At 62.0% G+C, this 57671-nt stretch carries 48 protein-coding genes and 4 tRNA genes (2 of these 52 cut by a window edge); 38 read left to right on the top strand and 14 right to left on the bottom strand.

The features are described 5' to 3' along the window. The 5 genes from KEM60_RS00530 to KEM60_RS00510 all read right to left on the bottom strand — a co-directional run. On the bottom strand, window positions 1-486 hold the 5' end (the start) of the coding sequence (locus tag KEM60_RS00530) for an alpha/beta hydrolase (RefSeq protein WP_219105549.1). It extends 1290 nt beyond the left edge of the window; 486 of the gene's 1776 nt are visible here — the first part of the coding sequence; its start codon is at window positions 484-486; its stop codon lies off the left edge, out of view. 83 nt (window positions 487-569) lie between these two features. Continuing rightward, entirely contained in the window at window positions 570-2351 is a 1782-nt protein-coding gene (locus KEM60_RS00525) for an alpha/beta hydrolase (protein WP_219105548.1), read from the bottom strand. Window positions 2352-2449: 98 nt separating this feature from the next. Further along, on the bottom strand, window positions 2450-4318 hold the full coding sequence (locus tag KEM60_RS00520; protein ID WP_219105547.1) for an alpha/beta hydrolase: 1869 nt from the start codon (window positions 4316-4318) through the stop codon (window positions 2450-2452). 24 nt (window positions 4319-4342) lie between these two features. Continuing rightward, on the bottom strand, window positions 4343-6082 hold the full coding sequence (locus tag KEM60_RS00515) for an alpha/beta hydrolase (RefSeq protein ID WP_219105546.1): 1740 nt from the start codon (window positions 6080-6082) through the stop codon (window positions 4343-4345). Window positions 6083-6754: 672 nt separating this feature from the next. Further along, complete coding sequence (locus KEM60_RS00510) at window positions 6755-8575, bottom strand: alpha/beta hydrolase (protein ID WP_219105545.1); 1821 nt, start codon at window positions 8573-8575, stop codon at window positions 6755-6757. Window positions 8576-8923: 348 nt separating this feature from the next. On the opposite strand from KEM60_RS00510, the gene KEM60_RS00505 reads away from it, so the two are divergent. From KEM60_RS00505 to KEM60_RS00445, 13 genes are all read left to right on the top strand, one after another. After that, the gene (locus KEM60_RS00505) at window positions 8924-9178 is read left to right on the top strand and encodes a flagellar FlbD family protein (RefSeq protein ID WP_219105544.1); all 255 of its coding nucleotides are present in this window, start codon (window positions 8924-8926) and stop codon (window positions 9176-9178) included. 1 nt (window position 9179) lies between these two features. After that, window positions 9180-9956 (top strand): motility protein A, encoded by a 777-nt coding sequence (locus tag KEM60_RS00500; RefSeq protein ID WP_219105543.1) that lies wholly within the window; start codon window positions 9180-9182, stop codon window positions 9954-9956. Window position 9957: 1 nt separating this feature from the next. Then, a complete protein-coding gene (locus KEM60_RS00495; RefSeq protein WP_219105542.1) occupies window positions 9958-10824 on the top strand; it encodes an OmpA family protein in 867 nt (288 codons plus the stop codon). A gap of 10 nt (window positions 10825-10834) precedes the next feature. Further along, a complete protein-coding gene (gene fliL / locus KEM60_RS00490) occupies window positions 10835-11314 on the top strand; it encodes a flagellar basal body-associated protein FliL (RefSeq protein ID WP_219105541.1) in 480 nt (159 codons plus the stop codon). 73 nt (window positions 11315-11387) lie between these two features. Next, complete coding sequence (gene fliM / locus KEM60_RS00485) at window positions 11388-12254, top strand: flagellar motor switch protein FliM (protein ID WP_255574084.1); 867 nt, start codon at window positions 11388-11390, stop codon at window positions 12252-12254. Between the two features lie 38 nt (window positions 12255-12292). Continuing rightward, window positions 12293-13336 carry a flagellar motor switch protein FliN gene (fliN, locus tag KEM60_RS00480; RefSeq protein WP_219105540.1) on the top strand — a complete coding sequence of 348 codons (1044 nt, stop codon included), beginning with the start codon at window positions 12293-12295 and terminating at the stop codon, window positions 13334-13336. Further along, window positions 13333-13869 (top strand): flagellar biosynthetic protein FliO, encoded by a 537-nt coding sequence (locus KEM60_RS00475; protein WP_219105539.1) that lies wholly within the window; start codon window positions 13333-13335, stop codon window positions 13867-13869. Before fliN ends, KEM60_RS00475 begins: the two co-directional genes overlap by 4 nt. After that, window positions 13862-14875, top strand: a complete 1014-nt coding sequence (fliP, locus tag KEM60_RS00470) for a flagellar type III secretion system pore protein FliP (RefSeq protein ID WP_255574082.1) — start codon at window positions 13862-13864, stop codon at window positions 14873-14875. The genes KEM60_RS00475 and fliP overlap by 8 nt, the downstream gene beginning before the upstream one ends. A 7-nt stretch (window positions 14876-14882) precedes the next feature. Continuing rightward, window positions 14883-15155: a flagellar biosynthesis protein FliQ gene (fliQ, locus tag KEM60_RS00465; RefSeq protein WP_219105538.1), complete on the top strand. Its 273-nt coding sequence runs from the start codon at window positions 14883-14885 to the stop codon at window positions 15153-15155. Next, complete coding sequence (locus tag KEM60_RS00460; RefSeq protein WP_219105537.1) at window positions 15152-16009, top strand: flagellar biosynthetic protein FliR; 858 nt, start codon at window positions 15152-15154, stop codon at window positions 16007-16009. Before fliQ ends, KEM60_RS00460 begins: the two co-directional genes overlap by 4 nt. Before the next feature lie 6 nt (window positions 16010-16015). After that, window positions 16016-17248 (top strand): flagellar biosynthesis protein FlhB, encoded by a 1233-nt coding sequence (locus KEM60_RS00455; RefSeq protein WP_219105536.1) that lies wholly within the window; start codon window positions 16016-16018, stop codon window positions 17246-17248. A 95-nt stretch (window positions 17249-17343) separates the two neighbouring features. After that, window positions 17344-19392 (top strand): flagellar biosynthesis protein FlhA, encoded by a 2049-nt coding sequence (flhA, locus tag KEM60_RS00450; RefSeq protein ID WP_255574080.1) that lies wholly within the window; start codon window positions 17344-17346, stop codon window positions 19390-19392. Then, complete coding sequence (locus KEM60_RS00445; RefSeq protein ID WP_219105535.1) at window positions 19367-19909, top strand: hypothetical protein; 543 nt, start codon at window positions 19367-19369, stop codon at window positions 19907-19909. Before flhA ends, KEM60_RS00445 begins: the two co-directional genes overlap by 26 nt. A gap of 11 nt (window positions 19910-19920) precedes the next feature. Here KEM60_RS00445 and KEM60_RS00440 read toward each other — a convergent pair whose 3' ends face one another. After that, window positions 19921-20571 (bottom strand): GntR family transcriptional regulator, encoded by a 651-nt coding sequence (locus tag KEM60_RS00440; RefSeq protein ID WP_219105534.1) that lies wholly within the window; start codon window positions 20569-20571, stop codon window positions 19921-19923. A gap of 320 nt (window positions 20572-20891) precedes the next feature. Here KEM60_RS00440 and KEM60_RS00435 point away from each other — a divergent pair, with 320 nt between their 5' ends. From KEM60_RS00435 to KEM60_RS00420, 4 genes are all read left to right on the top strand, one after another. Continuing rightward, on the top strand, window positions 20892-21431 hold the full coding sequence (locus tag KEM60_RS00435) for a GNAT family N-acetyltransferase (RefSeq protein WP_219105533.1): 540 nt from the start codon (window positions 20892-20894) through the stop codon (window positions 21429-21431). Between the two features lie 497 nt (window positions 21432-21928). Beyond that, complete coding sequence (locus tag KEM60_RS00430; RefSeq protein ID WP_255574079.1) at window positions 21929-23335, top strand: cytosine permease; 1407 nt, start codon at window positions 21929-21931, stop codon at window positions 23333-23335. 205 nt (window positions 23336-23540) lie between these two features. Continuing rightward, window positions 23541-25667 (top strand): co-chaperone YbbN, encoded by a 2127-nt coding sequence (locus tag KEM60_RS00425; RefSeq protein WP_219105532.1) that lies wholly within the window; start codon window positions 23541-23543, stop codon window positions 25665-25667. 169 nt (window positions 25668-25836) lie between these two features. Next, window positions 25837-26067, top strand: coding sequence for a hypothetical protein (locus tag KEM60_RS00420; RefSeq protein ID WP_219105531.1), 231 nt, complete (start codon window positions 25837-25839; stop codon window positions 26065-26067). A 630-nt stretch (window positions 26068-26697) separates the two neighbouring features. On the opposite strand, the gene KEM60_RS00415 is transcribed toward KEM60_RS00420, so the two are convergent. The 3 genes from KEM60_RS00415 to KEM60_RS00405 form a co-directional block, all read right to left on the bottom strand. Then, window positions 26698-26774 (bottom strand) — tRNA-Phe (locus KEM60_RS00415). A 12-nt stretch (window positions 26775-26786) separates the two neighbouring features. Further along, a tRNA-Asp gene (locus KEM60_RS00410) sits at window positions 26787-26860 on the bottom strand. Between the two features lie 27 nt (window positions 26861-26887). After that, a tRNA-Glu gene (locus KEM60_RS00405) sits at window positions 26888-26960 on the bottom strand. Between the two features lie 298 nt (window positions 26961-27258). On the opposite strand from KEM60_RS00405, the gene glyA reads away from it, so the two are divergent. From glyA to KEM60_RS00385, 4 genes are all read left to right on the top strand, one after another. Then, window positions 27259-28533 (top strand): serine hydroxymethyltransferase, encoded by a 1275-nt coding sequence (gene glyA / locus KEM60_RS00400; RefSeq protein ID WP_219105530.1) that lies wholly within the window; start codon window positions 27259-27261, stop codon window positions 28531-28533. 166 nt (window positions 28534-28699) lie between these two features. Next, window positions 28700-30073 carry an L-serine ammonia-lyase gene (locus tag KEM60_RS00395; RefSeq protein WP_219105863.1) on the top strand — a complete coding sequence of 458 codons (1374 nt, stop codon included), beginning with the start codon at window positions 28700-28702 and terminating at the stop codon, window positions 30071-30073. Window positions 30074-30155: 82 nt separating this feature from the next. After that, the gene (locus KEM60_RS00390) at window positions 30156-32585 is read left to right on the top strand and encodes an amino acid permease (protein ID WP_219105529.1); all 2430 of its coding nucleotides are present in this window, start codon (window positions 30156-30158) and stop codon (window positions 32583-32585) included. Between the two features lie 26 nt (window positions 32586-32611). Beyond that, the gene (locus KEM60_RS00385) at window positions 32612-33289 is read left to right on the top strand and encodes a histidine phosphatase family protein (RefSeq protein WP_255574078.1); all 678 of its coding nucleotides are present in this window, start codon (window positions 32612-32614) and stop codon (window positions 33287-33289) included. 26 nt (window positions 33290-33315) lie between these two features. Here the strand turns inward: KEM60_RS00385 and fabG are convergent, their stop codons facing one another. Next, window positions 33316-34074 (bottom strand): 3-oxoacyl-ACP reductase FabG, encoded by a 759-nt coding sequence (gene fabG / locus KEM60_RS00380; RefSeq protein WP_219105528.1) that lies wholly within the window; start codon window positions 34072-34074, stop codon window positions 33316-33318. Between the two features lie 58 nt (window positions 34075-34132). Between fabG and KEM60_RS00375 the strand changes: the two genes are divergently transcribed. Next, window positions 34133-34600 carry a MaoC family dehydratase gene (locus KEM60_RS00375; RefSeq protein WP_219105527.1) on the top strand — a complete coding sequence of 156 codons (468 nt, stop codon included), beginning with the start codon at window positions 34133-34135 and terminating at the stop codon, window positions 34598-34600. Window positions 34601-34613: 13 nt separating this feature from the next. On the opposite strand, the gene galK is transcribed toward KEM60_RS00375, so the two are convergent. Next, the gene (gene galK, locus KEM60_RS00370; RefSeq protein ID WP_255574077.1) at window positions 34614-35897 is read right to left on the bottom strand and encodes a galactokinase; all 1284 of its coding nucleotides are present in this window, start codon (window positions 35895-35897) and stop codon (window positions 34614-34616) included. Between the two features lie 337 nt (window positions 35898-36234). Here galK and KEM60_RS00365 point away from each other — a divergent pair, with 337 nt between their 5' ends. The 3 genes from KEM60_RS00365 to KEM60_RS00355 all read left to right on the top strand — a co-directional run bounded on the left by KEM60_RS00365 (window position 36235) and on the right by KEM60_RS00355 (window position 40277). Next, window positions 36235-37848 (top strand): sodium:solute symporter, encoded by a 1614-nt coding sequence (locus KEM60_RS00365; protein ID WP_219105526.1) that lies wholly within the window; start codon window positions 36235-36237, stop codon window positions 37846-37848. Beyond that, window positions 37845-39038, top strand: a complete 1194-nt coding sequence (locus KEM60_RS00360) for an aminotransferase class I/II-fold pyridoxal phosphate-dependent enzyme (RefSeq protein ID WP_219105525.1) — start codon at window positions 37845-37847, stop codon at window positions 39036-39038. Before KEM60_RS00365 ends, KEM60_RS00360 begins: the two co-directional genes overlap by 4 nt. A 75-nt stretch (window positions 39039-39113) precedes the next feature. Next, the gene (locus KEM60_RS00355) at window positions 39114-40277 is read left to right on the top strand and encodes an aminotransferase class I/II-fold pyridoxal phosphate-dependent enzyme (protein WP_255574076.1); all 1164 of its coding nucleotides are present in this window, start codon (window positions 39114-39116) and stop codon (window positions 40275-40277) included. On the opposite strand, the gene KEM60_RS00350 is transcribed toward KEM60_RS00355, so the two are convergent. Next, window positions 40267-41484, bottom strand: a complete 1218-nt coding sequence (locus KEM60_RS00350; protein WP_219105524.1) for an AMP-binding protein — start codon at window positions 41482-41484, stop codon at window positions 40267-40269. The genes KEM60_RS00355 and KEM60_RS00350 overlap by 11 nt on opposite strands. 72 nt (window positions 41485-41556) lie before the next feature. Further along, a complete protein-coding gene (locus tag KEM60_RS00345) occupies window positions 41557-42396 on the bottom strand; it encodes a VOC family protein (RefSeq protein WP_219105523.1) in 840 nt (279 codons plus the stop codon). 86 nt (window positions 42397-42482) lie between these two features. Here KEM60_RS00345 and KEM60_RS00340 point away from each other — a divergent pair, with 86 nt between their 5' ends. The 8 genes from KEM60_RS00340 (at window position 42483) to KEM60_RS00305 (ending at window position 48965) form a co-directional block, all read left to right on the top strand. Next, a complete protein-coding gene (locus KEM60_RS00340) occupies window positions 42483-43715 on the top strand; it encodes a glycoside hydrolase family 27 protein (RefSeq protein ID WP_219105522.1) in 1233 nt (410 codons plus the stop codon). 62 nt (window positions 43716-43777) lie between these two features. Next, complete coding sequence (locus KEM60_RS00335; protein WP_219105521.1) at window positions 43778-44104, top strand: WXG100 family type VII secretion target; 327 nt, start codon at window positions 43778-43780, stop codon at window positions 44102-44104. 438 nt (window positions 44105-44542) lie between these two features. Further along, entirely contained in the window at window positions 44543-45010 is a 468-nt protein-coding gene (locus KEM60_RS00330; protein ID WP_219105520.1) for a hypothetical protein, read from the top strand. 15 nt (window positions 45011-45025) lie between these two features. Then, complete coding sequence (locus KEM60_RS00325; RefSeq protein WP_219105519.1) at window positions 45026-45325, top strand: hypothetical protein; 300 nt, start codon at window positions 45026-45028, stop codon at window positions 45323-45325. 1038 nt (window positions 45326-46363) lie between these two features. Beyond that, window positions 46364-46690: a WXG100 family type VII secretion target gene (locus KEM60_RS00320; protein ID WP_219105518.1), complete on the top strand. Its 327-nt coding sequence runs from the start codon at window positions 46364-46366 to the stop codon at window positions 46688-46690. Further along, a complete protein-coding gene (locus KEM60_RS00315; RefSeq protein WP_219105517.1) occupies window positions 46675-46962 on the top strand; it encodes a WXG100 family type VII secretion target in 288 nt (95 codons plus the stop codon). Before KEM60_RS00320 ends, KEM60_RS00315 begins: the two co-directional genes overlap by 16 nt. Next, entirely contained in the window at window positions 46962-48494 is a 1533-nt protein-coding gene (locus tag KEM60_RS00310; RefSeq protein ID WP_219105516.1) for a DNA/RNA non-specific endonuclease, read from the top strand. Before KEM60_RS00315 ends, KEM60_RS00310 begins: the two co-directional genes overlap by 1 nt. A gap of 12 nt (window positions 48495-48506) precedes the next feature. Then, a complete protein-coding gene (locus KEM60_RS00305; protein ID WP_219105515.1) occupies window positions 48507-48965 on the top strand; it encodes a hypothetical protein in 459 nt (152 codons plus the stop codon). Between the two features lie 648 nt (window positions 48966-49613). Here the strand turns inward: KEM60_RS00305 and KEM60_RS00300 are convergent. Beyond that, window positions 49614-49689 (bottom strand) — tRNA-Lys (locus KEM60_RS00300). A gap of 221 nt (window positions 49690-49910) precedes the next feature. On the opposite strand from KEM60_RS00300, the gene ilvA reads away from it, so the two are divergent. The 5 genes from ilvA to treY all read left to right on the top strand — a co-directional run. Continuing rightward, entirely contained in the window at window positions 49911-51170 is a 1260-nt protein-coding gene (gene ilvA, locus KEM60_RS00295) for a threonine ammonia-lyase IlvA (RefSeq protein WP_219105514.1), read from the top strand. A gap of 57 nt (window positions 51171-51227) precedes the next feature. After that, entirely contained in the window at window positions 51228-52082 is an 855-nt protein-coding gene (gene purU, locus KEM60_RS00290; RefSeq protein WP_219105513.1) for a formyltetrahydrofolate deformylase, read from the top strand. 4 nt (window positions 52083-52086) lie between these two features. Continuing rightward, the gene (locus KEM60_RS00285) at window positions 52087-54666 is read left to right on the top strand and encodes an RNA helicase (protein ID WP_219105512.1); all 2580 of its coding nucleotides are present in this window, start codon (window positions 52087-52089) and stop codon (window positions 54664-54666) included. Between the two features lie 103 nt (window positions 54667-54769). Further along, entirely contained in the window at window positions 54770-55309 is a 540-nt protein-coding gene (locus KEM60_RS00280; protein ID WP_219105511.1) for a hypothetical protein, read from the top strand. A 90-nt stretch (window positions 55310-55399) separates the two neighbouring features. Further along, window positions 55400-57671 carry the 5' portion of a malto-oligosyltrehalose synthase gene (gene treY / locus KEM60_RS00275; protein ID WP_219105510.1) on the top strand. The gene runs 236 nt beyond the window's last position, so the window shows 2272 of its 2508 coding nt (coding positions 1-2272); its start codon is at window positions 55400-55402; its stop codon lies off the right edge, out of view.

Here is a 57671-nt window from a genome sequence, read left to right as displayed (position 1 = left end):
CCGGTCCTTGCCTGGCGGGGCGGGCTGGTCGCTCCAACACCTGGTCCTGGTGGTGACGTGAACCCCGCGGGGGTCCACACCGATCACGTCGTACTGCTCGGTGACCCGATTGCCCATGATGCTGGCCAGGTTTGTCAGTTGTCGTGATGCGAGTTGTCCAGGGCCGCCTGGGTTGGTGAAGACCACACCCTTTTTCTTGCCAGTGGCTGCTTTCTTTGCGACGTGGACTTCGATCTTGTCGCCGTCGGGTTTGCTGTAGTCAAGGGGGAGCAACACGGTGGCGCACTTCAGGTCCCGGAGTTGCTTCTCAGCGCAGGTTTTCCACTCCAGGGTGGGGGTCTTCACCGCGGAGATGTCCAGGGTTTTTGTGGGAGTGCCCGATCCGTTCTGTGGGCCCGAGGGAGCGGGGCCAGCTGCCCCTGCCGGACTGGGAAGGGTAGGAATGATGATCGCCGAGGCGGCGAGCACGGCAGTGACTGCGCGCACCAAGAGCCCCTTTCATAGCTAGATGGTGCACATGCGGGTGGTCCGGACCTCAACGATCCGGACCACCAGCATGTGGTAGAGGTTTACTTGTCGGCAGAGAACAGCGGCTTGTCTACCTTGCAGACGGTGCCTTCGGCGGGCAGCTTTCCGTCAACGAGGTATGCCTCAATGGCGTTGGCAGCGCAGCGGCTCTTATTTCCAGCCACATGGCCAAAGGTGTCTACGGTTAGCAAACGGGCGCCCGGGGAGAGCTTCGCCAGCGCCTTGGCGTTGCTCAGCGGGGTGGACGGGTCGTGGGTGTTGCCGATGACCAGTAGCGGGTTCGCCGGTTTGACGTTATATGGGCCGTGGTAAATGTTCTTGTCCTGTCCGGGCCAACCTGCACACACCGAGGAACCCCATGCCCAGTAGGACATGAAGGGGTTTTTCTTGATCTGCTCGGGGGTGTTGTACTTCTCCCAAGCCTTCGGGTCCTTCGGATTCTTGGTGTCGACGCACATGACTGCCAGAAGTTCAGGGTTGTCAGACCAAGCAGGCTTTCCTGGTGCGGGTTTCACTGGTACCGCCGGCTTGTCAGCCGAGACCATCCCCTTAGGCATCTTGGACATCACGCGCTGTTTTGCTTGCTCAGCGACCTCATGTATCGGTTTAGCAGTGGAGGAGTCGATAGCTGGCGTAGATGGCTTGGCTGTCTTGGGGTCTACCCTCGGGGTGGTGGCGGTCCCAGCCGGGGCAGTGGGTGTTCCGCTTGCTGACGGCTTCTTCTGCAAACCTTCCCACGTTTTCCGGATTGACCCAGGGAGTTCCCTGATCGTGGGCTTGTCATACATAGTGACGGCGACATCGCTGATGAAGCTGTCAAAGGTGATGGTCTCCTTGCCTTGGACGATGGGTCCCTTTTTCAGGGCCTCCAAGATGTCGTCCCATTCTTTCTGAATGGTTGCCCCGTTGGCGCATGCCTTGGGACCGGCCTTCTTGCACTCCGTGAAGATGGCCTGCAGGGTCTCCAGTGATGCTTCTCCGGCGCTGTCACGTGCGGTGATGGGCTTGGTGGCAGCGTCATTGCCATAACCGGTGGACCAGGCGACAGGGTCGACGACCCCGTCAGTGATCATCCGGCCGACGTTCTGAGGGAAGAGTGCCGCGTAAGTAGCGCCCAAGAAGGTGCCGTAAGAGACACCGTAGTAGTTGAGGCTCTTCTCACCGAGGGCTTTGCGGATCATTTCCATGTCGCGGGCGACCTGGGCGGTGGAGATGTGATCCATGATGGGGCGGGAGGTTTTTGCGCATGCGTCCCGGTAGAATACGTTGTAAGCCTGCTTTTGGGCAGTGAGTTGCGGAGTGTAAGGAAACCGGATGTCGTCGCCCTTAGGCGCTGCCTTGTCGCTCCAGCATCGAGCTTGGCTAGCGGCATGAATTCCGCGCGGATCGACGCCGATCACGTCGTACTGCTCGCCAGCCTTTTTGCCCAAAATGGTGGCGAAGTCATTCAACTTGGTTGAGGCCAGTTCCCCAGGCCCACCGGGGTTAGTGAAGACGACTCCTTTTTTCTTACCGGTGGCGTTTTTCTTGGCGACGTGAATCTCAATTTTGTCGCCGTCGGGTTTGCTGTAGTCCAGGGGGAGTAGTGCGCTAGCGCACTGGAGTCCTTTGAGTTCTTTATCGGTGCAGGCTTTCCAAGCCAGGGTGGGAACTTTAACTTTGGAGATGTCCACGGTCTTAGGTGCTGCCCCAGCGGTTTTTCCTCCGGGGCCAGTTGCGTTGCTCGCTGCGGACGCCGGAACTGGAGCAGCAGCATGTGCAGGGGTGCTGACGATAGGGGTAATGATCGCCGAGGCGGCGAGCAAGGCGACTGTGGTTCGCATGAAAGGTCCTTCGTTGAGAGATTTTTCTTCAATCCTTGAAAGACGGCCATATCTGGTCGCGATTCACGGAGCGACAAGGATGGTGCCATTGATGTGGGCTACGTGGACTGGAACAGTGGGCCGTCGGCTTTGCAAATGGTTCCTTCAGCAGGAAGGGTGCCATTGATGAAGTACGAACGCAGGGCTTTCGCGGCGCAGATGTTTTTGTTGCCAGCCACGTGACCAAAGGTGTCTACGGTTAGCAAACGGGCGCCCGGGGAGAGCTTCGCCAACGTTTGAGCGTTCTTCAGGGGGGTGGAGGGGTCGTGGGTGTTGCCGATGACCAGTAGCGGGTTTGCCGGTGTGACGTTGAATGGGCCCTGATAGATGTTTTTGTCCTGTCCAGGCCAGCCCGCGCAGACCGAGGAACCCCACGCCCAGTAGGTCAAGAAGGGATTCTTCTTGACGTGCTCAGGCGTACTGTATTTCTCCCAGGCCTTGGGATCCTTCGGATTCTTGGTGTCGACACACAGCACAGCGAAGAGCTCAGGTGAGTCCGACCATGCTGGTTTATTGGGGGCCGGTTTGCCTGGCGCGACCGGCTTGCCTGCCGTCGCGCCCGCGGCGGGCAGCCCGAGCGGAGCTTTCGCGATGGCTCGCTGCTTGGCCTCCTGGGCAGCTTCTTTCAGGGGTTTCACCGGAGTCTGATTGCTCGGTGCGGCAGGCGTGGCTGACGTGGGTTCTGGCTTCGGAGCGGCCGGAGTGGTGGCCTTCGGGTTGGTTTGACCCGTGGTGGCCTTCGGGTGAGCCGGGGCCGTCGCGGGGGTCGTGGATTTGCCGTTCTTCTTCGTCATCGCTTCCCAGGTGTGATGGACGGAGGCGAAGAGGTCCCTGATGCCCTGGTTGTCATACAGTGCGACCCCGGCATCACTGACATAACTGTCGAAGGTATGGGTTTCCTTACCGTCTTTGAAAGGACCCTTCTTCAGGGTTTCCAAGACCTCGTCCCATTCCTTCTCGATCGTGGCGCCATGAGGGCAGGCTTTCGGCCCGGCCTTCTTGCACTCAGCAAAGGCAGCTTTCAACGTGTCGAGGGAGGAATCTGCCGCACCGCCGCGCAGTGTGGACGGGATGTTGTCGCCGTCCTTGCCATGACCAGTGGACCAGGCGATCGGGTCGACGACGCCATCGGTGACCATCCGTCCGACGGTGTGGGGGAAAAGCGCAGTGTAGGTGGCGCCCAGGTACGTCCCGTAAGAGACGCCGTAGTAGTTGAGCTTCTGCTCGCCCATCGCTTTGCGGATCATCTCCATGTCCCGAGCGACCTGCGCGGTGGAGATGTGGTCCATGATCGGGCGGGCAGTCTTGGCGCATGCGTCCCGGTAGAACACGTCGTATGCCAGTTTTTGTGAGACTCGCTCCGAAGTGATCGGGAACCGGATATCGTCACCCTTCGGTGCGGCTTTATCGCTCCAACACTTTGTTTCTGTTGATCCGGCAATTCCTCGCGGATCAATGGCAAGAATATCGTGACTCTCGTTGACCTCTTTGCCCAGGATCCCCACAAATTCTTTCAACTTCTTAGTGGCGACTTCACCAGGCCCGCCGGGGTTAGTGAAAATGGCACCTTTCTTTTTTCCGGTGGCGTTTTTCTTGGCGACGGTGACTTCAATTTTGTCACCGTGGGGCTTGCTGTAGTCCAAGGGGAGCAGCGCCGTCGTGCACTGAAAGCCCTTGAGATCTTTATCGGTGCAGTTCTTCCACGCCAAGGTGGGGACGGTGACCTTGGAGAGGTCTAGGGCCCCTCTTGCTGGGGCGGTCTTGCTGGTTTCCTTGCCAGACGGGGCCGGAGAAGCGGCATGAGCGGTGGTGACACATATCGGGGCCATAATCGCCGAGGCGGCGAGCACAGCGACGGAGATCCGCACGAGGGGTTCCTTCACGTTGGAGGGGAGGAAAACGGAGGCAGCCCGGGACTGTGAAGTCACCGAGGCTGCCTCATCGTCATGGAATTACTTGGTCGGGAACAGCGGGCTGTCGGCCTTGCAGACCGTCCCTTCCGCGGGGAGCTTGCCTGCCAACAGGTAGGTCTCGATGGCCTTCGCGGCGCAGCTGCTCTTATTGCCACCGACATGTCCGAAGGCGTCCACGGTGAGTAGCCGAGCCCCTGGCGAGACCGACGCCAACGCTTTGGCGCCACTCAATGGCGTCGACGGGTCATGGGTGTTGCCGATGACCAGCAGCGGGTTTGCCGGTGTGACGTTGAACGGGCCCTGGTAAATGTTCTTGTCCTGTCCGGGCCAGCCTGCGCACACTGAGGAACCCCACGCCCAGTTCGCGGCAAACGGATTCCGCTTCAACTCTGCCGGAGTGCTGTACTTGTCCCAGGCCTTATGGTCTTTCGGGTTCTTGGTGTCCACGCACAGGACTGCGTTCAATCCTGGGGCATCAGACCACGCAGCTTTCGCTGGGGCGGGTTTCCCAGGTGCTACCGGCTTATCAGCGGCCGGTAGGCCGAAGGGCGCCTTGGCCATGACACGTTTCTTGGTCTCTTCAGCGACTTCCTTCACCGGTTTGGCTTGAGCTGACCCTGTCGCAGTGGACGTCGGGGCGGCGGGCTTCGATGTAGTTGTAGCTTTCGGGCTGGTGGTGGTCCCGCTAGCGACAGGTTTTTTCTGCATCGCCTCCCACGTGGAATGAATCGAGCTCATCACATCCCTGAGACCGCGCTCGTCATACATCGTCGCTGCCACGTCGCCGATAAAACTGTCAAAGGTAAGAGTTTCCTTACCTACGGTCAGGGGGCCCTTCTTGAGGGTTTCTAGGATCTCGTCCCATTCTTTGTCAACGGTGGCTGCGTTGGCGCAGGCCTTCGGGCCAGCTTTCTTGCACTCAGCGAATGCTGCTTTCAATGTTTCTGCTGAGCCCTCGATCGACCCGATCCGTGCGGTCGCGGGGGTGGTCTCGCCTTCATTGCCGCGCCCGGTGGACCAAGCGATGGGATCGACGACGCCGTCGGTGATCATCCGGCCGACGGTGCTGGGGAAGAGGGCGGCGTAGGTCGCGCCGAGGTAGGTGCCGTAGGAGACGCCGTAATAGTTGAGGCTCTTCTCACCGAGGGCTTTGCGGATCATTTCCATGTCCCGAGCGACCTGCGCGGTGGACATGTGGTCGATGATGGGGCGGGCGGTCTTGTCGCAAGCGGCCCGATAGAACCGGTCGTGAGTGAGCCGCTGATGGCTTTGCTCCTTGGTGATCGGGAATCGCACCGATTCACCCTGGGGAGCTGCCTGGTCGCTCCAGCACTTTGCTGCGGTTGCTGAATGAATCCCGCGGGGATCCATGCCGATGACGTCGTACTCCTCGCCAACCTTTTTACCCAGGATTGATGCGAAGTCATTAAGTTGAGCAGATGCGAGGATGCCAGGCCCGCCAGGGTTAGTGAATATGGCACCCTTTTTCTTTCCGGAGGCAGCTTTTTTAGCGACGTGAATCTCAATTTTGTCGCCGTCGGGTTTGCTGTAGTCCAGGGGGAGTAGTGCGGTAGCGCACTGGAGCCCTTTGAGGTCCTTGCCGGCGCAGGATTTCCAGGCCAGTGTAGGTACCTTGGCCTTAGAGATGTCTACAGTCTTAGTTGCGGGAGCGGCACTATTGGCTGCACGTGCCGGCGCAGGGGAGGCGGCATATGCAGTAGCGCTAACAGTGGGAATAATGATCGCCGAAACAGCGAGTACGGCAATGGTCGCTCGCACGAAAAGCCCCTCCAATGGGAAACGCAATGAGGTCTCGCCGGATGGCGATATCCTCCGAGTATCCGAGGAGCATCGGATCCGACTTGAAGGAGTTTAGCGGAAAATTAAACGATCGTTTACGATATCTCATTACGGTACCGTGACGATTGACCGTATTTATCATGAGAGGAAGATCAATACCGGCTGAATGGGTTGAAGCGGCACGCGTGACGTTGAGTGTGTAGGGCCTGCAAGGTGGTAGGCCTGCTGATGGAGTGCGCGCATCAGGGTGACCGCTACTGACGCTGCTACTTTTATGTCAAGAATTTACCTACCCTAAAATATTCATCAATCGCAATCAGTGCAGCCTCGGCTCACCCCGTGGCGCTCCGACGTGGGAGGTGGCGGTGGACGCCGGGCTGCACTGAGGCACCCGGGGGATGTGGGCTGCCCTTTGACGTGGCATCACTGATGCGATCCTCTATCCCGAGCGTGGCGTCCTTATTTGTGAGGGGAAAGAGGCGTTTATCGGCCTTGCGCATCAAGTCCTAGGGGCGATGGTGATGAGCATTCGCATAGCCAGGGCTGAGGCTAGGGTGCGCCTCGCATCATTTCTGGTCGAGTACAGAGGGGGTAAAAAGGGTGGTCCCGGCCTGAGCAGGCCGGGACCACCCTCAGGTGTGGCTCAGGGGGTTACTTCTTGGTGGGGAAGATCGGCTTGTCGGCCTTGCATACCGTGCCTTCTGCGGGGAGCTTTCCCTGCAGCAGGTAGTCCTGCAGCGCTTTCTGAGCACAGGTGCTCTTGTTGACACCGGCGTGGCCGAATGCGTCCACGGTCAGCAGGCGGGCGCCGGGGGATAGCTCGGCCAGAGCCTTGGCGCCAGCCAAGGGGGTTGCCGTGTCATGGGTGTTGCCGATGACCAGCAGCGGGTTTGCCGGTTTGATGTTGAACGGGCCCCGGTAGGCGTGCTTGTCGTGGCCGACCCAGTTGGCGCACATAGAGGAGGACCATGCCCAAGCTGCGACGAAGGGGTTTTTCTTCGCCTCATCGGTGTTGGAGTAGCGCCACCAGTTCATCGGGTCTTTGGAGTTGAGCGTGTCGACGCACATGACCCCCTCGATGCCGAAGGTGTCGGTCCATTTGCTTCCCTCGGCGGGAGGGGTGCTCGGTTCGATCGGCTTTTCCTGACCAGGTGCGCCCCAGTTGACCTTGTCTGGTTTGGCATTGGCGGCATCTGGCACTCCGCCCGGGGCCCGCTTGCGGGCTTCCTCTGCAGTCTTGGAGAGCGATTTGTCGCTCTTTTCTTTCTTGTTGTTGAGCCGCTCCCACATGTCGTGGATCGACTCGATCATCGAGGGGTACGACTCCGGGTCGTACAAGGAGGACAGGACCTCGCCGACGGTCTGGTCATAGGTGATCGTGTCGACGTCCTTCTTCACCGGTCCCTTCTTGAGTAGGGCGAGAGTGTTCTCCCAGTCTTTCTCGACGACGTCGCCGTGGGGGCAGGCTTTAGGCCCGGCCTTCTTGCACTCCGCGAAGACCAGTTTCAGCGTGTCCAGGGTGACTTTGGGGGAGTCGGACATGCGTGCCGATACGGGTGCTTCCGAGCCGTTCTTTCCACGTCCGGTGGACCAAGCGATGGGGTCGACGACGCCGTCGGTGATCATTCGGCCGACGGTGCTGGGGAAGAGGGCGGCGTAGGTCGCGCCGAGGTAGGTGCCGTAAGAGACGCCGTAATAGTTGAGGCTCTTCTCACCGAGGGCTTTGCGGATCATCTCCATGTCTCGGGCGGTGTTGGCGGTGGACATGTGATCGATGATGGGGCGGCCGGTCTTGTCGCAGGCGGCTCGTTCAAAGTCATCGTTGATGATGATCTTCTTGGCTTCGGCCTCGTTCAGGGGGAACTTCGGCGCGTTGTAATCGGGCTTATCTTTCATCGACCAGCAACGGGCTTGCGCGGTGGGGTAGACGCCGCGCGGGTCAACGCCGATGACGTCGTACTGGTCCGTGACGGGCTTGCCCATGGTCTCCGCGAACGAGATGACCTTCCGGGACGATTGCTGGCCGGGGCCGCCGGGGTTGATGAAGACGGCGCCCTTCTTGTTCTTGCCGGTGGCGACCTTCTTGGCGACGAAGACTTCGATCTTGGGTCCGGTGGGCTTGGAGTAGTCCAGTGGCAGGAGAGTGGTGGCGCACTGCAGCTGAGGCTTGCCTTCGCAGGGCGCCCACTTCAGTTTCGGACCAGCAAGCTTGGAGATGTCCGGTTGACCTGCAGGAGTGCTGGGAGCTGACGAGGTAGGGGCGCCGGAGGTTGGAGTGCCTGAAGCAGTGGGCTTTGCGGAACTGGTGGGCTTTCCGGTGGGGCCTTCCGGAGCCTTAGGCAGCGCCGGTGCGGTGGGCGCGTTCGGCGGGATGCTGCTGGTGGGGTCGGCACTGGGTGCGGCGAACGCCGTGACAGACAACGTGGGGATGAGCATGGCCGTGGTGGCCAGGACCGCGAGAGTAGCGCGCACGTGAGGGCCTCTCTGAGAGCGTCGACGGTCGATGCCGTCTTGGTGCGGACGCGATGTTCCCGTCTCAGCACCAAACGACAGTGGAGGCGAGTTCGCTTGGTGTCGAAGTGTACTGGCGTCCAAGAGGCCAGCTATCAGGCCCTTTCTCATACTTCGACGACTCGGGGCAACTCCGCTGGTCAACCAATATGGATTCAGCGAAATCTCAGGAAGATCCCTGGAAAAACCCGGTGAGGGGTCGCATGCGGCCCAGGTGGCCCGCAGCTCAGCTCACTTGGGCGGCTGTCGATAGGACGTGCGCAAGCCGGACGGCGGCTGCGTGCCCCTGACTCCACGGATGGATGATCCATGATCACTGTGACTCGTCGTAACGGGACGACGTTCGCGCTCAACCCTGACCTCATCGAACGGGTTGAAGCGACCCCGGACACCGTGGTGACTCTCGTCAGTGGGACGAAATACATCATCACTGAATCAGTCGATCAAGTCATCACTGAAGTCTGCGCCTTCCGCGCGGCAGTGTTGAAAGCATCCACTTCGCCTGTCGTCTCTGCCCCACCGGCCCCGATGCGATTGCACTCGGTTTCGACGACGGAGGCCTGACATGGATCTCGGAACCCTGGTTGGCGTGGGTCTGGTCACAGTGGCGGTGTTTCTTTCCGCCATTCTGGACGGTGTGGCCATCGGGCACCTGATGTTGCCGGCCCCGCTGGTGTTGATCTTCGTCGGCGGTTTCGGCGCCTCGGCCGGTGGTCTGCTGATGTCGGAGTATGCGACCGCGTTGAAGGACCTGAAAAAAGCCTTCACCGCGAAGGCCCCCGATGGCAGTGAACTCGTCGACGTCATTGTAAAAATGGCTGACCGGGCCCGCCGTGAAGGCTTGCTCGCGTTGGAGGACATGGCCAAAGAGATTGAGGATCCACTGCTCAAAGAAGGCATCCAGATGACAGTGGATGGCACCGATACCGCTGAGATCGAAGAACTTCTCCACATGCGGATCGATGCGAAGAAAGACCAGGACAAAATCGGTGTGGCCTTCTACGAGGCCATGGGCGGTTATGCCCCCACCATCGGTGTCGTCGGTGCTGTCCTCGGTCTGATCCACGCGCTGGGCAACCTGGACGATGTGGCAGCGCTCGGCGAGATGATCGCGTCTGCGTTCGTGGCCACGTTGTGGGGTGTGTTCATCGCCAACGGTGTCTGGTTGCCGCTGTCAGCGAAATTGAAGCGGCTCAGCCAGCTCGAAATTAAGAACATGGAGATGATCATCGAGGGTGTCCTCGCGGTCGCCGCCGGTACGTCGCCGCGCGTCGTCGAGCAGAAACTGCGCAGCTCCCTGCCAGCATCGGCGGGCAAGGGCAAGGACGCGAAGGCCGCTTGACATGGCAAAGAAGAAGAAAGCTCCCGAGCCTGAGCCTCATGCTAATCACGAACGGTGGATGATCAGCTACGCCGACATGCTCACCTTGTTGTTGGCGTTGTTCATCGTGATGTTCGCGGTCAGCAAGGTCGATCAGGCCAAGTTCGTGCAGTTCGCCCAAGGAGCCAACCAAGCCTTCGGCGGTGCCGGTTCCGTCGTACTCAATGGGTACGGCGGCTCCGAGACGGGGTCGGACGGCATCATGCAAAACAACAAGCCGCCAGCGACCGAGGGCCAAAACCTTGACCCGCAGAAAGCGGCGCAGATGATCGCCACCGAGCAGGCCCGCAAAGCAGCGCAGGAAGCGGAGAAGTCCCGTCTGGACGAGCTGAAAAAACAGCTCGAATCGGAGCTGAGCCAGAAGGGACTTAAAGATGCGGTGCAGATGGTCACCGATGAGCGGGGCTTAGTGGTCAACATCATCACTGACAAGGTGCTCTTTGACACGGGGACGGCATCGATCCGCTCAGCGGGAGCCAAAGTCATTGACCTGATCGCGCCGAGTCTGAAGAGCCTGCCCAACAAGATCACTGTCGAGGGTCACACCGACAACGTGCCGATCCGCACTGCCCAGTTCCCGTCGAACTGGGAACTATCCACCGCACGGGCGGCAGCGGTGCTGCAGGTTCTGGTCAAGGACGGGTTGGAAGAGAACCGGTTGACGCTCGCCGGGTACGGCGATCAGCGCCCCATCGACTCCAATGCCACCGACTCCGGCCGGTCTCGTAACCGACGGGTCGCCGTGGTGGTCATGGCCAATGTCACTCAACCGCTGGCGTCACCCAGCGCTGTCGCCTCACCTACCCCGATCGTCACCGCCACCCACTAGGAGATCTCCCATGGCCAAGGACAAAGACGACGCCGCTGAGGGCGAAGCCCCCAAGGGCGGTAACAAGAAAATGCTCATCGTGATTGCTGCGACAGCGCTGGTCGTGATGATCGCAGCCGGGGTGGTCTTCAAGATGATGATGGCCCCGCAGGAAGCGCCGAAAGACCCTGCCAAAGAAATGGGCGCAGTGGTTCCCCTGACTGACGACATGACGTTGAACCTGTCTGACGGCAAATACCTGAAGATGAAGTTGGCGCTGCAACTGTCTGAGGAAGCCACCACGAAAGCTGGCGGCGAGAAAGCACTCAAGGCCTTCGACGGGTCAAAAGCCAGGGACGCCGCGATCTCAGTCCTGGGGCACTACACCATGCAGCAGCTCCTCAAGCCTGAGAACAAGGAGAAGGCCCAGGAAGACCTGACCAAGGAGGTCAAAGAGCGTTACGAGGGTCAAGTGCTCAAGGTCTACTTCACCGACTTCGTGATGCAGTGAGGTCAGGGATGAGTGCCCCTCAACTCGTCGTGTTCGTCTCAGGTGCAGGTCATTTCAGCCGATCTGAGGCATCGTGAACAGTACTCCCGTCCTCTATGACTTCCGGAGCCCCAGCCGGTTCAGTCGCGAGCAGGTACGGGCCCTCCAAATGGTCAACGAGACCTTCGCCCGCCAGATGGCGACCGTCCTGTCAACCACACTGCGCATCGTCGGTCACTCGGCACTGACTGAGGTCAAACAACTCACGTACGACGAATACACCGGCAGCCTGCCCAACCCGTCGTTCCTGGCTGTCCTGGAGTTCTCCCCGATGGGCGGGGACGGCGTCTTCCAGATGCCGATGGACATCGTGATGAGCATCATCGACCGACTCCTCGGCGGCCCGGGCACCGAAGAACAACCCTCCCGGGGGTTGTCCGACATCGAAGCTGGTCTGGTCCGCAACGTCGTCCAACGCATCGTGCGTGAACTCACCTACGCCTTCGACACCCTCGCCCACGTCAAAGCCAACGTCCAGTCCCTGGAGTCCGACGTCCAACTCCTCCAACTGGCCCCACCCCAAGACCCGATGGTGGTCTCCGAATTCGAAATCCGCATCGGCGACCAGGTTTCCACCGCCACCCTGTGCATCCCGGTCTCCACCGTCGCCCCCGTTCTGGAAGTCCTCAAAGCCAAACCCCAGGAACTCACCGGGGCACAAGCCGCCGCCGCCAAAGCCCTGCACTCCCGGATGAACGAAGTACCCGTCGTGGTCACCGTCGCCTTCGAACCCATCCAACTGACCAGCGCCGAAGTGTTTGACCTCCAGGTCGGTGACGTCCTGCCGCTGCGCCACCCCACGAATCAACCGCTGACCCTGTCCGCCGACGGCATCCCCGTCGGCTCAGCCGTCCCCGGCAGCCACGGCAGCCGCCTGGCCTGCCAGATCATCGCCCTCTAAGTGTCGAAACCCACTGCCGCCCCGCGAAGGAACCCCCGATGACCTCCCTCAACGAAGAACTCGACGCCGCTCTCCTCGCGGCCGCCGAGGCGTTGCCGAGTCACTTCGCGGACTCCGCCGAGCTGACCCTCGAAGCGTTGTCCGCCCTGCAGGCGACCACGCTGTCCCTGCCCGGTGGCGCCTACGGCATCGAGTGCGTCCTCAAAGACGCGGGCAACGTCGGCACCGTCGTCCTCATCGTCACCGGCCTCATCGACCATGCCACCGGAGAAATCCTCGACCGCACCGAAGCCCGCGATAAATGGACCAAGGCGCTCGCCGAGACCTTGGACGCCTTGAAGGGGTCGTTGGGGGAGTTTAAATCCGGCCAGATCCACATGACCGACGCCTTTGACGCGTTGGAAAAAGCCGACGAGAGCAACGTGGTCGGGCTGTTCAAAGGCCAGACCCTCGCGGCGATGTTGTTGACGTTGCCGGCCAAGGCGACCGGTCAGGGCGCGGCAGCCCAGCTCGCTGCTGCAATTGAAGCTGCCGAGGCAGAGGCTGCGGGCGACGCTGAGGGCGGCACTGTCGATGGGGCTGACAGCGAGGGAGCGGCGTCCGGCGCAGATGTGGCTGCTGCGGCCGATGCAGAAGCGTCAGCCGGAGGAATGCCTTCAGCAAGCGGCGTTGAGCAGCAAACAGGCCAGCCAGGTCAGCCGGCAGGACAGGTAAGTCAAGGGGTGTATGTGCCACCACCACCGCGGGATCCACACGGTCCCACAGATGCGCCAGCGATGGCTTTGGCGCCGTTGAGTGGCGCGTTCACCTATTCGGTTGATCCTCGCCGGATCGAGTTGCTGCGTGACGTGATGATGGGCGTCTCAGTCGAACTGGGACGGACCCGGATGCCGGTGCAGCAGATCCTGGGGTTGCTTCCCGGATCGATCATCGAACTGGATCGCGCCGCAGGGGCGCCCGTCGACGTGATGGTTAACGGCAAGCTCATCGCTCACGGTGAAGTGGTCGTTGTTGATGAAGAGTTCGCTGTCCGGATCACCGAGATCGTCACTCCAGACGGGGAAGGGCGGGTCAGCGCGTGAGCGACGGGTCGACCGTCGTCCTGATGATCCGGACGGTGGTCTCATTGGCGGTGGTCCTGGCGATCATCGTCTGGGCAGCTCGTGCTCTGGAACGACGGCAGCGTGGTCATGGCCCCCGGTCCCGTCCGGCTCCTGTCCCGGTGACCGTCCTGTCGCGGCAGACGTTGTCCCGGCACGCCGGGTTGACGGTGGTGCAAGTCGCTGACCGGGTCTTGGTCTTAGGCGTGACTGACACGCAGGTCACTACTCTGAGCGAACTCACCCAGCGCGAGCTCACTCAGGATGATCTGGCGTCACCGATCACCGAGGACCTCTCGATGTATGCCTGGCCGGAGCCGAGCCGCGACGAATCTGTCCCCAGCAACCATGCGTTAACCCAGCCCACGTCTGATGACGATTCCTTCACCCGCCTGATCGAACAGAACGGATTCACCCCCTATCAGCAGGACGTTGAACGCCACGGTGACTCGGCACGCGCCCTGGCGACCAGGCTGTTGAGTATGCCGCCACGCATTGGGAGGCATCGTGAATAAACCGTGGATCCGTCGTCCTCGCCGGATCCGGGGCCGGCTGCTCCTCGCAGGCCTGCTCAGCGTCGGGTTCGCGGTCAGCGTCGGCCCAGCTATGGGGATGCTGCATCAGGACCCAACACCCAGGACCGCCACCCATACAGTGCCAGTGGGTGACAACGACCTCCCAGTCAGCAGCAGTTCAGCAGGATCATCGCTAGCCCAGGTCCGTCCAGTGGCGTACGCCGTACCAGCCTCCGCAGGCTATGCCCAGGCTGTGGCTCTCCCCGCTGCGGAGGTACGTCGTCACCCCGCCGACCCAGGCATCCCCACTCCCACAGTGCGGGCCCCCAGGTCTCCCGGCTCGGGCGGGGTCAACGTGGACATCGACGGTGGCACCGCCGGACGCACCCAAGTGGTCCAGGTCATCATCCTGATGACGGTGCTCTCTGTCGCACCAGCGTTGTTGCTGATGTGCACGTCGTTCACCAAGATCGCCGTCGTCCTGTCCCTGACCCGCAACGCCTTGGGCACCCCTACGATCCCGCCGAACCAAGTCCTCGCCGGGTTAGCTCTCTTTCTCAGCCTCTTCGTGATGTCCCCGGTGCTGACCCAAATGAACGACCAAGGCGTCCAGCCCTACCTCAACAACAAAATCGAATTGAACACCGCTGTAGATCGAGGCGGCGAACCGTTACGGCTGTTCATGGCCAACCACACCGGTGACACCGAGCTTCAGACGATGATCAAGATGAGCAAGTCGCCACAACCCAAAAATAAGAAAGACACCGACTTCAAGACACTCATCCCGGCGTTCATCCTGACCGAGCTGAAAAGTGCTTTCATCATCGGATTCGTAGTGTTCATCCCGTTCCTCATCATCGACCTTGTGGTCAGCTCGGTCCTGATGAGCATGGGCATGATGATGCTGCCCCCAGTGATGATCTCGTTGCCGTTCAAACTGTTGCTCTTCGTGATGGTCGACGGCTGGTCCCTCATCACCACCGCCCTCGTCACTAGTTACCGGTAGGGGAGCCATGACCGACAACGACGTGATGCATTTGGCCGTGCAAGCCATGGTGCTGGGCACTAAAGTGGCTGGACCGATCCTCCTGGTCAGCTTAGTGATTGGATTCGCGATTTCGCTGATCCAATCGGTCACCCAAGTGCAAGAAATGACGCTGACCTTCGTGCCCAAAGTCATCGCGATCGCCATCGTGTTGCTCGTGGCTGGCAACTGGATGATGGGTGAGATGGTCGGATTCACCCGGCAACTGTTCGCTGACCTCCCGGCCCTGCTGAAGACATGACGTTCCCCACCGGTGTGGACGGGCCCCTGTCCGGTGTCCTCACACCAGGGTCGGACCTGCCATCGCTGGCTGCCAGCGGCGGAGTCAACATCAACGCGCCGTACGACCTGCTGGTGACATTCCTGCTGATCATGGGACGGATCTTGGCGTTCTTGGTCATCGCCCCGCCGTTTGCTGGCCGTTCCGTGCCGATGCGTGTCAAAGGAAGCCTCGCGGCGGCGATGGCAGTCCCCGTCACCCCGATGCTGGCCGGGGCAGCCCCCACCACAGATATGGCAGTGCTCGTCACCGCGGTCCTCTATCACCTCGCGACCGGAGCCCTCATGGGATTCATGGTCCTGTTGCTGTTTTCCGCGATCCAAGCCGCCGGCGACCTGATCGACCTATTCAGCATGTTCACCATGAGCCAACTGCTCGATCCACTGTCCAACACCCAAAGCGGAGTCTTCGGCCGGATCGAATACTTGGTGGCTACGACGATGCTCTTCGCGTCCGGCGGACACCTGCTGCTGCTGCGCGGCCTCGTCGGCTCCTTCCAGATCGCGCCAATCCACCCGCCAGCCCTCGGCGACGGTGTCCGACGACTCGTCGACGGACTCAGCGGCTTCCTGGTATCCGCCCTCGAGATTTCCGGGCCCGTGGTCCTCGCCCTCGTGTTGGCCGACATCGCATTGGGACTGGTTAGCCGCGCCGTACCCAGCCTTAATATTTTCCAACTCGCCTTCCCCGTCAAAACTGTGCTCACCGTGTCACTCGCCGGAGTTGCCGTGTCACTGCTGCCCGGGGCAGTGGCCACCATCGTTGATCACGCCATGAGCCACATGGGTCCCCTCAGCAAGCTCCTCGGGGGGTGACGACTGATGGCTGAAGACAAACACAGCAAAACCGAAAAGCCCACCGCCAAACGCCGCCGCGAAGCCAAAGAAGAAGGCAACGTCCCCCGCACCGCAGACCTATCCGCCTGGTTGACAGTCCTCGCCTTCGTCGGACTCGGCCCCTATACCGTCGGGGCCTTGCATGAGACGTTCGAATCCCTCTTCCGGCACGCCACCCACATCACCCGCACCCCAGACGTCAACCTACTCACCCCCATCCTCCACGAAGCAGTCCTCGGCTTCGGCCGGACCGTCGCGCCCCTCGTCCTGACCTGCATGGTGCTCGGCGTCCTCGGACACGTCGTCCAAGGCGGCGTCATGGTCTCCCCCAAACGCTTCAAACCCAAATGGAAAAAACTCAACCCCATCCCCGGGTTGAAAAACATGCTGGGCGCCCACGGCCTCTGGACCCTCGCCAAAACCCTCATCAAATTCGTCGTCTTCGGCGCTGTGGCCTATCAGGTCACCGCCGGAGTAGTCAGCTCCATCACCGGAACCGGACGGTGGCAGCTGTCCGCGATCGTATCGATGGGCGCCGACGCCGCAATGAACATCCTCCGCCTCGTCGCCATCACTGGCCTCATCATCGCCGGCGCCGACTGGTTCATGGAAAAACGCCGAGTCGACAAATCACTGATGATGACCAAAGACGAAATCAAACGCGAATCCAAAATGCAGGAAGGCGACCCCCACGCAAAAGCTGCCCGCAAACAACGCGCTCGCGAACTCGCCAGCAGTCGGATGATGGCGGCAGTCAAGTCCTCGACTGTGGTGATGGTCAACCCCACGCATGTTGCAGTCGCTTTGACCTATGAAAGTGGCGGTGGTGCCCCCCAGATCGTGGCCAAAGGAGCCGGTCACGTCGCGGATCGCATCCGTGAAGAAGCGGAGACGTACGACGTACCGATGGTGCGTGACCCACTCGTCGCTCGAATGCTGTACAAGACGTGTGAGGTGGGGCAGTTCATCCCCCCCGAGTTGTATGACACGATCGCGCAGGTCATTGCCTTCGTCTTCTTCCTCGACGAGCAGGGCAAAGCCGCAGGCACCCACGACAGTCCGGTCGATCATCCTGACGGGCAGGACATTCCGGACGACCTCAGCGACGCCGCGTTGGGCTTGGGATCCCACCCGGACGCTGACACTGAGGACTCTACGCAGGTCGGGACCGATCCGGCGACAGTGGAAGGTGACCAGGAGAGAGGCCTGCTCGGCTGAGGCGCCGCCCCCACCCTCAGGTCGACACCCCCCATGCCGACTGGAGGCAGGTCAGGACATGGACGTCGCAGGCGACGAGCCGTTCGAGAGGTCACGTGAAGTCGAATCGGGTAGCCCAGATAGGCGTACCGGCCGTCATCATCGGCATCGTCGTGATGATGGTCGTGCCGATGCCGGCCATCTTGCTGGACCTGTTGTTGGCGTTCAACATCACCTTGTCGATCCTGATCATGCTGGTCAGCCTCGCGGTGACCAAACCTTTGGACTTCGCAGTTTTTCCCTCGTTGCTGCTGATCGCCACCCTGTTCCGGCTGGCCATGAACCTCGCGGCGACTCGACTGGTCCTCCTCGACGGGTACGCCGGTGAGGTCATCAACGCCTTCGGGCATTTCGTCGTCGGTGGCTCCTTGATCGTGGGGCTGGTCGTCTTCGTCATCTTGATGGTCATCCAGTTCGTCGTCATCACTAACGGAGCTGGCCGTGTCGCTGAGGTCGCGGCCCGATTCACCCTCGATGCGATGCCCGGCAAGCAGATGGCCGTGGACGCCGACCTGAACTCAGGATTGATTGACGAAAACGAAGCCCGACGCCGCCGTAAAGAAGTCGCCTCCGAGGCCGACTTTTACGGCGCCATGGACGGTGCCAGCAAGTTCGTCAAAGGTGATGCCATCGCCGCGATCGTGATCACGTTGGTCAACCTCATCGGCGGATTGATCGTCGGGGTCGTGCAGCGCGGAATGCCCATCGGTGACGCCGTGACGACGTACTCGCTGCTGTCCATCGGTGACGGTCTGGTCTCGCAGATCCCGGCACTGCTGCTGTCTATCTCCACCGGCCTGATCGTGACCCGCGCCACCACCGAAAACGATATGGGCACCGACTTGCTGGGGCAGTTTGCCCGGCAACGCCAAGCCATCCAGCTCGCTGGTGGCGCTGTCATCGTCGTCGGACTGGTGCCTGGCTTGCCCAAGGTCCCGTTCCTCCTCCTCGGCGGTCTCGCGCTGCTGATCGCCTCCCGACTGCCTGATCCGCGCACCCAACCTGAGGTCACTGAAGCTGAACCTGAGCTGCCCCGCGAGCCGCAGAAGGACAGCCCCGTCGCCATCGCCCAGGACATGCGGGTCGAACCCCTTGAGCTGGAACTCGCCTACGACCTCATCGACCTCGTCGACGCCTCCTCAGGCGGTGACCTGCTCGATCGAGTACGCGCCCTGCGCCGCAAACTCGCCCAAGAGATTGGCATCGTGGTGCCGCTCGTGCGGACCCGCGACAACCTGGACCTGCCACCCCGCCACTACGCGATCAAAGTCCATGGGGTGGAAGTCGCCCGTGGTCAGGCTCCCGCCGGAATGGTGTTGGCTATTGGTGAAGACCTGGACGGCCTGCCCGGCATGGTCACCAAAGAACCGGTTTTCGGTCTGGATGCCAAATGGATCCCAGCCGAACTGCGTGAACATATCGCCTTGGCTAATGCGACCGTCGTCGACCGGTCTTCCGTCATCACCACCCACATGGCGGAAGTGGTGCGCACCTATGCGGCGCAACTATTGGGTCGAGAAGACGTCAAAATGCTCGTCGACATCGTCAAGCAGAACCACCCGGTGGTCATCGACGAACTCACCCCGCAACCGTTGTCTCTCGGCGAGATCCAACGCACCTTGCAAGCGCTGCTGGATGAACGGGTCTGCATCCGTGACCTGGTGCGCATCTTCGAAGCGATGTCGTTGCGGGCCAAGACCAGCTTGGATGCCGACGGACTGGTCGAAGCAGCCCGCGGAGCGTTAGGCGCGGCGATCGCGATGTCCCATGCCGTCGATTCTCGACTCAACGTGATCACCTTTGATCCGATGCTGGAACAGCGGCTATTGGAATGCTTGCGGGCGGGTGACTCCGGGACCTTCTTGATGCTCGACCCGATGCTGTCCGAACGGATCGCGATGGAATCCGCTCGCCTAGCGGCGGAAAACGAAGCCGCCGGGGAGCCCGCAGTGTTGGTGTGCGCCCAACCACTACGTCTTCCGGTACGTCGGGTCGTCGAAGCGACCTCACCCCGACTACCTGTCTTGTCCTACGCCGAACTGGGTGGTCAGCTCACCCTCGTCACAGCAGGAGTGGTGAATGTCCAAGAAGTCACGGCAGCCTGAGGCCGCCGCTCAGGGCGGCAAAGGCGGCAAAAAGGGCCGCCGAGGAAAGAAAGGCCAAGCTGAGGAGGGCACTCGCGCGCAGCTCGTCGTAGAAACCGCCCCCGAAGGAGTGCCATTCGCGGTGGTGGTGCTGCTGGCGATGGTGATGTGTTTACCCAGCCTGTCGACGTACCAGGCTGGTGGGCTCGCTTTCGATGCGTTGATGATGCGGGTGTTCGCCGCCCTAGCCGTTGCCTGGCTGCTGTCGCATCTGGTGTACGCCGTCGTGGAGGCGGTGCGGCCGCCGAAAGTCGAGGCAGTCGTGGAGATTCCACCAGAGCAGGCGTTTCACGCGATGGCTCGCCAGGACGCTTTGTCGGGGCGGATCGTCTCTGACCCACATGATGAGTCAGGGCACCCCATTCCGGGCGACCCCTTCGCGGTGGAGCCGGTGGAACCAGCTGCGATCCCGGCAGTATCGCAGGCCGGGGTGCAGCCCGTGGTTGGCGAGGTTCGCGCCGACCAGTCGGCAGCCTGACCGAGCGAGGCTCACCGACTGCGGACGGCCTCCTTGCGCAGTGGTCGTTCATGCGATCGTACGGCGCTCAGCGCGGCGTCTAAATCGCCGTCCTCTAAGAGTTTGACCAGTTTGTGGTGCTCCTCAATGATCCGTTCGAAAGACAACGCTGGGTGTCCAGCATGGGACATCGTTAATCTGTGCTGGCGATCCCTGAGCGCTGAGTAGAGCCTGGTCAGGTGGGCATTTTGAGCTGCGGTGACGATTTCAAGGTGGAAATCTCCATCTGTGCTGACGAATCCGGGAAGATCTCGGGCCCGAAGCTGTCGGGATTGTTCGGTCAGCAGCTCCCACAGCCGGTCAACGAGGTTACGGGGGGCGCGGTCGCTTTCGGTGAGGAGCTTAGTGATGGCAAAAGTTTCGATTAATTCCCGGGCTTCGGAGAGTGAGACAGCTTCGTCCGGTGAAATAGGGACGACCACGGCGCCCCGTTTGGGGTACAGCTCCAGGAGGCCTTCCGCCTGAAGGCGCAGGAAAGCTTCGCGTACTGGTGTCCTGCTAACTCCTAATGCGGTGGAGACCTGTCCTTCGGTGATGACATCGCCTCCGGCGAGGGTGCCGTCCAAGATCTTGGCTCGGGTGTCCGCATAGGCGCGATCGGTGGCCGACTGTTGCCGGTCCATCTTTCCCTCCTACGTCGTGTGGTGCTGAGTTGATCGTCCCCCTCACACACGCCTTGCAGTCGGTGGAGCGTCATGGGACAGCCGGACCGTTGCATCTAAGACGTCCCTATGAAGGTACCTGTCAGGACCACGGGTTGCAATCTTAAGTTCGCAGGTGGGAGGGGGTTTTTAAGGGTCGATCGACCGACTATGACCGGTGATTGGGACAGCCGGTGACGGTGTGATCACGGGATGCCTGCGAGGCGAAGAGGGCCCAGCGGGCAGCCCCGTCGCAGGGGGTGCGCATCTGGGGTCGAGGGGGACATGCCATCATGCGCGCCATGACCGGTAATAGCTTGGCCCTGAGGAAAATTCGCGATGAAGACGCGGCCGCGGTGCTGGTGGCCTTCAGCGCAGATCCGGCGATGATCCGTCAGGGTCGAGTCACTGATATCGATGAAGCGCAGCGCTACATCCGGACGTACACCCAGATCGGCGCCGAACATCACGGAGTCGCCGTGGTGGACGCCCTGGACACTCTCGTCGGCATGGTGGGGCTGGACGTCTACCCGGCCGATCGGCGCGCCTGGCTGTACTACTGGATGAATGTCTCCCATCGAGGCCGAGGGTGGGCCTCTCTCGCGGTGCGCAGCGTCGCCGATTGGGCACTGACCGACGGGGGCTTGGAGCGGCTGGAACTCGGGCATCGCGCTGACAATCTGGCGTCTGGAGCAATTGCCCGACGGGCTGGTTTCATCCTGGAAGGGATCGAACGAGGGAAGTTCTTCTCCGAGGGGCAGCGAGTTGACGTCCTCACCTATGGGCGTCTGGTGAGCGACCCCTGGCCGATGCGCAGCCCACTACCCATCCTCCAGATGTGAACCCTATTGGGTCTCAGCGAGACTCCCCGTGTCAGCTGACGCGGGGCTTTACCGGTGTCCGGCTGTGTACTTACTGAATCGAAGGACAACCGGGGGAACTGTTTACCTGTGCCTGGTCCCCTCCTTGGGGGGCGCGTAGTTGACTCTGCTGTGTCGCGCGGGGTGAACCCGGCCCGTCTTCCTGAATGCCATGAAATGTGGCCATCGGGAGAGCGGTCGGAGCAGCATTCCGGGCGAATAGCGACATAGCACTCCCTACGGCTGTGGTGATCTGCACGGCCAGGTCTATGAACCAGGCGAAGAAAGGAAAACAACGAGGGGTGGCGGGCTTCTTGTGATCGACGCGGTAACAACCGTGTCGATTTTCATATGAAGACCGTGACGTGTTCTTGTCTGCACATCGTTGACGAGAGCGCAATTGGAGTCTGTCGCCAACTGATGTGGTTTCAGGATCATCTATCTTCGTTCCTCGTCTAGTTCTTCGCCGGAGGGATGTCATGGCAGCTACTCCCACTTCCCAGGACCCGATGATTGGGGCCCCATCTTCAGAAGAAACACTCATCACACTCCACGACGATTTTTCGTTGGTGCGGGTCCCTGAATCTGCCCGGTATGGGTGGGTCAGTGTGGCGATGCAGCGGTTTGGGATGTTGTCTGCGTTGGCGCAGTTCATGTTGGCTGCGTCGATTGGTGTGGGGTTGTCGTTTTGGGATGCGATGATCGCGATCACGTTGGGGTCGGTGATCTTGGAGGTCGTGTCGATCTTCTTGGGGATCGCTGGGGTGAAGGAGGGGTTGTCAACGTCGGTGTTGGCACGGTGGTCTGGTTTTGGGACTGTCGGGTCGGCGTTGGTGGGTTTGGTGATGGCGACGTCCTTGGTCGGCTGGTTCGCGGTGCAGAACGCGGTCTTCGCTGAGGGTCTGCACTCCCTGGTCCCCGCCATCCCCATGTGGATCTGGGCCATCGTTGGTGGTCTGGTCGTGACTGCGGTGGTCACTCTGGGTTTTGCGGCGATGTCCTGGGTTGCGTGGATCGCCGTACCAGCGTTCCTGTTGGTCTGCGTCTGGTCCGTCTCCAAAGTGCTCTCCGACCAGGGAATGGCGCTGTTCTCCTCGGGTCCGTCAGGTCAGCCGATTTCGTTGGCTGCGGCAACGACGTTCGTTGCTGGTGGGTTTATCGTTGGGGCGATTTTTACCCCGGATATGTCGCGGTATAACCGGTCGGTGGCTGACGTGGTCAAGCAGACCGTGGTGGGTGTGACTTTGGGTGAGTATTTCGTCGGTGTGATCGGCGTACTCTTGGCCCACGCACTGAAGGTGACGATTCCCGGAGATGCCGGAGCTGTCGTCGGGATTATTCAGTCGACATCTGGGGTGCTTGGCGTCTTGGTGTTAGTGGTCTCAATTGTCAAGGTGAATGACTGGAATCTGTACCCGTCGAGTTTGGGTGTGGTCAACGCGGTGGATGTGTTGGCGGGGATTCGGTTGCCGCGTGCTGGTGTGGCGTTGGGGTTGGGTGCGCTGGGTGCGGTGTTGTCGGCGGTGGGTTTTGCGAAGTTGTTCCAGCCGTTTTTGTTGGAGTTGGGTGTGGTGTGTCCGCCGATTGCGGCGATCATGATCGCGGATTATTTCGTGTGTCGGTCGTGGCGGGTGGAGTTGGCGGAGTCGCGTGAGCGTGGGGAGTTGCCGGCGGTGGTGCCGATGGTGGTGCCTGCTGGTTTGTTGGCGTGGGTGTTGGGTTATCTTGCGGGGCGGATCTCGATGGAGTATCCGGAGTTTTTGTGGGGATGGAATATTCCTTCGTTGACTTCCCTGGTGGTGGCGTTCGGGGTGTATGTCCTGGCGGGACGGTGTGGCCTGGCCCGCGGCGCCAACATCCGGCCTTTGATAAGGCATTGGTCTTGACAACTTTCCTGCAGTAAAGCTTTTCCGAAGTGCGAGTCGACTTCCGTTGCGGCGCACATGGTGCGGTGACGGCGTCCATTCGAAGAGATGGAGGTGAGCGATCAACGAGGTGGTCCCTGGACGTCCTGGTCCCCTGGCCGCTTCTCTCGATCCTAGCTTTTCGTGAGATGTCACCGACAGAAATGTATTCAGAAAGGGAACAGCCGTGAGAATCAGACCTCGTCGTTCTATCGCATTCCTTGCTGCTGGTGTGGTGATGTGCAGTGGACTGGTCACTGATGTGGCTTTTGCGTCCACACCTGAACAAGTTGCGACTGCAGCCGCAGCTGATCTGGCCGACTCGCCGATCGTCAACGTGACGAAGGCGAACTTGGACAAGCTGAAGAAAGAGAGCCACAAACGTCCGGTCCTCTTCGTGGTGACCGCCCCAGCGTGGTGCTACTACTGCCAGCAGATGGACCCTGTGATTCGCCGCCTGGCCAAGGAAGCGAAGGGCAAGTGGGTTCTAGCGATCATCGACGTCGACACGTCAGATGCCAAGGATGCCTTCAAGGTTGAGGGCTACCCGACAACGATCGCTTACACCAACGGCAAGGAAGCCAAGAAGGGCCGCCACGAGGGTTACGGCGGCGAGGCGCCGCTGAAGGCATTTATCGCCGACATTCTCAAGGGTTTCAAGCCGTCCAAGCCCAGCCCCACACCGACCACCCCCCCGAGTAACCCCACCACCCCGAGCAACCCGGGCGGCCCGGGGACGTCAGCTCCATCGTTCGGTCCGATCGTCGACGTGACGATGGCCAACATTGAGCAGCTCAAGCAGGAGAGCACCAAACGGCCGGTGTTCTTCTGGGTGACCGAAGAGGGCTGCAGCTACTGCGAGAAGATGAAGCCAGTGGTGACCCGCCTTGCCAAGCAAGCCAAAGGCAAGTGGATCTTGGCAGTCGTCGACAACGACAAGACCGATGTGGGCAATTACTTCAACATCAAAGGTTTCCCCACGACGATTGCGTATACCCACGGTAAAGAAGCTCCCCAGGGCCGCTACGTCGGATATGCCGATGAGCCACAGCTGAAGGAGTATCTGGACGGCGTCATTGACGGTTTTGGGGCTTCAGATCCCGCGCCAGAAGAGCCAGAGACGCCAGCTGGAGAATCTGTCATTGACGTCACCATGGCAAACTTCGGCCAGCTGAAAAAGGAAAGCAGCAAACGGCCGGTTTTCTTCCTGGTCACTGCCCCGGCATGGTGCCACGCTTGCCAGCAGATGGACCCGGTGATCCGGGAACTCGCCGCGCAGGCCAACGGTAAGTGGGTATTGGGAATCATTGATGCTGATACCTCTGACGCCAAGGATGTCTTGGGCGTCAATGCGTACCCCACCCTCGTGCCGTTCACTTACGGCAAGGAAGCCCCACAGGGTCGGTCAGTCGGCTATGACAATAAAGCCAAGCTGAAGACCTATATCGACAGTGTGGTCAACGGGTTCTCGCCGTCAGCGCCGGACCCTGACCCGGCACCCGACCCTGACCCATCGGACCCGAGTGACCCCGCCGATCCTGCTGATCCGTCTGAGCCGTCGCATGCTGGTTTCATCGAGGTCACGGATAAAAACTACGACGAGTTGATCGCTCGGTCGAAGAAGACACCGTTCATCCTTGATTTCTCTAAGGACGGTTGCATTCCTTGCCAGCAGATGGCGCCCGTTCTCGAAGCGAAGCTGAAGGCCAGCAATGGTGCCTTCTTTGTGGGGCGTTTGGATGGGACGAAGTATCCGAAGCTGTGGGAGAAGTACGGCAAGCCATGGTTCCCCACCTTGGTATCCATCATTAACGGCAAGGAGACAGCGCGTCGCGCCGGGTACGACGGCGACAAGAATGCGCTGAACACCTGGATTGATCAGGTCATCAAGGGTGGAACTCCTGCGACCGACCCAGCGACGATGACGGTGACCGATGGCACGTCGTGGAACGACATGTTGGCGATTTCCAAGCGTCACCCGGTGGCATTGCGGGTTCACGACGACAGCTGGTCCAGCGGTTCGCGTCGCCATGGCACGCTGGCTGCCGATCTCGCTAAAGCCAGTGGTGGCAAGTGGACTTTGGCCAACCTGGATTACGACAACAACCAGGCGCGTGAGTTGTTGTATGACAACAACATCTGGGTGAGTGGTGAACTCCCGACGATGATGGTGATCTACAACGGCAAGGTGCAGACCGTTATCGACCCGCTGGAAGGCGCTGTCGGCAAACCTGCAATGACCGCCTGGATCGACAAGATGCTCAGCACGAAGTACCCCGTCGACTCTTCTGAGGGTCGGGCGTCGGTGTCCTGACGCCGTCACGGTAGGACCAGGTGCGGGGCACATCGTGTCCCGCACCTGGTGTCATCTCGACTTTGGGACGTCGCCACCGTCGGTGTCCCAGAGGAGCCGCGGACTATCCGTCAGGCGGCTCGACATCCTCGCATCACGTACAACAGCACCATTTCAAGGAGCAGACATCATGACAAACACCATCGACATCGACATTGCTGAGTTGGAGCGTGGGTTTGGGCGGTGGGTGGAGGATCGGTTGGTGGGGGTGTGTGGGGTGCATGGTCCGTTGGCGTTGGTGGATTGCCGGCCACTGCTCCTGCGGGAACACCCCCAACGATATGAACAGATTCGCCTTGCGCAGTTTGCGATTGCGGCCCGCCTCAAACGCGAAAACCGCTCGCTGCACCGGAAACGCTAAACCCCTCGCGATAGCGACCCCTTCACCGACCAACCGACGCCGCAACTCCTGCAACGCGTCCTTCGGATCCGACGGCAAACCCGACACCGCCACCGGCGTATTCGGCTCATCACCAAACATGTTGCCTCCCCCACCACAAGCAGTCATCCCACACACCATCAACCCGGCCAGGACCATCGCCACCCGCCGCCTCACCGCGCCGCCTTCTCGTAGCGCCAGGGGTTCGTCATAGCGCGAGTGATCACCGGACCACGGTGTCTTCGGACTGCGCTGCTGGCTCTCGGCGTCGAACCGCATCGCACGATCGCTCGCCCTGAACCTTTGCATCAATCACTTCCCCAATCGATCAATCCCCAGCCCTGCGCAGATCGCACCAAGCCGCTCTAGGCTACCCACCCCAACCAGAGCACTGCGGCCAGCCTTGGCCCGATCCTTCAGCTGTCCTCTTGCGCTCCACGATGACCCGGTGGCTCACTCTGTCCGTTCGACCAGCTCTGAGTGCTCGCGTTCAGGGCACTCGTGCGGGCATAGGAGGGGTTTCATGGGCATTGAGTGTCAATCCGCCAACACAACGCCGTGCGCCGACAATAAAAAAAACCCAGGCCAGAGGAACTCTGCCTGGGTTTTGGGTGGTGGCCAGGGACAGGATCGAACTGTCGACCTTCCGATTTTCAGTCGGACGCTCGTACCAACTGAGCTACCTGGCCTTGCATAATGAGCGACCCCGACCGGGCTCGAACCGGCGACCTCCGCCGTGACAGGGCGGCGCGCTAACCAACTGCGCTACGGGGCCTCGTAAAGAGGTACTGCTTGTACTGCGTATCCCCAACGGGATTCGAACCCGTGCTACCGCCGTGAAAGGGCGGGGTCCTAGGCCGCTAGACGATGGGGACCTATATGGTGCGGTGTCACCCGCAGGACCGTCGCCTCTAGCGAGCCGCTATCGGATCCGTCGAGGACTTGAGAAAGCATATGGGACTGTTGGCGGAACTGCAAAACGGCGGCGGGAGCCGCTTCTGACCTGTGGGTTTGTCGGTTGGCTGTCGCTGGGGTCTCGATCGCCCCAAGAGCCACATACCTCTGTTGAGTCCATATTTTTGTCCGCACGTCCTTCCTGAGCCCAGGAGTTGTCTCTCATTCAATGGCCGGAGGACCTCTCGCGTCGTCGGTGCCGCATGGGAGGATGGCGACATGGATCTGCTCAACGCTCCGCTTGCCGCCGTCGACCCCGACATTGCCGCTGCTCTCGACGCCGAGCGCGAGCGGCAGGAGACGACCTTGGAGATGATCGCTTCGGAAAACTTCGCGCCGGTCGCAGTGATGCAGGCGCAGGGTTCGGTGGCGACCAACAAGTACGCCGAGGGATATCCCGGTCGGCGCTACTACGGCGGTTGTGAGCATGTCGACGTGGTGGAGCAGTTGGCCATCGACCGGGTGAAGGCGCTCTTCGGGGCGGAATTCGCCAACGTCCAACCGCACTCTGGGGCGCAGGCCAATACCGCCGTCTACTTCGCCTTGCTGAAGCACGGTGACACCATCCTCGGCCTTGACCTGGCCAACGGTGGGCATCTCACCCACGGAATGCGGATCAACTACAGCGGCAAGATGTTTGACGTTGCGGCGTATCACGTCGACGAGCACGGTCGGGTCGACATGGCTGAGGTGGAGCGGCTCGCTCACGAGCGTCGGCCAAAGATGATCATCGCGGGCTGGTCGGCGTACCCTCGCCAGTTGGACTTTGCCGAGTTCCGGCGGATCGCCGACGAGGTTGGCGCCTATCTGATGGTGGACATGGCCCACTTCGCGGGGCTTGTCGCGGCTGGCCTGCACCCCAACCCGGTGCCGCACGCCCACGTGGTGACGTCCACCACCCACAAGACGTTGTGCGGGCCTCGTGGCGGCATCATCCTGACCAACGACGCCGACCTGGCCAAGAAGATCAACTCTGCAGTGTTCCCAGGGATGCAGGGTGGCCCGCTGGAGCATGTCATCGCTGCTAAAGCGGTGGCCTTTAAGGTCGCGGCCAGCCCGGAGTTTATCGAGCGTCAACAGCGCACTCTCGATGGCGCGCGGATCCTCGCCGAGCGGCTCTCCCAGCCAGACATGGCCGCCCTCGGCGTGAAAGTTCTCTCCGGTGGCACCGACGTCCACCTCGTTCTGGTCGACCTGCGCGATTCCGAGCTGGACGGCAAGCAGGGCGAAGACCAGCTGCATCGCATTGGCATCACCGTCAATCGCAACGCCATCCCCCACGACCCGCGGCCCCCGATGGTCACCTCTGGCCTGCGGATCGGCACGCCAGCCCTCGCGACGCGTGGGCTCCAGGAAGACGACTTCCGCGAGGTCGCCGACATCATTGCCAGTGCCCTGCACGCTGGGCTCACTGACGCCGAGGCCGACGCCTTGCGTGCCCGGGTCGAAGCCGTCGCCGCCGCTCACCCGCTGTACCCCTCGCTGACAGCGTGAGCTGAGAAACTGCGTGCAGAGCTGCGCCGAAAATCCGGAACAGCTACGACGTACCCCCTGTGAACCCGCCCCTGACGTCATCCGGGGCGGGGCATCCACCCGGTCCTGACTGACCGGTCGACCCTCGGCCCCCGTGCGGGCCGCCTGGCAGAAAGATTCCCGCACCATGGCGCTGAGCGTCTTTGACCTGTTCTCCGTCGGCATCGGACCCTCCAGCTCACACACCGTGGGGCCGATGCGAGCGGCCGGGACGTTCTTCACCGCCTTGGACAAGGATGACCGAATGTCCAGGGTCGCTCGGGTCCAAGTTGATCTGTATGGCAGCCTCGCAGCCACCGCACGCGGTCACGGCACCGACACCGCCGTCATTCTCGGCCTGCTCGGCCAGATCCCCGAAGACGTCGATCCGAGAGCTGTCGCCGAGCACGTCGCGGCAGTACGTGCCGAACGGCGACTCTCGCTTTATGGGCGCCGCACCATCGACTTTGATCCCGAAGCCGATCTGGTGCTTCACCCGTTGACGACGTTGCCAGCCCACCCCAACGGGGTGACTTTCACCGCGTACGACGACGCAGGCAACACCCTCACCGACCGGACGTACTACTCCATCGGTGGCGGCTTCGTGGTCGACGGCCGCGCCTACGGGCACGAAAAACTCGTCGAAGACGACACCCCCGTGCCGCACCCCTTCACCACTGGCGCGCAGATGCTCGCCCGGGAAGCCGAAACAGGACTGTCTATCTCCCGAATGGTGTGGGAAAACGAACGATGCTGGCGCAGCGACACCGACATCCGTGACGGGCTGATGCGGATCTGGCAGGTGATGCAGGACTGCGTCGCCAACGGCATCCGCACCGAAGGCATCCTCCCCGGTGGGTTGCGGGTCCGGCGCCGCGCCCCTGAACTGGCGTTGCGACTCCGCCTGGAAGAAGGCTCCGACGACCCCATGCGCGGCATGGACTGGGTGACGCTGTGGGCGTTAGCGGTCAACGAAGAAAACGCCGCCGGCGGTCGGGTCGTCACGGCCCCCACTAACGGCGCTGCTGGCATCATCCCGGCGGTCTTGCACTATTACACGCATTTCGTCCGTGGCGCCGACGACGAAGGAGTGATGCGCTTCCTGCTGGTTGCTGGCGCAGTAGGCATGATCTACAAGATCAACGCGTCAATTTCTGGGGCTGAGGTTGGTTGCCAAGGTGAGGTCGGGTCGGCCTGTTCGATGGCGGCAGCAGGATTTGCGGCCGTGCTCGGTGGCACCGCTGCGCAAATCGAAAACGCCGCTGAGATCGGAATGGAACACAACCTTGGACTGACCTGTGACCCTGTCGGAGGGCTCGTGCAGATTCCCTGCATCGAACGCAATGCGATCGCCTCGGTGAAGGCCATCGCTGCCGCTCGCGCCGCGCTGCGAGGTGACGGCACCCACGTGGTCAGCCTCGACAAAGTCGTCGCTACGATGCGCGACACCGGTCGGGATATGCAGGAAAAATATAAGGAAACCGCTCGTGGAGGGCTTGCCGTCAACGTCATCGAATGCTGATCGTACGGCGGTGTCCGGGGCGTCCAGAGAGAGGTGCGCCCCGCCTCCACAACGCTAACTTGCAGGCGTAGCATCGGCGTACGTGCCTGAACAATCTACGGCTGAAAATGAGGTACGACGCCACGACGTACCTGCTGTCGCTGCTCGTCCACTGAGCGTGACGACGTCCTTGCCGGAACGTCTCTCTTACCGCGCCAAAAGGCGACTGTTGGGTCGACCGTTGACCAACGACGAAGCCGCGCACGAAAAGCTCTCCAACACCCTGGCCCTGGGGGTGCTCTCCAGCGACTGCATCAGTTCCTCGGCGTATGGCACTGAAGAGATCTTGCTGGTCCTGCTGCCCTTGTTTGGTTTGGCGTCATACGACATCCTGATGCCGATGACCGCGGTCATCCTGCTCATCCTCACCTTGGTCACGCTGTGTTACCGCCAAGTGGTGATGCTTTACACCCAGGCTGGTGGGAGCTACGTGGTGGCTCGGGAAAACTTCGGACCGCTGGTCGCGCAGGTTGCCGCAGTCGCCTTGATGCTCGACTACATCGTCACTGTCGCTGTCCAGTCTGCGGCGGGCACGGATGCAGTGGTCTCAGCGATTCCTGCTTTAGACGGATACAAACTGGAGATCACTGTCGGGGTGGTCCTCATCCTTTTCTATGGCAATCTTCGCGGACTGCGAGAAGCGGGGCGGGCGTTTGCATTTCCGACATATTTCTTCGTGGCATCCATGGGCGTGGTCATTGTCACGGGGATCGTCAAGGAACTCACGGGGAATCTCCCCACCTATGACCCGACCACAGCGCATGGCGCCTACCCCGTGGGCTCTGGCAGTGGCTTGCTGACCATCGGTGCGGTCTACATCCTGTTGAAGGCATTTGCTAATGGTGGGTCTTCCCTCACCGGTCTTGAAGCGATCAGCAACGGTGTCAGTGCATTTCGCACCCCGGTCGGCCCCAATGCCCGGCGCACGCTGGTGGTGATGAGCCTGCTCCTCGGATCGCTGGTGCTGGGGGTGTCTTGGCTCGCGCATGTCACCCACGCCGTTCCCTACACCGATGGCAATCCCACCGTCATCTCTCAGGTCACGCGAGCAGCGTTGGGGGATAGCACTTGGGGCCATCTTGGTTTTTACATCGTGCAGGCTGCGACCTGTCTCATCCTCTACACGGGGGCAAACACCCCGTTCAACGGATTCCCTTTCCTGGCAAATTTCGTCGCACAGGACGGTTTCCTGCCGCGCTGGTTGACCAAGCGGGGACACCGACTGGCCTTTTCCAATGGCATTGTCGTCCTCGCCGTTGTCGCGTTGATCTTGCTGATCGGGACCGGCGCTCACGTCGACAAACTCGTCGCTTTTTACGCGATCGGGGTGTTCACTGGGTTCACCCTCGCTGGATTTGGCATGGCCAAACATTTCCTCGGTCAGCACGCTGACCGTTCTGACCGGAATCGGCACACTAAAGGTGTCCTGGACTTCGCCGTGGGATGCGTAGCAGCGCTGGTGGTGGTGATCTTCGCGGTCACGAAGTTCACTGAAGGCGCCTGGCTGGTGGTCGTCATGTTTGCCGTCCTGGTGCCGGTGCTGCTGCGTCTTCGACGGGTGTACGTCGCCGAGGCACGCCTGCTGGAAGCAGTCCCAGAGCAGGCTGTCGCACCCCGGGCCAGCCGGAGCACCATCGTGGTCCTGGTCGATACGGTCGATCTTGCTGCGCTGCGAGCGCTGTCCTACGCCAAGTCGTTGCGTGCCGACGAGATCCGGGCGGTGCACGTGGTTCTGGATATGGCGCAGGCGCGGCGGCTGCACGCAGCGTGGGCGGCCGATGCCACTGGGACGGTGCCTTTGCATCTGGTGGAATGCCCGGATCGTCGACTGGAGCGCTCTGTGGTGGAGTTGGTAGCCCGGATCGCTGACGAACGCAGTGGCGCGCAGGTGACAGTCATCCTGCCTCGGCGAAGTTATGGGCTGATGGGTCGGGTGTTGCACGATCACACCGCTGACAAGATCTCGGCAGCGTTGTCGTCAGTGCCAGGCGCCGTTGCCACGATCGTGCCGTTCGACGTACGTGGTCCGTTGCGGCACGCTCGCTCAGTTGCTGCTGCTGGGGTCTCCGCCACCATGTCTGCCACCGCGGCGCTGGACGAAGCGTTGGCGGTGACCACTCCGGTGGGGAGTTCGGTTCCTTCGCCGCCACGTCCGGTCGGTGCGGATCTCGCCGCCCAGGACCTGCCGGAGCACCCGCATCCGGGGGCTACCTGGATTGGGCAGATCACTCGCCGGGATCGAGTCCGGGTGTGCGGTCGGGTCCGGTCAGTGCAGGTCTCTCCGATCGCGGGACATGCTTCGCTGATGGTGGAGTTGGTCGACCAGACGGGTGGGATCGAACTGGTGTTTTATGGCCGCCGGGAGATCATCGGAATCGAACCGGGGGTGGCGCTGATGGCTGAAGGCGCGGTGGGTCGGACCCACGGTCACCTGTCGTTAGCTAATCCGCTCTACACCTTGCTGCCTCGGTGACCGTGGCCGCACTCGCCGGTGCGAGGATGAGCCTCATGCGCTTGCTCCTCATCCGACATGGCCAAACCTCCTCCAACGTGATCCACGCGTTGGACACTGCTTTTCCCGGCGCTGACCTGACCGACATGGGTCGGCAACAGGCAGCCGCAATCCCAGCAGCACTCGCCGACGAACCCATTGATGCGATTTATGCGTCGGCGTTGGTGCGGACTCAGCAGACGGCGGCTCCGTTGGCTGCGCAGCGGGGTCTGGAGGTGCAGGTACGTGCTGGTTTGGCGGAGATCGCGGCCGGGATCTACGAGATGCGTCATGACGAGGAGGCGATTCGAGCGTATGTCGACGCGGTCTTTTCGTGGCAGCAGGATCCTTCTCGGGCGGTGCCGGGCGGCGAGAACATGACACAGGTCATCTCCCGTTGTGATGAGGTGGTGCAGGAGATCGCTGCTGCCGGTCACCGTACGGCGGTGATCTTTTCGCATGGGGCGATGATCCGCACGTACGCCGCAGCCCGTGCGGACAACATTTCGTTCGATGTCGTCGCGCCGCACTGGTTGAGCAACACCGGGATGGTGGTGTTGGAGGGTGATCCTCGCGGTGGGTGGGAGATGACGGGGTGGTGTGCTGAGCCGTTGGGCGGGGCACATCTGGATGATCCCGGTGCGGGAGATCCGACGGTGATGCCGCAGCTTGATTCTCAGCCTTAAGCGGACGGTGGGGCTCAGCCGTGGTGTCAGCTTTTTGGGCCACCTGCGGCGTAGATGACTTGCCCGGAAACGAATCCTGATTCCTCGCCGGTGAGATATGCCGCGAGGGCAGCGATGTCGTCGGGGGTGCCGACCCGTCCGACCGGGATGGCTGAGGCAGCTTGGGCGGTGAATTCGTCGAAGGTGAGCCCGAGACGTTGTGCAGTCTGTCGGGTCATGTCGGTGGCGATGAAGCCGGGGGCGATGGCGTTGGCGGTGATTCCGAAGCGGCCGAGTTCTAAGGCAGCGGTTTTGGTGAAGCCTTGCAGGCCAGCTTTGGCGGTGGCGTAGTTGAGTTGGCCGCGGTTGCCGAGCGCGGAGGTTGAGGACAGGGTGACGATCCGGCCGAAGCGGGCGTCCACCATATGACGTTGCACGGCGCGCGTCATGAGGAAAGCGCCACGTAGATGCACGGCGATGACGTCATCCCAGTCGGTGAGGTCCATGGTGTGGATCAGCGCGTCTCGGACGATTCCGGCGTTGTTGACCAGGATGGTGGGGGCGCTGAGGAGTTGGATGGTCTGGTCGACGGCGGCCGCGACGGCGGAGGGGTCGGTGACATCGGCGGCGATGGCGACGGCTTGTCCGCCGGCGGCTCGGATGGTGTCAACAGTGGCAGCGCAGTCCTCGCCGCGTCGGTCGAGGACTGCCACGGCGCGTCCCTGCGCGGCGAGTCGGATGGCGATGGCGGCGCCGATGCCTTGGGCGGCTCCGGTGACGATCGCGGTCCTGGGGGGAGTGTTCACGGGGGTCTCCTTGGAGCTGGCTGTGGCATGGTCACCCTAGCGAGAGAGGGAGCTATTGATGGTGCCTCAGGTGTGGTGTCCGGAAACGGGGGAGGAGTTAGCAGCCCTGGCCGGGGTAGAAATGGGCCCGGGTGAGTGGTTTGACCTCACTCAAGAGCGGGTGGGGGCGTTTGCGGAGGCCAGTGAGGATCGGCAGTGGATCCATGTGGACGTCCGGCGGGCCGTGGATAGCCCGTGGGGTGGCACGATCGCGCATGGGCTTTTCCTGTTGTCGCTGGGTCCGATGTTTTCAGCAGATCTGTTGCGTCTGAGTGGCTTAGGTCACGTCCTGAATTATGGATATGACCGGGTGCGTTTCCCAGCGTCGGCGCCGGTGGGTTCGCGGGTGCGGATGACGATGACGGTGGATGCGGTGACTCCGGTCGCCGGTGGCTTTCAAGTGGCGATGGATCAGCAGACCTGGTGTTCGGCGACAGAGCGGCCGGTGGTGGTGGCGAGAGTGTTGGCTCGGGTCGTCACGGGGTGACGACCCGAGCAGGTCACCTCATGCGTCCGGCTCCGGCGGCGGCTTGAGCGAGCAGGAAAGCTGGTGGGATGAGCTGGTGGGCAGCAAAAGCGTCGGCTACTGCTCGGGAGACCTGGTCGACCCTGTCCTGGTTGACCAGGGCAATTGCGGATCCACCGAAACCACCGCCGGTCATCCTGGCGCCCAGGGCCCCTGCGGCGCGGGCGGTGTCGACGGCTAGGTCGAGTTCGCGACAGGTCACCTCGTAGTCATCGCGCAGCGAATCGTGGGAGGCGTTGAGGGTGTGTCCCAGTCCGACCCAATCATCGGTGGCTAGTTGGGCGGCAGCGTGGCGGACGCGGGCGATCTCGGTGAGGACATGTCGGACCCGTCGGCGGCGAGTGGGGTCGTCGATATGGGCGAGGACATCTATCAGGGGCTGATCTTGATCGGGGGAGGTGCGATCAGGAGGGAGGCGATCAGCGATCTCGCGTAGGGAGGCGACGCCGAGGTCGACGGCCGCGGCTTCGCAGTCGGCGCGGCGACGTCCGTAATGGCCGTCAGTGAGGGCGTGGGGGGCGCGGGTGTCGATGACGAGTAAGGCAAGCCCCGCAGCGGCCAACGCGAGGGGGACCTGCTGTCCGCTGGCATCCTGGCAGTCCAGGAGTAGGCCGTGATCTGAGGTGCAGCGCAGCGATGCTGATTGGTCCATGCCGCCGGTGGGTGCCCCCGCAACATGGTTTTCGGCGCGGACGCAGGCATCGGCGAGCTGGGCCCGCCCCGAGTCGTCGTTGCTGAGCCCCAGGCCCCATGTCTCGTCGAGAGCAATAGCGGTGACGCAGGCCACGGCCGCGGAAGAGGACAGGCCCGCACCGAGGGGGACGCATGACACGAGAGCGGCGTCGAAGCCGGTACGTCGGTCGTGGCTGGAGTCAGCTAGGGCCCAGGCGGGACCAGCGACGTAGGCCACCCATCCGGTGACTCCGCCGGGGCGAATCTGGTCCAGGGTTCCTTCCCAGGGGGGCTGGTTGAGGTCAGTGACGAGGCGTACGACGTGGTCGTCGCGAGCGCGTAGAGCGAGGAAGGCGCGGTGTGGTAGCGCGAGGGGGAGGCAGAGTCCGGCGTTGTAGTCGACGTGTTCTCCGATGAGGTTGACTCGCCCGGGGGCGGCCCAGACGCCGTCAGCGGCGACGTCGTAGGTGTCCCGCAGCAAGTGGCGTGCGCGGTGTGCCCCTTCCTCATCTGACCATGCGGTCAGCCACGTCAGATCCTCTCCTGAAGCGAGTGGGATGCACCGAGATGATGTGTTATGGATCACGTTGCGCTGCTCCTCGTGCCGCGGTCTGCTCCGTCGCTGAGTCTGCGGTGGTGTGCAGTCACGTTACGCCGCTGTCTATCTGGTCACATCTGTGGTGCCTGTGACGGCGAGCTGTGGCAAGGTCATGTCGTCGGGGAGTGGGAATCATTAATGAATGAGTTCTCACGAGCATCGATAAGTATGCAACGATGGGCCCGCCATCGCCGCAGCCGATGGCCGTGGCTCACCCACAGCCACGCCCAGAAGGACCGCCACGTGCCGTCGCCTCTCGCCGAGCAGCGATAGCTCTCCCTCACGGGCCACAGCACACCGGCAGTCACGGTTGGTAGGAGCGGGCATGACGCTGTCGCCCCTGGACTATGCGGTGATCGCAGGCTACGTCCTGGTCATGATTGCCATTGGATTCGGCTCGACCCGGTTTGCCCGCGAGCGCGACGACTATCTCCTCGCGGGACGACGACTTGGTTTCCCACTGTTCTTCGGCTGCATGGCGGCTATGGCAGTCGGCGGGGCGGTCACTGTTGGTGGCGCGCAGAAGGGATTGACTGTCGGAGTCGCAGGTTTGTGGGTCGGTGGCAGTCTCGGCCTCGGCTTGATCCTGCTGGGCGTCCTCATCAGTTCCAAACTGTCCCGACTGCGCGCCCTGTCAATCAACGAAGTCATTGAACGTAACTACGGTGCCGGTGCTCGCGTCCTCGGGGCGATCCTCACCATCGTCTACACGGTCTCATTGACTGTGGTGCAGGTCGTGTCGATGGGCAGCATCCTCTCGCAGATTTTTGGTTGGGATAGCCGCATCGCCATGCTCGTCGGCGGCAGCGTCGTGGTGTTCTACACCTTCCTGGGTGGCATGTGGGCGGTCACTATGACCGACATCGTTCAGTTCGTCATCAAAACTCTCGGCATCGTGTTGCTGATCCCGATCTTTGCGTTGGCCTCGCCTCAGGTGGGTGGGCTGTCCGGGCTGATCGACAAGGTGCCGGCAGGGCATTGGGATCCGTGGGCGATGGGCTTCTCCGGGACGCTCTACTGGATCTTGCTCTATGTGCCTGGCTTGGTCATCGGTCAGGACATCTGGCAGCGCATGTTCACCGCGCGCAACGAGAAGATTGCCCGCACCGGCACCATCCTCGCCGGCGTTTACTCGATCATTTACGGCTTCGCTGCGGTGCTCCTTGGTTTGGCGGTCCTGGCCGCAGGAGTGAGCGTTGCCAAACCCCCACAGACCTTCGCGGTGGGGGTGGAGACCTTCTTGCCGCCTGGGTTGGCCGGTCTGTTGCTCGCCGCCGCGATGGCCGCCGCAATGTCCGTGGCGTCCGGCACCATCCTTGCCTGCTCCACCGTCGTCTACAACGACCTCTACCTGCGGTTGGTCCGTGGCCAGCGTGACGCCGCCGTGTCGGCTCCAGCTGACGATCGGGAAGCGTTGACTTCCTCTGCGGTGCAACGCAACCAAGACGCACAAGAACGTCATGGCTCCTCCCATGAGGTGTGGGTCAACCGGGGGATTGCCCTCGCCATCGGCCTGGTCGTGATCGTCCTCGCCGTGGTGATCGAAGACCTCTTCAAAGCACTCGACCTGGCTTACGGGTTCCTCTCCGGATGTGTTTTTGTCCCCGTCGTCGCCGCGTTCTTCCTGCGCACCGTCTCACCTCGCGCCGGCATGTTGTCGCTGTCGCTGAGCGCCGTCGGCGTCGCAGGCACCATGTGTTACGGGGAGAGCGGCTTAGCCGCTGAGGCCTTCGGGAAGAAAGCTGCTGCGGACTGGGCCATCGGCGGAAACTACCCGATCATGGTCGGCATGACCGTCGGATTGCTCGTCTACACCGTGTGCACCGTCCTGGACACCCACCGCCGCCCCGCGAACCTCCAGTTCGACGACGCCCTGCCCGCCGCCGTACCAGCAGGCACGACCACCGACGACCCGACGTACGGCGGGAAGAACGCATGACTGACGCAAACCATCCCGACCGGACCGACCCGTCCCGGCTGATTTCCGGACGGTATCGGGACATGGCGACCACTCCGATGAGTAGTTCCGTGGACCGCGCCACTCTCTACCCGGACACCATCAACCTCAGCCTGGGCGACCCAGAACTCACCACCGACCCAGGCATCATCGATGCGGCCGCCGCCGACGCTCACGCCGGTCACACCCACTACACCGACAGTTACGGCGATCCGGAGCTCCGCGCGCAGATCCTGACCACCTACCTGGAAGATCACAGTCACCAGCACGACCCAGACGGGGTGATGGTCACCACCTCCGGATGCCACGCCATGTGGCTGGTCTTGGAATCGATCCTCAACGACGGCGACGAAGTGATCATCGCCGCACCGTATTTCACGCCCTACCCGCACCAGGTCCGTCTTGCCCGTGGCGTGCCCGTCGTGGTCGACACCCACCCTGAGGACGGATACCAGCTGCGCGTCGACGCCCTCGAAGCGGCACTGACCGAACGCACCCGGGCAATCATCCTCAACACCCCCGCCAATCCCACCGGGGCCTGCCTGTCCCGGGCCACGCAGGAAGCGATCGCCTCGCTCGCGGATCGTCATGACCTGGTGGTGATCGCCGATGAGATTTATACGTTGTTCAGTTATGCCGAGCCGTTCCGGCCGTTTGTGACGATCCCCGGCATGGTCGAACGCACCGTCACGATCAACTCGCTCTCCAAGGACTACCTGATGACGGGGTGGCGGATCGGGTATGTCCTGGGGCCGTCCGCGCTGATCCGGGTGATGAAGGATGTCAACGAGAACAACGTGTTCACGGCCCCGTCGGTCAGTCAACGCGCCGCTGTGCATGCGTTACGTCGACGGCACGAGATCCAGCCACCGATCCGGGAGCTCTACCGGGAACGGGTGGTGCACGCCTATGAACGAGTCGTGGCGACACCGGGAATGACGGCGCTTTCCCCGCAGGGCAGCATCTATTTGTGGGTGGATATCCGTTCTACCGGCCTGAGCAGTGTGGAGGTCGCCGACCAGATCTTTGAGCAGGCCCACGTGTTGACCATCCCAGGGATCGCATTCGGCGATGCTGGGGAGGGTTTCCTGCGGTTGGCATTGACCGTGGACCAAGACCGCATCGACGAGGCTTTCGACCGGATCGCCCGGATGCCGTTGTTCAGCGGGTGAGCAGGTGTGGGTGTGGTGGGGTGGCGCTGACATCCCGATGGGAGGCCGTGGCACCGGCCGGGGGAGGATGGAGCCGTGTCTACTTTCCCGCACCCACCGTTGTTGACCCATCTGGCGGCGAGCGCCGCCCGGCGTCGGGAGCTGGGATTGCAACGAGAAGCCGACGTCCCGGGTTGCGTCCCGACGGTCGATCTCGCTGGTAACGACTATCTCGGGTTGTTGCGTCACCCTTCGGTGATTGACGGAGCGGTGGCGGCGGCTCGTCGCGATGGTGGTGGTGCTGGCGCGTCCCGGGTGGTCACCGGGACCACTCCCACGCATCGTCACCTTGAGGTGGAGTTGGCGGGGCTGCTCGGGGTGGAGTCCGCTCTGGTCTGCTCCACGGGGTATCACGCGAATCTCGCGGCGGTCACCACCCTCGGGGATGCTGACACGCTCATCGTCTCGGACGCGCACGTGCACGCCTCGCTGGTGGATGGTGCGCGCTTGGCTCGCGGTGAGGTCGCTATTGCTCGCCATAACGATCTTGATCAGGTGCGTGACCTGCTGCGTTCGCGTCAGCAGCCGCGTGCGCTGGTCGTGGTGGAATCGGTGTACAGCGTGTATGGCGACGCGGCGCCACTCGCCGATCTCGTCGCGCTCACTGCCCAGGAAGGCGCCACGCTCCTGGTCGACGAGGCTCATGGCATCGGGGTTGTCGGCCCGGGCGGTGGCGGTGGGCTGCGCGCTGCGGACGTCTCCGGTCAGTCTCACGTGGTGGTCACGGGAACGTTGTCGAAGTCGCTAGCTGCGCAGGGTGGGCTGGTCGCAGGGGTTGGTGCAGTGCGGGATCATGTGCTCAACACGGCGAGGCCGTTTATTTATGACACGGGGTTGGCTCCGGCTGCTGCGGGAGCAGCTTTGGGTGCGTTGGCGGTGCTGCGGGACACCCCTGACCTGCCAGGGCAGTGCCGGGATAATGCGGCCCGGTTGGCGGCAGGCTTAGGCCTGCCCACTCCTGCTGGTGCGGTGTTGGCGATGCCGATGCCCGGACCAGACGAAGCGGTTGCTGCGGTCGCGGCGGCAGCGGCACGAGGCCTGCGGATCGGCTGTTTTCGCCCGCCGTCGACGCCTGACGGCGGTTCGTGGTTGCGGTTCACTGCGCACGCCTCCCACGACACCGCTGACGTCGACTGGGCGATCCAGGTGATCCGGGAGGTCACCACCGCCGTCGACGTGACCCCACAGATCAGAGACTGACCATGTGCCCCATAGCGAGGCGCAGCCCGGCCCTGCGGTCTGGTTTGGCAGGTCCCACGAGGGGAATCGCCGGGACATTGACGACTCGTCGGGGGAGGGCATATCCCGGGAGATGGTCGGCGAGCAGCGACCGAACCTGGGGGAGGGTGACCTGATGTCCATCAGCAGTGACCGTCACCAGGGTGATGGCTTGACCCCATTCGTCGTCCGGCACCCCCACCACCATGAGGTCGAGCAGACCAGGGATCCGGGCTGCCCGCGCCGCTGACTCCACGACCGTTGGGGCGACTTTCAACCCACCAGTGTTGATGACGTCATCGACCCGGCCGACGACATGCAACCGGCCGTCGTCGTCAAGGTAGCCGTGGTCACTGGTGCGGAACCAACGCACCCCCTCCTCGTCGGTCCAAAAGTCCTCGTCAGCATCGGGACGACCCAGATAGCCCAAAGCCACCCGTGGCCCACCAATCACGATCCGACCGGTGGACCGCCCCTGACCCACCCCGGTGTCCTCGGTGACATCGTCGTCCTCCACTCGCAGGCGCGTCCCCGGCAAAGGAAGACCGTCGTACACGCAGCCGCCAGCGGTCTCTGACAGTCCGTAACCCTCGACGATGCGGATCCCCATCGCTTCGGCGCGGTGGCGGTCGACATCCGGGAGGGGAGCTGCCCCCACCAGGATTTGGTCGTAGGTGCGGGCAGCAGCAACAGCATCCGGGTCGTCTAAGACCCGTCGTAACTGGGTCGGCACCAACGTGGTGTAGTGGGCGGGCGCGCTGGGATCGAGCCGACGGGTGGCTTCCACGAAGGATTGTGGGCCGAAATGTCCAGGCTGGATGGGGACGGGAAGATATCCCGCGCGCAGCGAACGCAGCATGACACACAACCCCGTGATATGAGCAGGTGGTACGGCGAGCAGCCATTGCCCAGGCGCCCCAGTGCCATCAAAACATGCCCCCTCCCGCCCCGCGAGAAGAGCGCTGGCAGGCAGGAGCGCCGGCTTGGGCGGACCGGTGGTCCCCGACGTACCGATGACCACGGCAGCGTCGGCGGGCACCGTCGGCGTTTGGGTGGGGTCGATGATCCCAGCCGTAGCAATCGCCGGCCCGGTGCCGTCCATCGCTCGGGTCAGGACGTCAATATCGGCGACGATCTCGGCGGCGCTCGCGGTAGCTGGAGGCCAAGCAATGACGGGACGCTGGTTCACCCCTCCAGGGTAGAGGCTCACTTGAACAGTGTTCAGGGCCGCTCGTCCTGACCTGCGCAGCGCTCTCCCGATCTAGGCAGGCTCGGTCAGCCCATCCGGTGAAGACGCGGTCACCGAATTCACCATGAAAATCGCACCCTGCGGATCAGCCAGTTGCGCGAACCGCCCGTACGGCGAATCCATCGGACTCTCCAACACCATCCCACCCAAGTCAACGGCCTGCTCCACCGCCGCATCGACATCATTCGCGCCGAAATACACCCGCCAAAACGACGGCACATCCTCAGGAAGGAACGCTGCCGCATCACAGAGACCAGCACAGGCCTCGTCCGCTGCCCCAAACGTGACATAGCGGACTCCATCGACGGGTTCCTCTCCTTCCGGACCCATCCAGACCACGTCCTCGCCCCACCTCAGCACCTCCCGGTAAAACGGCAACGCCGCATCAAAGTCAGTGCTCAACGTCTCAAACCACACCGCCGTCCCCGCCGCGCCTGTGACCCTCAGGCCTGCCATCGTCCTCGGCTGCCACAACCCCACATAGGCCCCCGCCGGATCCATGATGTACGCCTGCCTTCCTTGGTCAGCGACATCCATCGGCCCAAAAACGACCTGCCCACCCATCTCCGGCACCTGCGTCAACGCCACATCAATGTCGTCATGGCGTAGGTACACGCTCCACGTCGTCGGCCCCTGAGGTTCTTCAGTGGGCCCATCCATCCCCATCAGCGACGACATCATCCCGCCGACCACCTGATCACCACGAGTGATCAGGTGATAGTGGCCGAAATCAGCTCCCTGATCAGTGAACTCCCACTCAAACAACGAGCCATAGAAATCGCGTGCGCCCTCAACATCATGAGTCATCAGATCGAGCCACACTGGCTGTCCGATACGTGCTGACGAAGCCATGCCCTGCCTCCTCACCGATGAGGTGGAGCCTGCGGATTTCCGGAGTCTAGTTGCGGCCAACGACATATCGCAGAAAAGTGGTCGACATGACGTCGCGTCCCGCTCTCGTCGCCGTACTGACGCTCCTCATGATCAGTGGCGCCGTCCCGGCGTCTGCCACCGACGACCCACCACACCCCACCGGCACAGACGCCACCGGACCACCCATGGGATGGAACACCTGGAATGCCTACCGGTGCGACATCGACCAAGACAAGGTACGCCGAGCCGCTGACGCGCTGGTCCGCACCGGACTCGCCGCGAAAGGATACCGACAGGTCACGGTCGACGATTGCTGGCAAGCCCCTCGACGTACCCCAGACGGGATGTTGCAAGCCGACCCGAAACGCTTCCCCGACGGCATGGCCGCGCTCGCCGAGTATGTGCACGCCCGCGGACTGCGCTTCGGCATCTATGCGACCCCTGGCACCAAAACGTGCGCCCAGATCTACGACGGCTACCGCGGAGCTGGCCTGGGCAGCCTCGGCCATGAACGGGACGACGCGCGAACCTTCGCCACCTGGGGCGTTGACTACGTCAAATACGACTGGTGCCGCGCCGACCGTGACGGTGTCGCTGGACGACAGGCTTACCGGTTGATGCGCCGCGAACTGGACAACACCGGCCGGCAGATCGCTCTGGGTGCCCATTACGAACCGCAAACGCCGATCCCGGCCTGGGCTGGAGACGTCGCCCAGACCTGGCGCACCACCAAAGACATCCGTGACCGGTGGCCCTCGATGATCGACATCGCCCGACGTACCTTGGATCACGCGCACTGGAACCGGCCCGGCCGATGGGTCGATCCCGACATGCTTGAGGTCGGCAACGGCGGGATGTGCACTGAGGAATACCGCACCCACCTCAGCTTGTGGGCGCAACTGGGCGCCCCTCTCATGATCGGCACTGACCTGGATCGGGCCGACTCCACCACTGTGGAACTCTTGGGACGCAGCGATGTCATCGCGATCGACCAGGACCCGCTCGCCGCTGCTCCCACGGTGGTCTGGGATCGCGACAACCACCTCATCACCTCTCGACCGCTCTCTGGGGGCGCGCTCAGCGTGACGCTCACCAACCGGTGGGCAGTGCCATCAAGGGTTCGTACGTCGATCGCTGGGCTCGGATTGCCTGCTGGGACATATCGGCTGACCGATGTGTGGACCGGGCACAGCATGACCACTGAGGACGTGATTGGTACGTCGGATACCCCTGGGCACGGGACCACGATGTACCGGGTGGAGCGGGTGCTGCCGCGGGGCACGCCATCATCGTCATGAAGCGCTGACCGAAATACAGCTATGTGGCGTGTGGTGTCGGTGGGGCCTGTTATGTTCATGGCGTGTCTGGGGCGATGTTTCAGGTCAATGTGGATGAGCTGGCTCGTGTCGCTAGCACTCTTCGCGTTGCCGCCGAGGAGTTAGATCGCGAACAGTCCAGGTTGTCTGGGGCTGTCGATGCTGTGGCCAAAGAGTGGTCTAGTGCTGCTGCCACGGCGTACGAGAAGGCGTTTCGCGAGTGGCTTCAAGGTGCGACGAAAGCCCGCAAGGCTTTGTTTGATCTCAGCAAACAGTGTGAGGCTGCTCGCGCTGATTACGTAGGTGCAGACGCATGGGGCCAACAAGGCATCCATTCCGCTGGGGGAGGACTGTCATGGCCTACCGAGTGAACCTTGATGTGCTTGAGTCGACGATTCGTGAGGTGAGTCGGCACCTGGCTTCTTTGGAAGCTGTTGAAGGGGATGTGAAGAGAGCAGCTCGACTCGTTGGGGAACACTGGCAGGGAAGAGTTCGGAAGGGGGGGCCCTCCCGGCACTCATCTCCGCCTGCCTGCAGGGCCTCCCAGAGGCTCCTAGGGCCATCCGAGCGGCTACTCCACGGGCTTACTGCCCGATCTGCTCCGACTCCCGGCTGGATCGAGGACGAAGACGGCCTCCCCGTCGGACGCTGCGACCACAGGCCAGCCACTGGGGTGGCCTGACCGCGAAAGAGCTCGGGGCCACTTCGGCGACCATGCCAAGTCCATATCCCGACTCGCCGGGGAGAAGCTTGAAAAGTCACCTAATCTCTGAATAGTGTGAAGGCCCACGACGAGCGGAGATAATAAAATGAGAGCTAAAAACAGGCTGGTTGTTGCTTCGATGTCGTTCCTGCTTTTGGCCGTGGGTATCCCCACGGCGACTGCCGCAGAACAACCGGTGAGTGTCCCTAGCAATATTTCGGTGACGTCCATTGCGCGGGGGGCGGATACCCAAAATGCGGAAGCAGCACCTCGTGCCGGTGCTAGTTGGGCTGGGAAACAGGGCGCGAAGCTGCTCGCGAAGGCGCTGCGCAGCCCCGCTGCCGACGCGGTCATCGACAGAATCAACTGGGGCGACAAGGCTGCTAAGGCGGCTGTGAAAGCGAATAAAGGCGCCGTAGCAGACGTGCTAGATCAGATTGCTAAATTCACAGACATTCCCGCTCATGTAGTGAAAGAGAAGACTTTCCACATGCTTCTTAATGCCGGACTCTCAGGCGGGAATGCGAAGATGATTTCCGACACCCTAGGCATTATCATCGGGGCCATCATTTAAGGTGGAGGCGAATTTATGTCTGAAGATATCGCAACTGAACTGATCCACCTTGCAGAACGAGTGTCCCTACTCGAAGTTACTCGACCCTACGATAAAGATGCTCGACCGACTCATATAGTGCAGTCGAAATACCACATTATCGGCGAAAAGGGCACGGAGTCTCAAATAATTCTTAGAGCATTCTTCGAGAATACTAAGAACGGGGACCACTGGAAAGAGTATTCCGCAACGCTAAAGGCTCTCGAAGAAGTGCTTTCACCCAAAGTCGCCAAAGAGCTCCTGGATGCATTTATGGTGCAGAATGAAATGTATTGAGGGCGTTATTCACGAGCTCTTAACCCCGGAGTGAGTTGCGCGCCGGATAAGCCTATGACCTGCAGGTTTGCAGATTTTTGTCAAGGCGATAAAACTCTCGTGAATAACGCCATGAGGAGTGACGGCGTTGGTGTAACCCAAAGGGTGAGGGTGTTCCTGGGGTGTCCTTAGCGTGTTTCCGCCAGGAATACCCTCACCCTTGCTGACCTGCGATGACTGTGCCCACCTGGAAAACCACAACCGCTCGTAAATAGGTTGTGGTTTTCCAGGTGGGCACAGTCGGGGAGTGGAAATCAGGTAAGGGTGGGTGTCTCCTATGAAAGAGGGTGGGCGGGGGGTTATGTCGGTGTGTGGGTGAGACAGGGGGCGGGCCTGTTCGGCTTCCTCCAGCGCCGCGGCCTCGCCCTGGCGTGTGTTTGATGCATGCAGGTCGCGGCGGAGTCTGTGGCGGCCTCCTGTGCGGCCGCCACACCGTCACCGTCTCCCCCTGGGCCACCAGACGCGCCTACGCGGCCGCGATCGACGTGCCCGTCGATCGCGGTTTTCGCACCTCCCGACTCCGACACACCTCATGCATTACGGGCCGCTTCTGCGCGAACATCGTTCGCGATGCTCGTGACCAGGGCACTCGTGGGGCCGCCTCCAGCCCGCGCCCAGCGGGGCCGGAACGATCAGGGCACCTGATCGGATAGCTTGCTCCGCCAGGGCGTTTTTTCGTTGCCAATAAAACCAGGATGGGTGCCATGACGGTGACGATCCCCGCCCCTGCCCTCGCTGCGGGGACCCCGTCCCCACCTGCGGGTGGGGACGTCCCCCGATCTGGTGCTCGGACGCCTGCCGGGTCGAGGCCTCCCGAGAGCGCAGCGCGGCCCGGCGCGGCGTCATCGCGATCGAGGTCTGCCAGGTCCCCCGAGAGCCCTCCTGGGACGATCTCGTGGTGCGGGTGCTGCCGCGGGGCACGCCATCATCGTCATGGGGCGCTGACTGAGGTACAGCTATGGGGTGTGTGGTGTCGGTGGGGCCTGTTATGTTCATGGTGTGTCTGGGGCGATGTTTCAGGTCAATGTGGATGAGCTGGCTCGTGTCGCTAGCACTCTTCGCGTTGCCGCCGAGGAGTTAGATCGCGAACAGTCCAGGTTGTCCGGGGCTGTCGATGCTGTGGCCAAAGAGTGGTCTAGTGCTGCTGCCACGGCGTACGAGAAGGCGTTTCGCGAGTGGCTTCAAGGTGCGACGAAAGCCCGCAAGGCTTTGTCTGACCTCAGCAAACAGTGTGAGGCTGCTCGCGCTGATTACGCAGATGTAGACGCACGAAGCCAACAGGGCATTCATTCCGCTGGGGGAGGACTGTCATGGCCTACCGGGTGAACCTTGATGTGCTCGAATTGACGATTCGTGAGGTGAGTCGGCACCTGGCTTCTTTGGAAGCTGTTGAAGGGGATGTGAAGAGAGCAGCTCGACTCGTTGGGGAACACTGGCAGGGAGCTGCTGGGACAGCTGCTGCGGCGGATCACGCTGCATGGCTGGAGGGGCTGCAACAGATGCGAGATGGTCTTGAGCAGATGCGTCGGGCCATGATGGAGGCCAGCGATAACTACACCACCGCAGGGAAAAATGCCGCTTCGATGTGGCAGGTCTGATGGGAATATTCACATCACCTGTCCGTGAAGTTCATCACGGCGCATATCGCCATGCAGGTGAATGCTTGGATGCTGGGGCAACGACGCTGAAAAATGCTCTGGTCCAGACTGTGATCGGCCTCAGAGCATGTCAAGGCATGGCTGGAACTTTCCCGGTGGGTGAAGACTGGGCCAAGGCTTATGACGCCACTGCTCGTGACCTGATCATGGGGACACATAATGCCGCCGCGATGACCGCAGGCCTTGCTGCGTTGGCGAAAGCAACTGAAGCAATTCATGAAAATGCGGATTTGGCAAGTCACCCCACCTCTGACGTGCAACAGAATCTCCCAGAGCTCCCTGGGGTCACACAGTGTGTAGCGCTGCCGCCTTCAGCTTTCGGTGGGGGCACTGCGCCGCCTGCGTGGTGGGAGGTGGCGAGCAGATGGTTATCCGGGGTGGTCTGGCCCAACGCTGACACGGCTAAATTACGTGCGGCAGCCACACTGTGGCGTCAGCTTGCCGATTCGTATCTCCAGGTGCAGACAGAATTCAACAAGTCGATCACCCATATCAAGAGCAACACCAGCCCTGAAGTCGAACCAGCGGTGAAGTCGTTAACTGACACGACCGGGGATATGACAGAGCTTGCAGCATCCTGCCGCGAGGTCGCCAGTAGCTGTGACGATTTTGCTCAGGCTATCGAGAAAGCACACGAAGCGCTCATCGCGGCTGGAGTTCAGTTTTTGATCGAGACCGCTGCGATTGAGGCCATCGGAGCGCTTGCCGGTATGTTCACGCTGGGTATCGCTGAACTGGCTGCTCAAGGAGTGGAAGGCGCGCGGCTGGCCGCAGTTCTTGATAAAATTGTATTGATCATTCTCGCCCTGGAACGGGTGGGCCAGCTGGTGAGAACCAGACTCGCTGCTGCGGCCACCAAAATCGGTGCTCCGGTAATATCACTGTCGCAACGGGTCGCTAACCTGCGTATCGTACCTCCTGACTTCAGGAATGTGTACGTAGGGATCCCGCTATTCGGTGTTCAACGGAATATCGTCAGGGCCACGTTTGGGGTCAAAGGAGCATGGAATGCCGACTTGCGGCACATCAAGCCCTTCACGCGATACGAAGTCAATGGCGGTCAATTCATTTACGAGACAGGAGTCAATGGTCGGATAGTCAAGGCTAAGGCCACGCTCAGTAAAATTGTTAAAAATGGGCCACGCGATCCGGCTGCCCAACTTCGAGCAGGGGGTGCTTACCGCAAGCCCCATGATGATGGAGGTCATATCTTTGGGAGACAGTTCGGTGGTGGGGCTGAAGATATCAACTACTTGGCGATGAAAGATTCTGTCAATAGAATCAATCCGCGCGAGTATGGAAAATTGGAGGATATTTGGAGGAAAGCTATTAAGGGGCCGCCTCCACAGCAGGTGGAGGTTGATGTGACACCTCACTATAATAACCCGCTCAGCACTAGACCGGACATGATTTCGGTTAGATATAAAATTGGAAACGGGAAATTCATTTCCAGTACTATCAACAACTCATAGATGGAGAAACTGATGAAAATTAATGAACTCGCCGAGCGTCAAAATGAATTAGTTAATATCCTTGTAAGACTACTTGAGGGATACGCTTGGGACATTGCAAACTTTCACATGGCTGATTTGAAAAGAATTAATATCGGTTGTATTCAATTTTGGCTTGACTCCAAGGAGGATAGTGTCAAGGAAATTTTCGAAGCTATTGCTTTTGCTAGGCAACTTCGGAAAGATATGTATGACCCCGAGCAAGGTGCATGGTTAAGTCTTGATGTCGATCTAAATAAGTTGACAGACGAAGTTAATTTCACATTCAACTGGGACAATAAATCAACACTTTGGGATGCCCATCCGGATGACATTGAATATGTGGTAGATATGGAAGAGTATCCGCGGCCGTGGGCTTTGATTCCGGACTGGCATCCAGTGCGTGGCAAATATACTGAGCAGTCGTGGAATGAGTTCTTAGCTACTCGTTAAGCTGGCATGTAGCCACATCACGGTTGTTTCTCTAGACCGAGGCCACCGTGATGTGACTCGCGAATGATAAGTGACAGTCTTTTGACTTTTGGATGTTAAGGCGTTATTCATGAGGCATTAGGCGCATCCGCCTGACTTGACTCAATTGCCATAGTGCTTTGGCGCAGGCTGCGTGCTCGTGGATCCGCTTTTTTTCTTCGGGTGGCGCATACGCGGGGATGGTGGTGCGGTCTTGGATATCCGCAACGAAGCTTCAATGAGCCGCAACCCGGTGACCTGAAACTCCTTGTTGATGTATTGACGAGAGCGTCCCGATGTCAGCGACCATGACCATGTCTACCGCCTGGCGATGTTCCTGGCATCCGCGCACGGTCGGCAGGATCGTTAGCCCTCTCGGTCTTGTTGTCCTCCCCGCAGATGACCTTCAGCGAGAAACCGCCTCGGTCCACGGGCAGCCCTGGTCAGAGCCCGTTGACGGGTCGAATAGATCGGCGCGAACCGCTCCAAGAGACGATTCCCCGTAGGCATTTGGATGGGATCGCCCACCCTTGGCGAGCGCCACGGCATCGGCAACCCAGCCATCGACAAAAAACTCCGACCGTGATCAACACCGGTCGGAGCTCTACCTGAAGAAAACAATGACGTTAATGGTGGGCCCTGCGGGGCTCGAACCCGCGCGCTTCGGATTAAAAGTCCGCTGCTCTGCCAACTGAGCTAAAGGCCCCTCGCGGTCAGGGCGGCCGCGAGTCCCTACGCATCAGGGCAGCAGCGATCGCCACCCAAGAACGATGTGTAGGTGGGGAACAGCGTAACTGCTCGATGGGGCTGCGCGCACATCGTCCTCGCATGACCCACCTTCACAATGCGACTCACCTCTCCCGGCGCCGCGTTCACTCATCGAGACTGACATCCCGAAAGCTGGGCGGTACGGGCGATACTGGCACGATGAGCCCGTCGCAGCCCCTGCCTACCGCGCTCGATATCGAAGCGGCGTACGTCAGGCTGCGCAGCGTCGTCCGCGAGACCCCGCTGATTCGCAGCGACCGGCTGTCCACCCGCACTGGCGCCAACATTTGGGTCAAACGAGAAGACCTGCAACCCGTCCGGAGCTACAAAATCCGAGGCGCCTACAACCTCATCGCGCAACTTGATGCCAACGATCGGCAACGTGGCGTGGTCTGCGCTTCAGCGGGCAACCATGCCCAAGGCGTCGCCTACGCGTGCGCCCGCCTCGATCTCCACGCCCGTATCTACCTGCCTCGCACCACCCCACGGCAAAAACGAGACCGGATCGCCGTACTCGGCCAAGGCCACGTCGAACTCGTCGTCGGCGGAGACACTTACGATGACGCTGCTGCCGCCTGCCACGAAGATGCCGGGCGTACCGGGGCAGTGATCGTCCCCGCTTTCGATCACGCCGCGACGATCGCAGGTCAAGGCACCCTCGCCGTAGAGGTCGTCCACCAGCTCGGACACCACCCAGATCAGATCGTCCTTCCCGTCGGCGGCGGCGGCATGATCGCAGGCTGCGTCACCTGGCTGGCCGCTCGGCACCCAGCCACCGCGGTCATGGGTGCCGAACCAGCCGGAGCTGCCTCCATGCGTGCCGCCATGACCGCCACCGCCCCCGTCACCCTGCCCACCCTCGACACGTTCGTTGACGGCGCCGCCGTCCGACGAGTCGGCGACCTCACCCACCGGATCTGTCAGCACCACCAGGTCCCCCTCGTCGCCGTCGACGAAGGCCGGATCTGCACCGAAATGCTGGAGCTTTACCAAACCGACGGGATCATCGCTGAACCTGCGGGGGCCCTCGCCAGCGCGGCCCTCCTCGACCAACTCGACCCTGCCCCCGGCAGCGACGTGGTCGTGGTCCTCTCCGGCGGCAACAACGACATCTCCCGATACGCCGAAGTGCTCGAACGATCCCTCGTCGCTGAAGGCCGCAAACACTACTTCCTGGTGAACTTCCCCCAAGAACCCGGCGCGCTCCGCCGATTCGTCGAAGACGTCCTCGGCCCAGACGACGACATCGCCCTGTTCGAATACGTCAAACGCTCCAACCGAGAAACCGGCCCCGCCCTGGTCGGTATCGAACTAGGCGACCCCCACGACCTCGACGGACTACTCGCCCGCATGGCCACATCACGTATGGTCGTCGAACAGATCCCCGCCGACAGCCCCTTCTACCGGTTCCTGGTCTGACCTGCACCACCACGTCCACGTCTGCCCCGCGCAGGCCCCAACACCGAAAGCACCACCGTGACAGCGTCGTACATCCTCACCTTCTCCTGCGAGAACCACCCCGGCATCGTCGCCGCCGTCACCACCACCCTCACCCAACTGGGTTGCGACATCACCGACGGGCAGCAGTTCGACGACCGCCGCTCAGGCCGGTTCTTCGCGCGCATCACCTTCACCCCCGAGCGGGCAGACCTCGGTGAGGACGGTTTCCGGGCCGCGCTGACTCCCGTCCTGGCTTCCCTCGGCGCCGATTGGCGCCTCCGCAGCGCCGACCGTCGCGCCCGAGTGCTGCTGCTCGCCTCCAAAGAAGACCACTGCCTCGTCGACCTGCTCTACCGGGTCCGTATCGGTGAACTAGCGATGGACGTCGTCGGTGTCATCAGCAACCACCCGCGCAACACGTACGGCGACCTCGGCGATGTGCCCTTCCATCACCTTCCGGTCAGCAAAGACACCAAAGCCGAGCAGGAAGCCCACATCCTGAAAATCGTCCACGACGAACACGTCGACCTGGTCGTCCTGGCGCGCTACATGCAGATTCTGTCAGCTGACCTCGTCGACGCCCTCGCCGGACGCTGCATCAACATCCACCACAGCTTCCTGCCCGGCTTCAAAGGCGCCAAGCCCTACCACCAGGCTTACGAACGTGGCGTGAAACTCATCGGAGCGACCGCACACTATGTCACCGCTGACCTCGACGAAGGCCCGATCATCGCCCAAGATGTCGAAGCCGTCACCCACCGTGACGAGCCAGAACGCTTGATCCGCAAAGGCCGAGACATCGAACGGCGAGTCCTGGCCTCAGCGGTACGCGCCCACATCGAGGACCGGGTCATGATGCGCGGCGCCACCACCATCGTCTTCCCCGCCTGACGTCGTGGCCACCCCCACCCACCTGCCACCGCCCACCACCGACCCCGACGAGCTCTACACCGCCTACCTCGACGGCGTCATCTCCCGGGGGATCACCCCCTACCCGCACCAAGAAGAAGCCCTCCTCGAACTGGTCACCGGCAACAACGTCATCCTGGCCACCCCCACCGGATCCGGGAAGAGCCTGGTCGCGGCTGGCGCCCACTACTTCAGTCTCGCCAGATACGCCGAAGAGCAACGTCGCAGCTACTACACCGCACCCATCAAAGCGTTGGTCAGCGAAAAGTTCTTCGACCTCTGCGATCAATTTGGCGCCGCCAACGTCGGCATGGTCACCGGCGACGCCTCCGTCAACGCCGACGCGCCGATCATCTGCTGCACCGCGGAGATCCTCGCCAACCTCGCTCTGCGCGAAGGTCACGACCTGCCCGTCGACACCGTCGTCATGGACGAATTCCACTTCTACTCCGAACCCGACCGTGGCTGGGCCTGGCAGGTGCCCCTACTCGAGCTACCCCAAGCACAATTCCTCCTGATGAGCGCCACCCTCGGGGACGTGCGAATGTTCCAGGACGACCTCACCCGCCGTACCGGCAGAGACACCGCCCTCGTCGCGAACGCACCTCGACCGGTCCCACTCAGCTTCTCCTACGCGCTGACCCCCCTGCACGAAACTCTCGAAGAACTCGTCGCCACTCGTCAGACTCCGGCGTACGTCGTGCATTTCACCCAAGCTGCCGCGCTGGAACGCGCCCAAGCCTTGATGAGCCTGAACGTCACCAACCGCGCCGAGAAAGACGCGATCCTGGAGATGCTCGGTGGTTTCCGCTTCGGCAAAGGATTCGGCCAACAACTATCCCGCCTCGTCAAACACGGCATCGGGGTGCACCACGCGGGAATGCTCCCCAAATATCGCCGCCTCGTGGAAACCCTCGCCCAAGCCGGGCTCCTCAAAGTCATCTGTGGCACCGACACCCTCGGCGTCGGCATCAACGTGCCCATCCGCACCGTCGTCCTCACCGGCCTCAGCAAGTACGACGGCTCCCGGCAACGCCTGCTCAAAGTCCGTGAATTCCACCAGATCGCTGGCCGAGCTGGCCGAGCCGGATTCGACACCAGCGGATCAGTGGTCGTCCAAGCCCCCGACCATGTCGTCGAAAACCACAAAGCCCTCCTCAAAGCGGGCGACGACGTCAAAAAACAACGCAAAATCCAACGCAAAAAACCCCCCGAGGGATTCGTCAACTACGGCGAAGACACCTTCGAAAGACTCGTCGGTGCCACCCCCGAACCGTTGGTCTCCCGAATGCGCGTCAACCACGCGATGATTCTCAACGTCATCCACCGCCCCGGTGACCCGGTCCGGGCGATGCGGCGCATGCTCACCGACAACCACGAAACACCCCGCCAACAAGCACGGCTGCAACGCCACGCCATCCAAATCCTGCGCTCCCTGCTCGACGCCGGCGTCGTCGAACGGCTCGACACCCCCGACGACACCGGCCGCACCCTCCAAGTCGTCGTCGACCTCCAACGCCACTTCGCCCTCAACCAACCGCTGTCGACCTTCGCGCTCGCCGCCTTCGACCTACTCGACCCAGAGAGCCCCGACTACGCGATGGACATGGTGTCCATCGTCGAATCGACGCTCGACGACCCGCGGGCGTTGCTCTACTCCCAACAGTTCGCTGCCCGAGGCGAAGCCGTCGCCGAGATGAAAGCCGACGGCATCGAATACGAAGAACGCATGGAACTCTTGGAAGAGGTCACCTGGCCACAACCGCTGCGAGATCTCCTCACCGGGGCATTCACCACCTACCGACAGACCCACCCGTGGCTGTCCGAAGACGACCTGTCACCCAAATCAGTGGTACGTGACCTCTTCGAACGAGCGATGACTTTCGGGGAGTACGTCGCCTTCTACCAGATGCAACGCAGCGAAGGACTGGTGCTGCGCTACCTCACCGACGCCTACCGGGCGTTGCGCCAAACCATCCCGGACAGCGCCAAAACGGACGACCTCGAAGACGTCATCGCCTGGCTCGGGGAACTGGTCCGACAGACCGACTCTTCCCTCATCGACGAATGGGAAGCCCTCACCGACCCCGACCGAGACGACGACACCCCCATCCGCCCCGGCGACGTCATGTCCGCCGGGACCCGCCCGCTCACCGCCAACACCCGCGCTTTCCGGGTGCTGGTGCGTTCAGCGATGTGGCGGCGAGTCGAACTCCTCGCCCTCGGCCGGTACGCCGACCTGGCAGCCCTCGACGCCGAGACCGCCACCCGTGGTGCCGGTGGGGACCCCCTGGAGATCCACGAGTGGGAGCAAGCCACCGACGAATTCGCCCAGGACTATCCGACGTACGACGTGGACGACCTCATCGGGATCGGCCCGGATGCCCGCGGCCCCGCCCTCCTGCGCATCGACACCGACAGCGAACCCGGATTCTGGCTGGTCGAACAGATCCTCGACGACCCAGAAGGCGACCACGACTGGCGGATTTACGCCGAAGTGGACCTGGCCGCCAGCGACGAAGCCGGCGAACTGGTGCTACGTGTCACCGACCTGGCCCGCGCCTGAGGAACTACGCCACCGACCGGCCCCCGCACCACCTCGAAAAAAGGTCTCCGGCCGGGTGCGTCATCCCACCGTGGACCCGCCACGGACAGGTAGTGTCGCCACCATGTCCCCCGCACGACTTGTTCATGCAACCTCGGACGACTGGCGTCTCTACCGCGACCTGTGGCTGCGCATGTTCCACCACCGGCCTGACGAATACACCGTTCCCGGTGGTGAATCCCCAGAGGCCTGGCCCGAGCAGGAATGGCGCCGCCGCATGGTCGGAGACGCCGGTGAAGGACGCACCATGGCGATCCTCTCCGAGGACCGCTGGCTGGCGATGGCCACGGTGTTCGTCGAAGAGGACGGCGAACGCATCGCCTACCTCCGGGAATCCTTCATCGACCTGACCGCGGATGACAGCGAATGGTTGACAGTGTCCCGCCCACTCATCGACGAGTTCTTCCGATTGCTCGTCGCCGAAGGAATCGCACGCGTCTACACCGACACCCTCGCCGACCGGCCACGCGTCATCCGCTACCTCGAAGCGACCGGCGCACGTCGTACCGGTGTGGAACGACCCTCCGCGACCGGTGACATCCCCGCCGTGGAATTCGTGTGGGACATCGCCGAGATCGCCCCGCAGAGCGCATCAACCAACTGATCGACGTCCCCGGCTGGCCCCGATGGGCGCAGGTTCCCCCACCCTGACACACTGGCGGGGGAACCCCTTCGTCCAGGAGCGTCACATCCCATGCCGGTCACCGGAACCTATCGCCTCCAACTGCACCGCGACTTCGGTTTTGCCGACGCCACCACCGTCGTGCCCTACCTGGCCGACCTCGGCGTCAGCCACCTTTACCTGTCCCCGATCCTGCAAGCCGTCCCCGGGTCGATGCACGGCTACGACGTCATCGACCACACCCGGATCAGCGACGACCTGGGAGGCCGGAGCGGATTCGAGACGCTAGCTGCCACCGCCACAGACCACGGCCTCGGCATCATCGTCGACGTCGTCCCCAACCACATGGCCTTCGTCGCCCCACAAAGCAGCAACCTCCCGCTGTGGCAAGTCCTGCGCGACGGCCGCGACGCCGCCACCGCCGACTGGTTCGACATCGACTGGAAAGCCGGTGGAGGACGACTGGGACTACCGATCCTCGGCGACGACCTCGACGACCTCCTCACCCGGGGAGATATCGGCGTAGACCGTATCCCCGACCCGACCACCGGCCACGACATCACGGTCCTGCGCTACGCCGACCATGTCCTGCCAGTGTCCGTAGGCACCGAAGGCGGAGCCACCCCCGGCGACACCGAACCAGCCACGATCCGTGCCCTCCTAGACCGGCAGCACTACCGACTCGCTCACTGGCGAGAAAAAGACGACACCCTCAACTACCGGCGCTTCTTCGAAGTCGACGGTCTGATCGCCGTCCGCGTTGAACTCCCCGAAGTCTTCGACGCCACCCACCGGCTTCTCCTGGAACTCAACCACGCCGGACTCATCGACGGATTCCGCATCGACCACCCCGATGGTCTCGCCGACCCCGCCGGATACCTCAACCAGCTCCGCCGCGCCGCGACCCGCGGCACCTATCTCGTCGTCGAGAAGATCCTCGAAGGCCGAGAACGACTGCCACACAGCTGGCCCTGTGACGGCACCACCGGGTACGACGCCCTGCGAGTCATTGACGCCGCCCTCGTCGACCCCGCCACCGCCGACACCGTCACCGACCAATGGACCGCCGCCGGCGGCGACGCCACCCTGGAAGAAGCCACTACCGCCGCAAAACGGCAAGTCGTCGCCCAATCCCTCACCCCTGAGGTCGAACGACTCGTCCGCCGCGCCAGAGAAGCACTGCCCCACCAAGAACCAGACCTGCTCCGCGAAGCGATCATCGAACTCCTCATCGCCGGAGAGGTCTACCGGGCCTACATCAGACCCGACGAACGCCTCAGCCCCCAGGCCCGGGAACGCCTCAGCCACGCCTTCGCCACCGCGCTCGCTGCTCGAGCGGACTTGGAGCCGCAATTGCGGGCGTTGATGCCGTTGACCGTCGCTGACGATGACGACCCCAATGCGTGGGATTTTTCGGTGCGTCTGCAACAGACGTGGGGGCCGGTGATGGCCAAAGGCATTGAGGACACCACCTTTTACCGATGGCATCGCCTCGTCGCCCTTAATGAGGTGGGTGGTGACCCGTCAGCACTGGACGGTGGCGGGGTCGAGGAGCTGCACACTTGGGCCGCCCATCAGGTAGCGGAGTGGCCGCAGGGGATGACCACCCTGTCGACCCATGACACCAAACGCAGCGAAGACGTCCGAGCCCGTTTGCTGGCGGTGGCAGGTGATCCCGCGGCGTGGGAGGAATGCTCCCGGATTGCGCGGGAGCAGGCAGCTGAAGCCGGGGTGGATGCAGCGACTGCTCATCTGATCTGGCAGACGCTACTCGGGGTGGGCTATGTCGCTCCGGACCGGCTCGATGACTACCTACTCAAGGCCTTGCGGGAAGCCAAAGAGCACACGGCCTGGGTGGATGGCGATGAAGACTATGAACGCCGCGTCCTGGAATTCGTGGCTCAGGTCCGGCACGACGGCCGGTTGCATGATGCGATCGACGCCGCGCTGGACCGGCATGCAGAGGCGGTGCGAGCTACTGTGTTGGCTGCCAAGACACTGCAGCTCACCTTGCCTGGAGTCCCTGACTGTTATCAGGGCTGTGAGATCGTCGACCTGTCTTTGGTGGACCCGGACAACCGGCGGCCCGTTGACTATGACCGTCGGCGGCAGCTCCTGACCCGACTGAACGAACAGCCCTGGGAGGCGATCCGGGCAGCGCGCACGGGCACCGAGCCGCGCGACAGGTTACTCGGGGAGGCCCTTGACCTGGAAAAACTATGGGTGACATCCCGGCTGTCTCGGCTGCGGCGGGAAGACCCTCAGGTGTTTCTGCACGGGGACTACCTCCCGATTGAGTCTGCTGGGGAGCACCTGCTCGGGTTTATCCGGTCGAGTCGAGGCG

It is taken from the genome of Austwickia sp. TVS 96-490-7B, assembly GCF_019331795.1.
Taxonomy (GTDB): Bacteria; Actinomycetota; Actinomycetes; order Actinomycetales; family Dermatophilaceae; genus Austwickia.
Note: the sequence above shows the minus strand (reverse complement) of the source record. Positions and strands in the feature narration are given on the sequence as shown.

What these genes read in the sequence shown, in the direction of transcription:
- KEM60_RS00315 (WP_219105517.1), top strand. Translation starts at nt 46,675, where the DNA reads ATGGCCTACCGGGTGAACCTTGATGTGCTCGAATTGACGATTCGTGAG.
- KEM60_RS00330 (WP_219105520.1), top strand. Translation starts at nt 44,543, where the DNA reads ATGAGAGCTAAAAACAGGCTGGTTGTTGCTTCGATGTCGTTCCTGCTT.
- KEM60_RS00505 (WP_219105544.1), top strand. Translation starts at nt 8,924, where the DNA reads ATGATCACTGTGACTCGTCGTAACGGGACGACGTTCGCGCTCAACCCT.
- KEM60_RS00500 (WP_219105543.1), top strand. Translation starts at nt 9,180, where the DNA reads ATGGATCTCGGAACCCTGGTTGGCGTGGGTCTGGTCACAGTGGCGGTG.
- KEM60_RS00445 (WP_219105535.1), top strand. Translation starts at nt 19,367, where the DNA reads ATGTCCAAGAAGTCACGGCAGCCTGAGGCCGCCGCTCAGGGCGGCAAA.
- KEM60_RS00345 (WP_219105523.1), bottom strand. Translation starts at nt 42,396, where the DNA reads ATGGCTTCGTCAGCACGTATCGGACAGCCAGTGTGGCTCGATCTGATG.
- KEM60_RS00310 (WP_219105516.1), top strand. Translation starts at nt 46,962, where the DNA reads ATGGGAATATTCACATCACCTGTCCGTGAAGTTCATCACGGCGCATAT.
- fliQ (WP_219105538.1), top strand. Translation starts at nt 14,883, where the DNA reads ATGACCGACAACGACGTGATGCATTTGGCCGTGCAAGCCATGGTGCTG.
- KEM60_RS00455 (WP_219105536.1), top strand. Translation starts at nt 16,016, where the DNA reads ATGGCTGAAGACAAACACAGCAAAACCGAAAAGCCCACCGCCAAACGC.
- KEM60_RS00325 (WP_219105519.1), top strand. Translation starts at nt 45,026, where the DNA reads ATGTCTGAAGATATCGCAACTGAACTGATCCACCTTGCAGAACGAGTG.
- KEM60_RS00495 (WP_219105542.1), top strand. Translation starts at nt 9,958, where the DNA reads ATGGCAAAGAAGAAGAAAGCTCCCGAGCCTGAGCCTCATGCTAATCAC.
- KEM60_RS00375 (WP_219105527.1), top strand. Translation starts at nt 34,133, where the DNA reads ATGGTGCCTCAGGTGTGGTGTCCGGAAACGGGGGAGGAGTTAGCAGCC.
- KEM60_RS00430 (WP_255574079.1), top strand. Translation starts at nt 21,929, where the DNA reads ATGGCAGCTACTCCCACTTCCCAGGACCCGATGATTGGGGCCCCATCT.
- KEM60_RS00440 (WP_219105534.1), bottom strand. Translation starts at nt 20,571, where the DNA reads ATGGACCGGCAACAGTCGGCCACCGATCGCGCCTATGCGGACACCCGA.
- KEM60_RS00435 (WP_219105533.1), top strand. Translation starts at nt 20,892, where the DNA reads ATGACCGGTAATAGCTTGGCCCTGAGGAAAATTCGCGATGAAGACGCG.
- KEM60_RS00280 (WP_219105511.1), top strand. Translation starts at nt 54,770, where the DNA reads ATGTCCCCCGCACGACTTGTTCATGCAACCTCGGACGACTGGCGTCTC.
- fliN (WP_219105540.1), top strand. Translation starts at nt 12,293, where the DNA reads ATGACCTCCCTCAACGAAGAACTCGACGCCGCTCTCCTCGCGGCCGCC.
- glyA (WP_219105530.1), top strand. Translation starts at nt 27,259, where the DNA reads ATGGATCTGCTCAACGCTCCGCTTGCCGCCGTCGACCCCGACATTGCC.
- KEM60_RS00395 (WP_219105863.1), top strand. Translation starts at nt 28,700, where the DNA reads ATGGCGCTGAGCGTCTTTGACCTGTTCTCCGTCGGCATCGGACCCTCC.
- fliL (WP_219105541.1), top strand. Translation starts at nt 10,835, where the DNA reads ATGGCCAAGGACAAAGACGACGCCGCTGAGGGCGAAGCCCCCAAGGGC.
- KEM60_RS00305 (WP_219105515.1), top strand. Translation starts at nt 48,507, where the DNA reads ATGAAAATTAATGAACTCGCCGAGCGTCAAAATGAATTAGTTAATATC.
- KEM60_RS00525 (WP_219105548.1), bottom strand. Translation starts at nt 2,351, where the DNA reads ATGCGAACCACAGTCGCCTTGCTCGCCGCCTCGGCGATCATTACCCCT.
- KEM60_RS00360 (WP_219105525.1), top strand. Translation starts at nt 37,845, where the DNA reads ATGACTGACGCAAACCATCCCGACCGGACCGACCCGTCCCGGCTGATT.
- KEM60_RS00340 (WP_219105522.1), top strand. Translation starts at nt 42,483, where the DNA reads ATGACGTCGCGTCCCGCTCTCGTCGCCGTACTGACGCTCCTCATGATC.
- KEM60_RS00460 (WP_219105537.1), top strand. Translation starts at nt 15,152, where the DNA reads ATGACGTTCCCCACCGGTGTGGACGGGCCCCTGTCCGGTGTCCTCACA.
- KEM60_RS00385 (WP_255574078.1), top strand. Translation starts at nt 32,612, where the DNA reads ATGAGCCTCATGCGCTTGCTCCTCATCCGACATGGCCAAACCTCCTCC.
- ilvA (WP_219105514.1), top strand. Translation starts at nt 49,911, where the DNA reads ATGAGCCCGTCGCAGCCCCTGCCTACCGCGCTCGATATCGAAGCGGCG.
- KEM60_RS00420 (WP_219105531.1), top strand. Translation starts at nt 25,837, where the DNA reads ATGACAAACACCATCGACATCGACATTGCTGAGTTGGAGCGTGGGTTT.
- KEM60_RS00365 (WP_219105526.1), top strand. Translation starts at nt 36,235, where the DNA reads ATGACGCTGTCGCCCCTGGACTATGCGGTGATCGCAGGCTACGTCCTG.